This window comes from uncultured Virgibacillus sp., from assembly GCF_947495635.1.
In the GTDB taxonomy this organism is placed as follows: Bacteria; Bacillota; Bacilli; order Bacillales; family Amphibacillaceae; genus Virgibacillus; species Virgibacillus salarius.
This window is the reverse complement of sequence record NZ_CANMAB010000005.1, coordinates 1-57,671: the sequence shown is the minus strand read 5'-3', so window position 1 is coordinate 57,671 and position 57,671 is coordinate 1. Positions and strand designations below refer to the sequence as shown.

Sequence of the window (57,671 nt, the reverse complement as noted above, 5' to 3'; positions counted from 1 at the left end):
CAGACATTCCAGTGGATGCGCTTGCAGAGGAAGCCCCGGTCTACCATTTACCAGCAAAAGAAGCTAGCTACTATCAAGCATTTCAACAAATGGAAAATGTGATACCATCGATAGAAAACCATGCAGAAGTGCTGAGAAAACTATTACAGCAGCCAACAATTGCATCAAAAGAATGGGTATATGACCAGTATGATTCCATGGTTCAAACAAATACGGTTGTCACTCCAGGATCAGATGCTGCTGTTATTCGGATCAAAGGAACAAAAAAAGCATTGGCGATGACGACAGACTGTAATTCCCGTTATATTTATTTAGACCCAGAAGTGGGTGGGAAGATTGCAGTAGCAGAAGCTGCTCGAAATATTGTTTGTTCTGGTGCCAAACCCTTAGGTCTTACAGATGGGTTGAATTTTGGCAACCCAACAAACCCGGAAGTATTCTGGCAAATGGAGAAGAGTGTGGAAGGTATGAGCGAGGCTTGTCGTATCTTGCATACCCCAGTAATTAGTGGAAATGTATCGCTATATAATCAGTCCAAAGGAAAGGCTGTTTTTCCAACGCCGGTTGTCGGTATGGTCGGCTTACACGAATCTTTAGAGGATATTACGCCAAGTCATTTCCAGTCACCTGGGGACACGATTTATATGATTGGCGAAACGGATATTGCCTTCGGTGGTAGTGAACTTCAACAGCTTGTTAAAGGAACATATGAAGGAAAAGCTCCAGCCATTGACTTACAGGTGGAGGCAAGAAGACAGGAGCAATTATTAACAGCAATTCAAGAAGGGGTCATTGTATCCGCACACGATTTGACAGAAGGTGGTTTAGCTGTCGGTTTAGCTGAAAGTCTATTTAATAATACCTTTTTAGGTGCTGATATTGAGTTGACAGGGGATGCCACCGTTGCATTATTTAGTGAAACACAGTCACGCTTTATCGTGACGGTCAAGGAAGAAAATAAAGCAAGATTTCTAGACTTGGTTGAGGATGCACGAGCCATCGGTATGGTAACAGATAAGCAAACATTATCTATTTCTGTGAATGAAAAGAACGTTATAGAAGAGGAAATTCATCAATTACGAGATTTATGGAAGGGAGCTATTCCATGCTTGCTGAAATCAAAGGCATAAATGAGGAATGTGGTGTATTCGGAATTTGGGGTCATGAAAAAGCAGCAGAGCTTACCTATTATGGTTTGCATTCGATGCAGCATCGTGGTCAGGAAGGTGCTGGCGTAGTAGTAAGTGATGGCAAGAACCTTAAGGCTCATAAAGAGATGGGGCTCGTAAACGATGTATTTAAACATGCTGATTTTTCCGCTTTATCTGGAAGCGTAGCAGTAGGACATGTTCGTTATTCCACGCAAGGTGGAAAAGTCCTTGAAAATGTGCAGCCCCTATTATTTCGTTCACAAACAGAAAGTATGGCGTTAGCACATAATGGGAATATCATGAATGCCTATAAGTTACGAGGAGAGCTGGAGGCAGAGGGAAGTATTTTGCAAACCTCTTCGGATTCCGAGGTTCTTGCTCATTTAATTAAACGAAGCGGCAATAAAATAACCGAGGAAACAATCTCGAAAGCACTTAATCAAGTAGTTGGTGCATATGCCTATATTATTTTAAAGGAAGACAAAATGTTTGTAGCTTTAGATCCGACAGGTATTCGCCCGTTATCTATCGGAAGATTAGGTGATGCCTATGTTGTTGCTTCTGAAACCTGTGCATTTGGGCAAATAGGGGCTACATTTGAGCGGGAAGTGTTACCTGGCGAATTAATAACAATTAGCAATGATGGGTTATCATCTATAAGATTTGCTATGCGCCAGCAACGTAAGATGTGTGCAATGGAGTATGTTTATCTTTCCAGACCAGATAGTGATGTTAATCATGTCAATGTCCATGCTTCTCGTAAAAACATGGGAATGGAACTGGCTAAAGAGTCGCCGGTAGAAGCAGATATTGTCGTAGGTGTGCCGGACTCTAGTATTTCTGCCGCAATTGGTTATGCAGAGGAGAGCGGGCTGCCCTATGAAATGGGGATTATTAAGAATCGCTATGTTGGTAGAACATTTATTCAACCATCACAGGAACTGAGAGAGCAAGGGGTAAAAATGAAGCTTTCGCCGGTTCGCAGCATTATTGAAGGAAAGCGGGTAATTATGATTGATGATTCGATAGTTAGGGGGACCACTAGTAAACGAATTGTGCAAATGTTGAAACAAGCTGGTGCTAAAGAGGTTCATGTACGAATCGCTTCCCCGTCGATTCAAAACCCTTGCTATTACGGTATTGATATGTCGACGAGAGCTGAGCTAATTGCAGCCAATCATTCTGTTCCTGAAATTAGCAATATAATCGGCGCAGATAGTGTTGCTTATTTATCAGAAGCGGGATTAGAAAAAGCAGTTCTTAAGGATAAAACGATCCATCAAGGAATTTGTACCGCATGTATGACAGGAAAATATCCAGTTAAAGAAGAAGGGGAAAAAGAAATTGCCTATACCAGTTGTTAACTTAAACCATAGAGGAAGTGGCGTTCATGTCAGAAGTATATAAAGATGCAGGGGTAGATGTAGAAAAGGGCTATGAAGCCGTAGAAAGAATGAAAAAACATATTCAACGTACGACTCGCCCCGAGGTACTTGGTGGTATTGGTTCGTTTGGGGGTTTGTTTGACCTTACTTCTTTTGCTTACGAGGAGCCAGTTTTAGTATCAGGTACAGATGGTGTTGGAACAAAGCTAAAGCTAGCATTTGAATTAAATAAGCATGATTCTGTAGGAATAGATCTTGTCGCTATGTGTGTAAATGATATTATTGCTCAGGGTGCAAAGCCGTTATTTTTTCTTGACTATATTGCTTGTGGCAAAAACGAACCAGTTCAGATGGAACAAATAGTATCGGGGATTGCCGAAGGCTGTGTTCAGGCGAATGCTTCCTTAATTGGCGGTGAGACTGCTGAAATGCCTGGGATGTATCAAGATGGTGAGTATGACTTGGCGGGATTTGCTGTTGGTATTGCTGAAAAGTCTAAGCTCGTAACTGGAGAAGCAATTCAAGCAGATGATGTCATCATAGGTCTTCCCTCTAGCGGCATTCATTCGAATGGCTACTCATTAGTCCGTAAGCTTGTAGCCGATCTTGATTTTCATAACACCTACGGGTTGAGTTGCTCCCTAGGAGAATCATTACTGACACCAACGAGGATTTATGCTACATCAATGAAAAACGTGCTAGATTCTGGAAAGATAAAGGGGATTTCTCATATAACGGGCGGTGGTTTCTATGAAAACCTCCCACGTATGCTACCGACTGGTTTAGGTGCAGAGATAGACCGTAACACTTGGGAGCCGCCAGAAATCTTCCCATTTTTACAAGCGCAAGGGAAGATCAACGAAGAAGACATGTACGGGATATTTAATATGGGAATAGGTATGGCTATTGTTGTTGCAGCAGAGAATGTCCGTGATGTGCTCCGTTTATTGGAAATACAAGGAGAACTACCAACAGTGATTGGAAAAGTTATTCCGGAAGAAGGAGTGCATTTTTGTTCATGAGCCGTATTAAAGTAGCTGTATTTGCATCAGGTACAGGTAGTAATTTTCAAGCATTAATGGAGACAAAAAGCTTAGCCTGTGACATTGTACTTCTCGTTTGCGATAAGCATGATGCTCCAGTCATACAGAAGGCAAAGGCGAATGGAGTTGCGACATTCATTTTTGACCCAAAATCCTATTCTTCGAAGCAGGCATATGAGCAAGAAATTACGGATAGGCTAAAGGCGGCTTCTGTTAGTTGGGTATTTCTAGCTGGCTATATGCGAATTGTTGGTTCTGAGCTGCTCACTGCTTATCGTGGCAAAATCGTTAATATACATCCATCGTTATTGCCGGCATTTCCAGGTAAGGATGCTATCAAGCAAGCGTTTGAAGCTGGCGTAACAAAAACAGGGGTAACGGTTCATTTTGTTGATGAAGGCATTGATACAGGACCAATGATTCAACAGCAGGAAGTATATATCGATGCTGCAGCTACATTAGAGGAGTTAGAAGAACGTATTCATCAGGTGGAACATCAATTATATCCACAGGTCATTAATCAACTTTTACAGAATGAGGGGTAATTATGAAAAAACGTGCATTAATCAGTGTATCGAATAAAGAAGGCATTATTGAATTTGCTAAAGGACTTCATGAAGCTGGAGTAGAAACCGTTTCTACAGGTGGGACACTTCAAGCTTTACAAGAGGCAGGCGTGCCAACAATTGCTGTAGAGCAGATTACTGGCTTCCCTGAAATATTAAATGGACGTGTTAAAACATTGCATCCGTTTATCCATGGAGGATTACTGGCAAAACGAGATAATGAAGAGCATCAAAACCAGCTGGAAGAAAACGAGATTTCTCCAATAGATTACGTCATTGTTAATCTGTATCCATTTAAACAAACATTAGAAAAACAAGGCGTAACCAAGGAAGAGATCATTGAAAATATCGATATCGGTGGTCCTACCATGCTAAGATCCGCTGCTAAAAATTATAAGGATGTGGCGGTAGTTGTTGATCCAAGTGATTATAATCAAGTATTACAGGCCATTAAACAGGATACGTTGACGGTTGACCAAAGGCAACAATTGGCTGCAAAGGTTTTCCGACATACAGCAAATTATGATGCACTTATTGCGCGTTATTTTACAGAAGAAACAGGTGAGGATTTTCCAGAAACCTATACGATTACGTATGAAAAGGCTCAGACGCTTCGTTATGGGGAAAATCCACATCAATCCGCTGCATTTTATAAACGATCGATTCCTGTTAAGGGAAGTTTAGCAACCGCAGAACAGCTTCATGGCAAGGAATTATCTTATAATAATATTCAAGATGCGAATGCCGCATTAGAAATACTTGCAGAATATACGGAACCAGCGGCAGTAGCTGTAAAACATATGAACCCCTGTGGAATAGGAGTAGCTCATACGATTGATACTGCCTTTCAACGTGCATACGACGCAGATCCAATCTCCATTTTTGGAGGAATCGTGGCATGTAACCAAGTCATCGATCAACTTACAGCAGAAAAGCTAAGCAAAATTTTCTTAGAAATTGTAATTGCTCCAGGATATACAGAGGAAGCACTTGCTTTATTAACCGTGAAAAAAAATATCCGATTGCTAAAACTCCATGTGGAGCCAGCGGAGGAAGTAGGTCATACATTTACATCTGTAAACGGTGGCATGCTTATCCAAACGAAGGATAACGGTCGTATTAATCCGGATGAACTAACGATTGCTACTACTCGTGAACCGACAGAGAAGGAGCTGGCAGACTTATTATTTGCTTGGAAGGCTGTTAAGCATGTGAAATCGAATGCGATTGTTTTAGCGAAGGAAAAACGAACAGTGGGAGTTGGAGCTGGTCAAATGAATCGAATTGGTGCAGCCAGCATTGCTATCGAACAGGCTGCTGAACATGCGCAAGGTGCAGTGATGGCTTCAGATGCATTCTTTCCAATGCCGGATACGGTGGAGGCTGCAGCAAAAGCTGGAATAACTGCAATTATTCAACCTGGTGGTTCTAAGCGTGATCAGGACTCCATTGATGTGTGTAATGAGTACGGTATTGCAATGGTATATACAGGGATGCGCCATTTTAAACATTAAATGGAAGGGGATATTTCATGAAGATTTTAGTAGTTGGTCGAGGTGGACGTGAACATAGCATCATTATGAAAGTGGCTGAAAGTGAACGTGTTTCCGCGATTTATGCAGCCCCTGGAAACGGTGGGATTGCTGAGCAAGCAACGTGTATACCAATTGATGAGTTAGATATAGATGGACTTCTAGCATTTGCAAAAGAGGAAGCGATTGATTTAACAATCATTGGACCAGAAAATCCATTGAATGCGGGAATTGCTAACAAATTTAATGAAGCTGGTTTAGCTATTTTTGCACCGACGAAAGAAGCGGCATTATTAGAGGGAAGTAAGCAATTTGCAAAACAATTTATGCAAGCATACGACATACCAACTGCTGCCTATCAGTCCTTTACATCTGTTGAACAAGCAAAAGCCTATATCGCAGAAAAGGGAGCGCCAATTGTTATAAAGGCAGACGGCTTGGCTGCAGGGAAAGGCGTTATTGTTGCCGAAACAAAGGAGCAAGCGTTTACTGCTGTAGAAGAGATGCTTGTAGAAAAAACCTTTGATGAGGCGGGATCTACCATTGTGATAGAGGAGTTTCTTCAAGGGGAAGAATTTTCCCTAATGGCGTTTGTCCATGAAAATCAGGTATATCCAATGGTACCTGCAAGAGATCATAAGCGGGCATATGATCAGGATCACGGCCCAAATACAGGGGGGATGGGGGCTTTTTCACCAGTACCAGACCTCACTCAAGCAGATATTGATTTTTCATATACGCATATTTTACAGAAAACAGTGGACGGTTTAATAGAAGAAGGTAGAGCCTTTACGGGAATTCTTTATGCGGGTTTAATGAATACAGAAGATGGACCTAAAGTAATTGAGTTTAATACCCGGTTTGGTGATCCGGAAACACAGGTTGTACTACCATTATTAAAAAATGATCTTGTTCAAGTAGTTCTCGATGTCCTAGCAGGTAGAAACCCAGAGCTTCAATGGCATAACAAAGCTTGCGTTGGAGTTGTTTTAGCCTCTGAAGGATATCCAGGTGCTTACCAAAAAGGGGTTGAATTACCTACGCTGCATACAGAACGTGCTTTTATCGCTCATGCAGGGACAAAACAAGCAGACGGCGTGTTTGTCTCGGATGGAGGGCGTGTGCTGTTGGCTGGATCAACTGCAGCCTCGATAGAAGAAGCAGCGAGAAATGCATATACCGCATTTGCTAGCGTAAAGAAGGATGGTGGATTCTTTTATCGAACCGATATTGCAAAAATTGAAATGAAGCAAGCATAAAAACGGTACTTCCCTATATTTTTGGAGAGTATTCAGCTAGTGGATAGAAATATTGTTTGTTAAACAGCTACTCAATTGTTAGATCAAACAATAGAGGAAACCAATATGGGTAAAGTGTGGGATTGTCTGCCAGTAAATGTCCGATAGGTTTAAAGGCCTTTAGGTCATATCCGTGGTACTAAATTGGGGGATAAACAACCCCCAAACGGATTGAAGTTTCATTTTATATGACAGATGATAATATTAGGAAAACCAGCTACTCTCCTTATAGGATGGTAGCTGTTTTTTTATAGTCAGGGAAATTAAGGAAATTATAAAATTTGCCCATCTTGATAAATCTGGACGTGTGGACCCACCGTCCAGCGCCCAGAAACAAGGCGACTTCACGAATCGCCCTAATCAAAGCCATTATGGCTCCGAACCACATCGAGATTCCTTTATCTCCGTTGACTCGATCCAGTCGCTACGCTTCTAATCGGGCGCTTGCACTTTTGCTCTTGAATCCCCTTTTATCTTGGAAGGGCATGCAAGGATGCTTTTATATATGACTTACCATGAAATATTTAGTGATTATAAAAAGGTGGAACAATGAGCAATCTGAAGCAAATTAATAGTAATTGTGTTTTATGATAGCACGTGTAAAATATAAAGAAAGATAAATTGGTTTAAGGGTAATGCTAGAAGAAAAGTGGTGAATCTGACATGAACGATGCCTCAATTGTCGTTGCAGACGACGAAAAAGAGATAGCTGATTTATTAGCTATTCATTTAGAGAAGGAAGGATATAAAGTCCATAAAGTTTATAACGGAAAAGAAGCTATGAAAGTGATTGATCAGCAATCTATCGATTTAGTGATTCTAGATATTATGATGCCAGAAATGGATGGGTATGAAGTAACAAGGCTGATAAGAGAGAAACATAATATGCCTATTATTTTTTTGAGTGCCAAGACCTCTGAATTCGATAAAGTGCAGGGGCTTGTTATTGGTGGTGACGACTATATGATTAAACCATTCTCCCCAATGGAGCTTATGGCACGCGTTCAAGCACAGTTAAGAAGATACAAAAAATTAAATGAAACCAAATTAATGTCAACAGCCAATATGGAGTTTGGTGAACTAACTATTTCTAAGGAAGAGCATGTAGTTTATCTATTAAATGAAAAAGTTGAATTAACCCGTAAAGAATTTGAGATTCTATATTTATTAGCAAAGCATCCGAGAAAGGTTTATAGTGTTGACAAGATTATGCAAATCGTTTGGGGAGATACCTATTATGATGGTGCGAATACAGTGATGGTTCATATAAGAACATTACGAAAAAAGTTAAAAGAAGATAAAAGAAAGAATAAGTTTATAAAAACGGTATGGGGGGTTGGCTACACATTTGATGGTTAAATGGTTGAGAAGTTTTCGCGCAAAAATAATTGGTATGTTTGCTTTAAGTAGTTTATTATCAGGTCTTTTAACATATCTCATTATCATGCTTGCGAAGCAGTATTATTCTACAGTTGATTATGGTAGCACTGGGCATGCTATTCGTGAATTTATTCGAACGATTGGTGATGTATATGTCTTTCTTTTCATATTCATTGTGTTTTCCTTTTTGTTTTTCTATATGTTAATGAAGCCATATACAACGTATTTCAATAAAATCTCAAAAGGTATTCGGCAATTAGCTCAAGGTGATTTTGATTACCAGGTCAAGCTATCGTCTAAAGATGAATTTAATGATATAGCAAACGATATTAATCGGACTAGTGCTAGACTGAAAGAAGCAATTGAAAAGGGGGAGTTCTTAGAAAGTAGTAAGGATCATTTAATTGTGAATTTAGCACATGATCTACGAACACCGCTCACCTCTGTTTTAGGATATATAGAAATTATCTTAAAGGATAAAACACTTGGTGAAGAAGAAAAGATGCATTTCTTAAAAATTGCATTTAATAAATCGCAACGCTTAGAGAGACTGTTAGATGAATTATTTGAGATAACAAAAATGAATGACCATATGTATTCTATTGAAAAAACAAAAATTAATATATCTGCTTTACTTTATCAATTAGCAGAAGAAATGTATCCAATTTTTGAAAAAAGTTCTCTACATTTACGACAGGATATCCAATCTAATTTGATGACTTTAGGGGATGGTGATTTACTAGCTCGTGTATTTGAAAATTTACTAACAAATGCCAATCGGTATGGGTCCGATGGGGAATTTATTGATATTCGTGCTTTTCAAGAAAATCAGGAAGCTATTATCCAAGTTATTAATTATGGAAGTATCATAGCAGATGAAGATTTACCACATATATTTGATATGTTTTATACAGGAGATAAATCACGAACGATGCAAAAAAATAAAAGCGGACTGGGCTTATTTATAGCAAAGAATATAATAGAGCAACATAACGGCACAATCACTGCAAAGAGTAATTTGAAGCAAACCGTATTTGAAGTTCGTCTTACTAGCAGTGATGATGAGTAAGAAACAGAATTAGTTAAGAAATATTTAAGATTTTACCCACTTTTTTATTAAAGATATTTTCCTAAGATGTGTATAGAGAGAAGAAATCAAGGAGGGAAAGTTCTACATGAAGAAGTGGTTTTTCATATTGTTGTTTTTATCTATTGTAATAGGCATGGTATATATTACCCCTGTATCCGTATTAAATGAAGATAAACCAAATATGGTTCCAAAGGAAAATATCAATTTGGAACAATTTGATTTACAAGAAAAAGAAATAAATAAGGAAGAAATGTATCAGGGTGAATTATTATTAGTTAATGATGAATTTCCTGTAAAGGAACGATATATTAAAAAAGATATGATCCAATTAATTAACCATCGAGAATTAATCGCAAATTATGGATTGCTCCATCAAGATCTACGTTTATCCGAAAAAGTAGCTAGAAAATTCTCGGACATGGTTGAAGCTGCCCAAAAGGATAATGTGCATAACTTTTTATTAAGTAGTGCTTTTAGAGACCAAGAGGAACAAAAAGTGTTATACGAGGAAAAGGGAAAAGATTATGCTTTACCACCAGGTTATAGTGAGCATAATTTAGGATTGGCTCTAGATGTTGGATCTACGAAGGAAAGTATTAAATATGCAGCGGAGGGAGCTTGGATACAAAAAAACGCTTGGAAATTTGGGTTTGTACTTCGCTATCCTAAAGCTAAAGTGCATATTACAGGTATTGAATATGAGCCATGGCATTTACGTTATGTTGGTCTACCTCATAGTGCAATTATGTATGAAAAGAATCTCGTATTGGAAGAGTATTTAACTTATTTAAAGAAAGAAAAGCAAATAGCAACAACATACCAAGGGGAGAAATTCCTAATTTGCTTCTTTCCTGTTTCAGAAGACCATCCAAAAATATTGGTACCAGCCGATAGTGAATATACTATCTCAGGTAATAATATGGATGGAGTAATTGTGACAATAAAGCAGAATATGGATAGCGGTACTCAAATATAGCAGAATGGATAGAGATAAATTTGATACAATGGCTAAATCTAGTGTTGGTTTAGTCTTTTTAATATCCTGAAAGAATCAGTTAAACTCGAATTATCCCGCATATAACTATTAATGAAGAATCCCTACTGAAAATTTATCTATTACTGTTTACTGTGATCGTTACCTAGAGTTAGTAACACTTGAAAAGTGCCATTCCTGTCTTCACAAAAATTTCACTTTAGTTTACAAAAACATTACAGTGAGAAAGCAAAAAATATGGTAAAATAAAGGAAAATATCGGCTTAGATCTTTTTTATCCGCAGTAAGCCTCCCACTTTATTCAAGTAAGCTAGAGGTTTGTAAGTCATGAGTTCACTTATGCTTCCCTGCCGAACAGGGTTTAGCTAAGCAACTACGAAGGGATTTGGTTGTTACGGATAAAGTTAGCTGTTAACAGTATTTATATCTTTACAGAAGGTATACGGTTAGGAAATGAAAAAGAAATATTAAGATGGAGAGAGTTGTTTAACCATGCAAAATAACGGATATCACTGGAGAAATAGAGAAATTAGGCAACATGTTCGAGTGATTGATGAAGCGTCGTCACCGACATTAGTTTTAACAAATTGCACGTATTTAAATGCGTATACAAAACAATGGTTACAAGCGAACATTTGGATCGATGAGGATCGGATCGTATATGTTGGAGACAAAACTCCTAAAAATATGAACCGTACGGAAGTTTATGACTGTCAGGGAAAGTATGCAGTGCCAGGTTATATCGAGCCACACGCACATCCATTCCAACTGTATAATCCAGAACAATTGGCAAAACATGCTGGAAGGACTGGTACAACGACATTAGTAAATGATAACCTGTTATGGCTTTTTTTGTTGCAAAAAAAGAAAGCGTTTTCTATATTGGATGAATTTCGTAAGCTACCTGTGTCAATGTATTGGTGGGCAAGGTTTGACGCTCAAACTGAAATGCAGCAGCAAGATGATATCTTTCGTACGGAAGACGTCTTAGAATGGATTAAGCATCCAGCCGTTTTACAGGGTGGCGAATTAACCGCATGGCCAGAACTATTAGCTGGGGATGATCGGCTACTTTACTGGATACAAGAGACGAAGCGACATGGAAAGCCGGTTGAAGGGCATTTTCCGGGTGCGTCTGAACGGACATTAACGAAAATGAAATTATTAGGAATTAATGCAGACCATGAATCGATGACAGGAGAAGAAGTAATCCGGCGTTTACAGCTAGGGTATCAAGTTGGTTTACGCTACTCCTCCATTCGACCAGACTTGCCAAGGATACTAGCAGAGCTGATTGCGCTTGACCTAAAGTCATTTGATCATTTAACGATGACAACGGATGGAGCTACACCTGGATTTTATGAAGATGGCTTAATGAATGTCTGTATTGATATTGCTATCAAAAAAGGTATTCCATTGGAGGAGGCATATCTGATGGGGAGCTTTAACGCTGCTAAGCATCTTCGCATGGAAGAACAATTGGGAAGTATTGCGCCTGGTCGGCTTGCTCATATTAATATCTTATATGCAAAGGATAATCCGCATCCAGAAAGTGTCCTTGCTAAAGGAAAATGGATTGTAAAAAATGGAGCGGAAGAAACCGTTCACCAAAAAATTGATTGGCAAGCATACGGACTTAAACCGTTGAATTTAGATTGGGAACTAGGAAAAAATGAACTGCAATTTTCCGTTCCAATTGGTTTAGAAATGGTGAATGATGTCATTATGAAGCCTTATCCAATTGAAATCGATATAACGGTCGATAGACTTCCTGAGCAAACAAATGAGGCCTTTTTATTAATGCTGGACAGAAAAGGAAAGTGGCGAGTTAATACAACATTACGCGGATTTACTAGTAAATTAGGTGCACTTGCCAGCTCGTATTCAACAACTGGAGACTTTGTGTTCATTGGTAAGGATAAACAAGATATTATACTTGCGGGGAAACGGATAAAAGAAATGGGTGGAGGTATTGTCCTCGTCCATCAAGGGAAGATCCTTTTAGAAATTCCGCTTTCTCTAAGTGGTATGATGTTTGATGGAGATATGAAAGAGCTTATTGAAAAGGAGAAAGAATTAAAGGATTATTTACAGGATTTTGGCTATCCATTTCAAGATCCGGTATATTCCATCTTCTTTCTTGCGTCAACACATCTACCTTATATACGAATTACACAACAAGGAATTATCGATGTGAAGAAAAAAGAAGTTCTATTCCCGGCAACGATGTGTTAGCGTATAATATAATACTATACTAACTTTTCAAAGGTGTTGTGGAATATGAAAAAATTATTATGTATCGTTTTTCTAGCTTTTATATTTCTTGCAGCGTGTAATGATGAAAAGGAAGCTCGTGATAATGAATCGAAGGATTCTGGCTTGGAACAGAAGTCCGATTCGTTCCAAGTCCCGGAAGAATATGAAAATATGTATCCACTAACAGGAATAGGTACAGATGAAGTCGTTAATAATAGAATGGTAGGTGTAATGGTTAATAATCACACAAAAGCTAGACCACAGACAGGATTATCGAAAGCAGATATCGTATTTGAAATGCTAGCAGAAGGTAAAATTACTCGGTTTTTAGCACTCTTCCAAAGTGAAATGCCAGATGTTGTAGGACCTGTACGAAGTGCGAGAGAATACTATTTCGAACTAGCAAATGATTATAATGCAATCTATGTTTATCATGGGGCTGCTGGATTTGTAAATGATAGGATAGAACAGCGGGGAATTGACCATTTGAATGGTTCGTTTTATGATAATGATGGTGTATTATTTAAACGTGAACCTTTTAGAAAGGCACCGCATAATTCGTATTTACAGCTTGGATCTGTCTATGAAAAAGCAGAAGCGAAAGGCTATGATACGAAAGCAACGTATGAGCCCTTGCCTTTCTTATCAGAAGGTGAGCAGGTAGCTGGTGAACCTGGTAACCATGTGAAAATTGTATATTCCGATACGCCTACGGAGATTGTTGAATTTGATTATAATAAACGTTCGCAAGCATATACAAGATACAGTGATCAGGAAAAGACAATAGAGTTAGAATCAGAGGAAGCTATTCAGGCTAGTAATGTATTTATAATAGAGACTCATCATGAAGTAATTGATGATGCTGGTCGTCGGGCTATCGATTTACAATCAGGTGGAGATGCTTATCTCTTGCAAAAAGGTGTAGTTCAAGAACTTCGCTGGGAAAATAGAAATGGAAGAATTGTTCCAATGAAAGACGGGAAAGAAGTTGCATTTGCTCCAGGAAAAACGTGGATTAATGTGATTCCGACCGAACCTGGTATAAAGAGAGCCGTAATGATATCAAATGAGTAATGGAAGCAGGAGGGCTTTGGTGTGCAAATAGATAAACTACGTGGGAAACAATTGGATCAATTATTTGATGCAATCCTTTCATTAAAAGACCGGGAAGAATGCTATCGTTTTTTTGATGATATTGCAACGATGTCAGAAATCCATTCTATTTCCCAACGATTACAAGTAGCAAAAATGCTAATGGATGGAAGTACGTATAATGCAATTGAACAGGAGACAAATGCATCAACTGCTACGATATCACGAGTAAGACGGTGCATTAATTTTGGAAGTGAAGGGTATCAATTAGTACTTGATCGCATCATAGGGGACAAAGACGATTAAACCAAAAACTAGAAATGTCATCATCGACATTTCTAGTTTTTGTTTTTGAACCTCTCGAGCTATGCCAAGGGTTCTGGGAAGCTTTAATGTGGGTCAAAAAACTTCTTGGTAAGATAACGCTGGTTTCCCGACCACTATATGTGCTCTAGGAAGCTGTCCTATGAAGATCAAGAATAGATTAGCACATACAGCAAGAAACGATGAAGTTAACTTTTTGCTTAACAGTTGATAATAAATCCACTTGTTTGCAGTGTACAGCGTTTTCGTTAAAATATATGGACTCACGCATGTTTTACGTAAAAAGATTATCCTTATCTCTAAATTCCTAGAATGTTTTTTGATATAATAAACTAATGGATTATAATGATGGAGGACTATTATTTTGGATAAAACAATGAATGCTTGGCAGCATATTTTTAAGCTTGATCCTGCCAAAGAAATCTCAGATGAACATTTAGAAATGGTTTGTGAGTCAGGGACAGATGCCATAATTGTAGGTGGGACAGATAACATAACATTAGATGGCGTGCTTGATCTACTCTCAAGAATACGTAGATATACAGTACCTTGTATTTTAGAGATTTCATCCATGGATGCAATAACTCCAGGCTTTGATTATTACTATATTCCTATGGTGCTTAATTCGAAGGAAAAAAAGTGGATGATGGATATTCAACATCAAGCTATTAAAGAATTTGTTGATATGCTTGAGTATAGTGAGCTATTATTTGAAGGATATTGTATATTGAATAAGGACGCAAAAGCTTTCATACATACGAACAGCTATTTACCGGATGAAGATGATGTGATTGCGTATGCTTATATGGCAGATAAGGTTTTTCACTTGCCTGTCTTTTATATGGAGTATAGTGGAACCTACGGGGACCCAGTGCTGGTCGAAAAAGTAAAAGCTCAATTGGAACATTCACTATTGTTTTACGGTGGTGGTATTGAAACAGTCCAACAGGCACGGGAAATGAAAGAACACGCGGATGTAATTATCGTTGGCAATCGTATATATACAGATATCAAGCAAGCATTAAAAACGGTAAAAGCGGTAAAAGATAGTTAATAGTTAGGCGGTGTAAAAATGAGTCAAACAAAAGATGACTTATTAAAAGGATTAAATAAACAGCAAAAAGAAGCTGTTACACATACAGACGGCCCTTTACTTATTATGGCCGGTGCAGGAAGTGGAAAGACAAGAGTATTAACCCATCGGATTGCTTACTTATTAGGAGAAAAGGACGTTTCTCCTCGTAATATTTTAGCAATTACATTTACGAATAAAGCTGCACGTGAGATGAAAGAACGCGTGCGTAAATTAGTTGGACCTGAGAGTGATCAAATGTGGGTTTCGACCTTTCACTCCATGTGTGTACGAATTTTACGAAGAGATATTGACCGAATTGGTTATAACAGTAACTTTACTATCTTGGACAGCAGTGACCAGTTGTCTGCGATTAAACAAATTTTAAAAAACCTTAATATGGATCCAAAGAAATTTGAGCCACGAGCAATGCTAGGACAAATTAGTGCTGCGAAAAATGAATTAGTTACTGCTGAAGAATTTAATAAAAAGGTAGGTAACTTCTTTGATCGTCAAGTAGGTCAAGTATATGAGGCTTATCAAAAGATGCTACAAAAAAATCAATCTCTGGACTTCGATGATTTAATTATGCAGACGATACATCTTTTTCAACGAGTACCAGAGGTATTGGAATATTATCAAAGGAGATTTCAATACATTCATGTTGATGAGTATCAAGATACAAACCATGCACAATATGCACTTGTGAAACAACTTGCAAGCAGGTATCAAAACCTTTGTGTTGTTGGTGACTCGGATCAATCGATCTATCGTTGGCGGGGAGCTGATATTACCAATATCCTTACTTTTGAGAAGGATTATCCAACATCACGGACAATTTTGTTGGAGCAGAATTACCGATCAACGAAATCAATTTTACAAGCCGCTAATAAAGTTATCGAACGCAATAGTGGAAGAAAACCAAAGAAGCTGTGGACAGAAAATCCAGAAGGTAAAAATATTCATTACTTTCAAGGTGCTACAGAACAAGAAGAGGCATTGTTTGTAACTGAAAAGATTCAAGAATTAACGCGTAGTCAAGGATATTCACCAAGTGAAGTGGCAATACTGTACAGAACAAATGCACAGTCACGTGCGATTGAGGACACATTAGTGAAGTCAAATATTTCCTATCAAATGGTAGGTGGTACTAAGTTCTATGATCGTAAGGAAATTAAAGATATGGTAGCTTACCTTCGACTTATAGCTAATCCCGATGACGACCTTAGCTTTGAACGCGTTGTTAATGTTCCAAAAAGAGGAATCGGAAAAACATCCATTGATCGATTACGTGAATATGCAGCACTCCATGATATATCCTTTCATGAAGCAGTTAAAGAGGTTGATTTTACCGGTGTTTCGAAAAAGGCCGCAAATGCTCTAGCGGAATTTGGTAATCTTATTCGTACATTATCGCAGCAGCAAGAGTTTCTTACTGCAACCGATATGGTAGAAGCCGTTTTAGAACGGACAGGCTATGAAACAATGCTGAAAAATGAACGAACGATCGAGGCGCAAAGTCGCTTGGAAAACTTGGAAGAATTTATGACTGTAACAAAGGATTTTGAAGAAACCAGTGAGGACAAGACACTTGTTGCTTTTTTAACAGATCTGGCTTTAATTGCTGACATTGATCAAGTAGATGAAGAAGAGACAGAGGCAGAGGAAAAAATTACATTAATGACATTACACGCGGCCAAAGGACTAGAATTTCCGGTTGTCTTCTTAATCGGTTTAGAAGAAAATGTTTTCCCGCACAGTCGTTCGATGTTAGATGAAGAAGAAATGGAAGAAGAACGAAGACTAGCTTATGTAGGCATTACGAGAGCGGAGAAAGAGCTTTATATGACGCATGCTAAAATGCGTACACTTTTCGGCCGGACGAACATGAACCCCGTTAGTCGATTTATTAATGAAATTCCAGAAGAATTAATTGATGGAATGGAAGAAGCGAAAATGTCTATGTTTGGTGGAAGTATCGGACAGAAATCTAAGCCAGCTCCTGCACCTATGAAACGTAAAGCGGAGCGTATGCAAAAAACGACAGGTGCAGAAAATGAGACGTGGGGACCTGGTGAGAAGGCACACCATAAAAAATGGGGTGTTGGTACAGTTGTTAAAGTTCAAGGAGAAGGAGAGGCAATGGAGTTAGATATTGCTTTTCCAGCGCCAGTAGGTATAAAACGAGTCTTGGCTAAATTTGCGCCAATCACGAAGGAGTAAGGGAGGTGCTTGCATGGATCGACAACAGGCACAAGATAAGGTTAAGCAATTAACCGAAATTTTAAATCACTATAATTATGAATATCACGTGCTGGATAACCCTTCCGTTCCAGATGCGGTCTATGACCAGAAAATGCAGGAACTGCGAAAACTAGAAGAGGCTTTTCCAGACCTGGTAACTGCCGAATCTCCAACGCAAAGAGTGGGCGGAGAACCGTTAGACGCATTTCAAAAAGTTCAGCATAAGATTCCGATGTTAAGCTTGGGAAATGCGTTTAATGAACAGGATTTGCGAGATTTTGCACGACGCGCAAGTCAGGGAACAGATGAACCAGTTCAATTTGTCTGTGAATTAAAAATTGATGGTTTAGCTGTTTCGCTGACGTATGAAAATGGAAAATTGGTACGTGGAGCTACGCGTGGGGATGGTACGACAGGTGAGGATATTACTAGTAATCTGCGGACCATTCGTAGTATCCCACTATCCATTAAAGAAACGGAAACCATTGAAGTTCGTGGTGAAGCGTTTATGCCTCATCAATCGTTTTTAGCCTTAAATAAGGAAAAAGAAGCAAATGAGGAAGAGCCCTTTGCGAATCCTCGTAATGCGGCAGCAGGTTCTTTACGGCAGCTTGACCCAAAGATTGCTGCTAAGCGAAATTTGGACATCTTTCTCTATGGGGTTGGTGCGTGGAAAAATAGTAAACTAACCACACATAGTGAGCGTTTGGAACGACTGAAGGAGTTAGGGCTGAAAACAAACCCAGAGTGGAAAAAATGCGATACCATTGATGAAGTTTTAGAGTATGTTTCCTATTGGACGAAGGAACGTCCAAATTTAAATTATGAAATCGATGGGATTGTTATAAAAGTAAATAATCTCAAGCAACAAGAGGAGTTAGGTTTTACTGCGAAAAGTCCACGCTGGGCAATTGCTTATAAATTTCCAGCAGAAGAAGCAGTAACAAAATTAACGGATATTGAATTAAGTGTAGGGAGAACTGGCGTTGTCACACCAACGGCTATTCTCAACCCTGTAAAAGTAGCTGGAACTACCGTACAACGAGCTTCCTTGCACAATGAGGATCTTATCCGAGAACAGGATATCCGTATTGGCGATACCGTTGTGATTAAAAAAGCTGGTGATATTATCCCGAAAGTGGTACGAGCGATGGTCGAAGCGCGTACTGGCTCAGAGCAGGAATTCCATATGCCAGCTGAATGTCCAGCCTGTGGGAGTGAATTAGTTAGATTAGAAGAGGAAGTTGCCTTACGTTGTATTAATCCTAGTTGTCCTGCGCAATTAAAGGAAGGGCTTATTCACTTTGTTTCACGTAATGCTATGAATATTGATGGTTTAGGAGAGAAAGTAATTATTCAGCTTTTTCAGGAGAACCTTGTGCATACAATAGCTGATATTTACCGTCTGAAAAAAGAAGAATTGCTTGAGTTAGAACGTATGGGCGAAAAGTCAGTTGATAATTTATTACGTGCTATTGAAGTATCAAAGGAGAATTCACTGGAGCGCCTGCTGTTTGGATTAGGTATTCGATTTGTCGGATCAAAGGCTGCAAAGACATTAGCAATGGAATTTGAAACGATGGATAACCTGCAAAAAGTAACATATGAAGACCTATTAGAAATAAATGAAATTGGAGATAAAATGGCTGATTCAATCGCGCAATATTTTCAAGAGCAGCAAGTTATTGATCTCTTAAATGAGCTAAGAGATCTGGGAATTAACATGACGTATTTAGGGACGAAGCCTTCTACACAAACAGAGGAAAGCATATTTCATGGGAAGACGATTGTATTAACAGGGAAAATGGAGTATTTTACTCGCCCTCAAGCAAAGGAAATTATTGAGGGGTTAGGTGGGTCTGTTACTGGCAGTGTTAGTAAAAAGACGGATATCCTAATCGCGGGAGAAGATGCCGGATCGAAGCTGGTGAAAGCCCAGAAGCTTGAAGTTGACGTATGGAATGAAGAACAATTTCAGCAAGCTATTGAAAATGGAGGAGTGTAAGTCATGAAAAAATTAAGTATTTGGTTACTGGGCGTGCTTTTATTCGTGACAAGCTGTGCTCCCGATGTCAATGAAGAAGAAGTTGTTCAAAACGATGAGTCTGATTCGAAGCAGGAAACAGCAATCGTACCAAGCTATCAATTATCGGAGGAAAATTATAAAATGATTCTTCCCTTTGAACCTGGGAAAGCTAGGGGAGTCATCGTTGGACAAGTGGCCAATCGACTAGATATTGATGAGATGGAGGAAGGATTACGTCGTCAATCCAAGGAAGTGTATGATCCGAAGAAATATTTATTTCAGGAAGGTCAGTATATTGATGAAGATACTGTGCTTAAGTGGATTGATAAGTTAAACCCGCCTAAAAAGGAAAAGGCCAAGAAAAAATACTTTGAGGATAATCCACGTTATCTTTCTCATATTTTAGAGCAAAATTACTTGGTAAAAAAAGAGGATAAATCTGTAGAATTAGCCGGAATATCGCTTGGAATTGCAATGAAGTCCGTCTATCGCTTCCAAACGGAGCCCGGTGGTCCCTACTATTATGAATCGATTTCCAAGTCTGAAATGCTAAAGGAAGGAAATAAGATTGCCCAGAAGGTCATAAAAAGTATTCGAGAAATCGAGGGCTTAGAAAAAGTACCCGTGATGATGGCTTTATATAGGGAGGAAGATCAATCTTCCCCAGTTCCAGGAAATTTTATTGCAAAGACTAATGTTCCTAGTAATAGTGCATCCATTGGTGATTGGGATACGATTGATGAAGAATATGTTTTATTCCCTTCCGACGAGGGGAAGAAAAAATATTATGAGGATCAAGAGATCGTTACTAGCTTTGGTAAAGAAATTGCTTCATATTTTCCAAACTATGTAGGAGTCATTGGGGAAGGATTCTATATGAATGAAGAATTGCAAAAGATGACAATTGAAATCCCGATTGAATTCTACGGAAAAGGTGAAGTGGTTGGCTTCACACAGTATGCCTATGGATTAGTACAGGATATGTTTAAGGATTACTATGATTTAGAGATTAAAATTACTTCCAGTGATAAACTAGAAAGTATGATATACCGTGAGGCAGGAGCCGATAAGCCGACGGTGCATATTTTCCATTAATAAAGAAAGTAATAAGTAAAAGGATGGAGATCGTCTCCATCCTTTTACTTTATTTGGTTAGGAAAGTCAGGAAAACAAACGAGAACTAAACAATAATGTACAATTTTTCGTAAATTCTTATACGAAAGAGACAGACCAGATTACCTAAAAGTGACTTGTGTTTTTCGAAGACTTCCGAAAAGTTGTAAATTCATAATAAAATAGTCATATAAATAATTCAGGTTTCTTACCATGATTCATGTCGAACAAGGACTAATTTTCCTCTGTGAGGAAAATCGGAAAGTTTTTTTGCCTGTTTCGCCTATAAATAGTGTTCATTTCTCTATTATTTTCCCAATATGAATTATCTGAAATTATGTTATAATATGACTATACAAAATAAAGTAGCATAATAAAAAGTAGATGGTAGGTGGGAAGGTTGATAGAAATAGGTCCCTTTATCAAACTGCAGCGTACGAAGCAAGAGATGACACAAGGAGAGTTAGCAGAAGGCATCGTTTCACTATCCTATTTATCCAAGATCGAAAATAAAAAAACAGACGCGAGCCCTGAAATAATTCAATTACTATGTAATCGACTTGGTATCGAATTGATCGATGGAGTTGATACAGACTTACAAAAAAAGTGTAAGCAATGGTATGCAATGCTTTTTGATGTATATGACAAAAAAGAGATAATCGATACATATAAGGATTTACAAGCATTAATGGACAGAAGCATTAATGATAGCTTTTTTCTATTTGAGATTCACAAAATTAGATACTATATAATCTTAAGACAAATCGATAAAGCGTTATCTAAGATGAATGAATTAAGTGAAATGGTTAATTCATTTGATAATGACCATCTTTATTATTGGTACAAATTTAAGGGGAATTATTATTCATTTACTGGAGAATTTAATCAAGCAATGCGATTGTATAAGATGGCAGAGGATAAAATAAATCAGGTAGATCTTGATGAAGAGGAAGTTGCGGATTTACATTATACGATTTCAGTCACAAATAGTAAGTTACGAAATACGTTGGAAGTTATTGATTATGCCAATAAGGCGATGGATGTCTTTCAACGAAATTATAATTTTATCCGTTGTGCCCAATGCCATATACTGTTAGGGATTTCCTACCGCAGAATTGATATGTATGATAAAGCTATTAAAAATTATAATTTAGCAAAGCATTTAGGTGAACTAAATAAAAATAAACAGGTAATTCAGTTAGCGAATCTAAATTTAGGATATGCTCACTCTAAGATTGGCAATACTGAAGAAGCTATTAAATACTATGTTTTTGTTATTGAAGAAGAAGATGATGAAGCGATAAAAATAAAAGAAAGACTTGCATCAATAACATCATTAATAAAAGAATATTATAATATTGGAGATTATGAAAAAACAAAGGAAATGATTAAAAAAGCTTTAACAATATTAGACTTAGCTAGTGATGATCATTATTATCAACTGTATTACTATATTATTCATACGTACACATATGCATTAAACAATGAGCAAGAAAAGTTCAGGGCATTAGTAACAGATGAATTTATACCTTATCTGAAGCAGCATGACGACCATAGCAATTTAGTTGTCTATGCTAAAATGCTTGGCAGCCATTTTGAAAAGCTTGGTAAGTATAAAGAATCTGTTAAATATTATAAACTAGCAAATTCAGCTTATAATGAATTAATTAATCTTTAAAGGGGGGGATGTTAATGAAGAAGTTATTTGCTTCAATGGCATTAGGCTCACTTCTTATGATAGGATTTTTAAATACTCATGACAATAATTCAACAGAATTAGCTCATGAACTCGAGCCTGAGGTTGTGTCTATTGGGCAACCTGTATCACAATTTTAGTTATTTTTGATTTTTTCGCAAACTGGTTTTTAAATTTTTTTACCCTATTACTATATGATGGATTTTCCTGGGATGGCGTGGAACCCATTCCGGGACTTTTTTTGTAGTCTAGGAAAATATAAAATTTGAGGCTATGGAGAAATAGGGGCGTGTTGAGCCGCGTCCAGCTCTAGCGTCCAGATAGACTTCACGAATCGCCCTAGGATAAGTTATCATCGGCTCGCAAGGTCACCGTGATTCCTTTATCTTCGTTGATTCGCTCCAGTCGCTACGTTTCTAATCTGGCGCTTGCACTTATGTTCCGATAAAGTGAAACTTCATTCCGTAGAAGTTTTCTTCCATACCCTACTGAATGTTCGTACCACAAGAGTATGACCCAAAGGTTCTGAACAAATTGGGTATTTAGGTGTCGTTTTCTCCCACTTAGTCCCTTTTGTACCAACACAGGCTCTTAAAGTTGAAGTCTTCCAGCACTTTAGCGGAATAATCTACAGCATATGGCTCAGATTGAAAAATTTATTGAAAAAATTTTTTATATAGAAATTTTGAGTTATTAGGAGTTATTTAAAAGGATTTGGACTATATTTACATATACGGAACTCTTATCTCTTTCATGTATGAAAATGATTATTCTTCATAACATATCACTGTATATGATAGTTCTATTTAGTAGGAAGCTTGATAGGGCGCCATTTGTGAGCCCTATGTAACTTGAAAAATAATTAATTATATGAAATCATAGTCGATGTGCTTATTTGAGAAATGAATCTCAAAATAATAATGCTATATTTTTAGAGAGAGGGGCATTGTTTGTATGGAATATGCGATTCGAGGTGCTACCTGGTTTTGGTTATTTGTTCCAATGCCAATTGTACTTTTATTATCGATCATTACTTTATTTACTGAGAGGAGAAAATAGTACGTGGATCTTACAACATTAATAACCTTTATTGTATATTTACTTGGGATGCTGGCTATCGGCGTCGTCATGTATTATCGTACCAATAACTTATCCGATTATGTCCTCGGTGGGCGAGACCTAGGACCAGGCGTTGCAGCATTAAGTGCTGGGGCATCTGATATGAGTGGATGGCTGTTACTAGGTTTACCAGGCGCAATCTATGCATCTGGAATGTCAGAAGCTTGGATGGGAATTGGTCTTGCAACAGGTGCTTATTTAAATTGGCAGTTTGTTGCCAAACGTTTACGTATTTACACCGAAGTATCAAATAACTCGATTACAATCCCTGATTTCCTTGAAAATAGATTTAAGGATAGATCACATATTCTCCGTGTTATATCTGCTTTAGTAATTTTATTATTCTTCACCTTTTACACATCTTCAGGATTAGTTGCAGGTGCAAAATTATTTGAGGCATCTTTTGGTCTTGACTATATGACAGCACTTTGGATCGGTGCGATCGTTGTTGTATCATATACGTTACTTGGAGGATTTTTGGCAGTATCTTGGACTGATTTTATACAAGGTATTCTTATGTTTCTTGCACTCATTATTGTACCAATTGTCGCGTTAAACCAAATGGGTGGATGGAGTGACGCTGTACAAGCAGTCGGAGAAATCAATCCATCACATCTTAATATGGTTCAAGGTGTTGGAATAATGGCAATTATTTCTTCACTAGCATGGGGACTTGGTTATTTTGGTCAGCCGCATATTTTAGTCCGTTTTATGGCATTGCGTTCAGCGAAAGATGTACCAAAAGCGAAATTTATTGGTACGGCGTGGATGATTTTAGGACTTTACGGTGCCATATTTACTGGTTTTATTGGATTAGCATTTATAAGTACACAAGAAGTACCGATTCTAAGCCAATTTGGAATTGAAGTGGCTAATCAAGATGGACTTCAAGTGTTGGCTGATCCAGAAAAAATCTTTATTGCATTTTCACAGATTTTATTCCACCCTGTAGTAGCTGGTGTGCTGTTAGCTGCTATTTTATCAGCAATTATGAGTACAGTAGATTCACAATTGCTCGTATCTTCATCAGCAGTAGCGGAGGATTTCTATAAAGCGATTTTCCGTAAAAAAGCATCTGCGAAGGAATTAGTGTGGGTTGGAAGAATAGCAACGGTATTGATTGCGATTGTAGCATTAATTATTGCCATGAACCCGGAAAGCTCTGTTCTTGATCTCGTTGGTTATGCATGGGCTGGTTTCGGTGCAGCGTTTGGTCCAATCATTATCCTGTCACTATTCTGGAAAGGCATTACTCGAAATGGTGCACTAGCAGGTATTATCGTTGGTGCAGTTACTGTTATTATCTGGGGAGATCTACTTTCTGGTGGAATCTTTGATTTATATGAAATTGTTCCCGGCTTCATTATGAATATGATTGTAGCAATCGTTGTGAGTCTTCTTGGCAAAACAGATCCTGAGCTAAAATCAGACTTTGACGAGACCTTAGAAAAATTGAAAGAGTAAATCACAAGTAATAAGATGTGGCTTAAACGCTGCTTCTAATAACGAAAGAACAATAGAAAAAAGTATAAACGAATTCAAGGACTTTATCAAAGCCGCAACAAATTTTAGAACCAGCAAAGCCGAACAGATTCGAATGTTAAGGTAGGTATCGCTCCCAGAAGTTAGAGTGAAAAATCTATCTTCTGGGGCAACCATTAATTCGAATAATAGTTCGGCTTTTTCTTTATTAAAATAATTTGCCTTTTTTTATCCCGCATATAACTGGCAGTAACCCCCCCATTCAAGCAATAAGGTGAATCCAATAAGGAAAAGTGTGGGGACAACTGCCAGTAAATGTTCGATTGGCTCAGAGGCCTTTAGGTCATACCCTTGTGGTACTAACCATCCGTGGAGATAAACAGCCCCCATGAATGGAAGTTTTACTTTATAAATTGTGGATGCCCTATAGAAGCATAAACGGCAAATTGCCATTTTGAATAACACTGCTTCGTACGTAAGGCATGGATGCAGTTCCTGCACCGTAAATCAAACACCTTCGCTTTTCTTTCATAGTTGATTATTGTTGGGTCGTTCTGCTATTATCAATAGTGTTACCAAAGTTTATGGATAAGCAATAGATGTATATAATATAGAAGAAACAGATTTGGAGGGAAAGCTAGTGGCAGATATATCGAAGGATCAAGTAAAGCATGTTGCTCATTTGGCTCGTTTGGAAGTTAGCGAGGAAGAAGTAGAAATGTTTACAGAGCAATTAAGCTCGATCATTACATATGCGGAGCAGCTTAACGAATTAGATACATCAGATGTTGAGCCAACGACGCACGTGTTAGACATTAAGAATGTGCTTCGTAAGGATAAGCCAAAGAAGTGGATAACGCAGGAGGAAGCAATGAAAAATGCTCCTGATCAGCAAGATGGACAGTATCGTGTACCATCTATTTTGGAGTAGGAGGGAAAAGCATGTCATTATTTGATCATACGATTAAAGAATTAGAACAAAAACTACATAATCATGAAATTACCGTTCAAGATTTAGTAGCAGCTTCTTATCAACGGATTAAAGAAGTCGATGACAAGGTTCATGCATTTCTTACATTAAATGAAGAAAATGCTAATGCCTATGCGAAAGAATTGGACGAGGCAGCAGATAAACATACCGCATTATTTGGAATGCCTAGTGGTATTAAGGATAACATTGTCACAAAGGCGTTACGCACCACATGTGCAAGTCAATTCCTCGACAATTTTAATGACCCTTTGTATAACGCTACTGTAGTTAACAAATTAAATCACCAGCAAGCAGTTACGATTGGAAAGTTGAACATGGATGAGTTTGCAATGGGTTCTTCAAATGAAAATTCCAGTTACGAACCAACTCGTAACCCTTGGAATACCGATTATGTACCAGGTGGATCTAGTGGTGGATCAGCAGCAGCCGTAGCAGCAGGAGAAGTATTATTCTCTTTAGGTTCAGATACGGGCGGCTCAATTCGTCAACCAGCTGCATTCTGTGGAGTAGTAGGCTTAAAGCCGACATATGGACGCGTATCACGTTTTGGTTTGGTTGCCTTTGCTTCATCCTTAGATCAAATCGGCCCAATTACACGTAATGTAGAAGATAATGCACGTGTTCTGGAAGTAATCGCTGGACATGATCCAATGGATTCTACAAGCGCAGCTGTAGAAGTACCAGCTTATACGGAGGCACTAACCGGTGATGTGAAAGGATTGAAAATTGCCGTACCAAAGGAATACCTTGCTGAAGGTGTAGCACCAGAGGTCAAGGAATCGGTTCTGCAAGCACTTAAGGTATATGAATCATTAGGTGCAATGTGGGAGGAAGTGTCGTTACCACATTCCAAATATGCAGTGGCAACTTATTATTTACTTTCATCATCTGAAGCTTCTGCGAACCTAGCTCGGTTTGACGGTGTCCGTTATGGCGTGCGTTCGGAAAATGCTAATAATATGATTGATATGTTTAAAAAATCACGTAGTGAAGGCTTTGGAGAAGAGGTTAAGCGTCGTATTATGTTAGGAACCTTTGCGCTTAGTTCTGGCTACTATGATGCTTATTATAAAAAGGCTCAAAAAGTACGGACATTAATTAAAAATGATTTTGATAAAATCTTTGAAGACTATGATGTTGTTATTGGACCTACTACGCCTACGCCAGCATTTAAAGTTGGGGAAAAGGTGGATGATCCATTAACGATGTATGCAAATGATATCTTAACCATTCCAGTCAACCTTGCAGGCGTTCCAGGAATTTCTGTTCCTTGCGGTTTTTCTGATCAAGGCTTACCAATCGGACTGCAAATTATTGGGAAGCATTTTGATGAAAACACCGTATTCCGTGCAGCCCATGCATATGAACAAGCGACAGATCATCATAAACAACGCCCTCAATTAGGAGGTGCTAACGCATGAATTTCGAAACAATTATTGGCTTAGAGGTACATGTTGAATTAAAAACACAATCCAAAATATTCAGTCCAAGTACGAATGAATTTGGTACAGATCCAAATACCAACGTAAACCCAATTGATCTGGGATACCCTGGTGTATTACCAGTATTAAATGAGGGAGCTGTTAATTTCGCAATGAAGGCAGCGATGGCTCTTAATTGTGACATTGCTACAAATACGAAATTTGACCGTAAGAACTATTTTTATCCAGATAATCCAAAGGCGTATCAGATTTCCCAATTTGATCAGCCAATTGGCGAAAATGGCTGGATTGAAATAGAAGTAAATGGCAAGAAAAAACGGATCGGAATTACACGTCTACATTTAGAGGAAGACGCTGGTAAGCTTACCCATGGTGATGATGGATATTCGCTTGTAGACTTCAATCGTCAAGGTACGCCATTGATAGAGATTGTTTCTGAGCCAGATATGCGTTCCCCAGAGGAAGCATATGCCTACTTAGAAAAATTAAAAAATATTATTCAATATACTGGTGTATCGGATGTGAAAATGGAGGAAGGTTCGCTGCGCTGTGATGCAAATATCTCTCTACGTCCACTTGGCCAAGAGGAATTTGGCACCAAAGCAGAACTGAAAAACTTAAACTCCTTTAGCTTTGTACAAAAGGGCTTAGAGTTTGAAGAAACGCGTCAGGAAAAAGTATTGCTTTCCGGAGGAGAAATCCTCCAAGAAACGCGCCGCTATGATGAAAAATCAAAAGAAACAATTCTAATGCGAGTGAAGGAAGGATCAGACGATTATCGATATTTCCCTGAACCTGATTTAGTACCTCTATATATTGATGAGGCGTGGAAAGAGCGAATTCGTCAAGAAATTCCTGAACTTCCGGATGCGCGTAAAAAACGTTATATGGAAGAACTTGGTTTACCAGAATATGATGCTGCCGTATTGACCAATTCCAAGCAAATGGCTGATTTCTTTGAAGAAGCAATAGCTCATGATGCGGATATGAAGCAGGTGTCGAACTGGCTAATGGGAGAAATCTCTGCTTATATGAATAAGCATTACAAAGAATTGCATGAATTAGCAATTACACCAGAAGCATTAGCTAAGATGATCCAATTAATTGAAGATGGTACCATCTCTTCGAAAATTGCAAAGAAAGTCTTTGCTGAATTAGTGGAAAAGGGTGGAGACCCAGAAAAGATAGTAAAAGAAAAAGGGCTTGTGCAGATTTCCGATGAAGGGCAATTACGCGAAATTATAGCGGGTGTGCTAGATCAAAACGAACAATCGATTATCGATTATAAGAATGGTAAAAATAAAGCAGTCGGCTTCTTAGTCGGTCAAGTAATGAAGGCAACAAAAGGACAAGCAAATCCACCTATGGTAAATAAACTCCTATTAGAGGAAATAAATAAAAAATAGTGTGGAGGCAAGACTACCAATGAAAAGCATTGGTAGTCTCGTATTTGCAGTCAGTTACACATTGGAAAATAATGCATATTCACGAAACAATTCAACAATTCCCCTTTTCAAAATGATGGAAAAGGTCTATGATAGATGTTGGACTGAAAAATAAACCATGAGACCTAGTGACTTAAATAGTTGAAGGACCCTGCATATTTCATGCAATGCGGAGGGAATGAAATGAAGAAAGCACGTATTATTTATAATCCCACATCTGGCAGAGAAGCGTTTAAAAAAGAATTACCGGCAGTTCTAGAAAAGCTCGAAATCGCTGGATATGAAACATCAACCCACGCAACCACCTGTGAAGGAGATGCGATAACAGCTGCAAGGACAGCGGTTGACCGAGGATATGATCTCGTTATTGCTGCTGGAGGCGACGGCACCATTAATGAAGTGATTAATGGAATTGCCGAACAGGAACATCGTCCAAGGCTGGGGATTATACCAGTTGGTACAACCAATGATTTTGCTAGAGCATTACGCATTCCAAGAGATATAAAAAAAGCGGTTGATGTTATTGTAGATGGTCAATCGATGCTTTTAGATATCGGCAAAGTAAATGATCATTATTTTATAAATATTGCCGGTGGTGGAAAGTTAACGGAGCTAACCTACGAGGTTCCGAGTAAGCTAAAAACAATGCTTGGACAGTTAGCTTATTATATGAAGGGAATCGAGATGCTTCCGTCCTTAAAGCCAATTCGAGCAAAAATAGAGTATGATGGCAATGTTATTGATGAGGATATTATGTTATTTCTTATTTCCAATTCGAATTCTGTTGGTGGCTTTGAGAAGTTAGCACCTGAAGCAAATATGCAAGACGGATATTTTGACTTAATTATTTTGCGCAAAACGAACTTAGCAGAGTTTATTCGTATTGCCACGCTTGCATTGCGGGGAGCTCATTTAGAAGACAAGCATGTCATTTATGAAAAAGCGAAGCATGTGACAGTTACGACAGATGAGAAGATGCAATTAAATATTGATGGGGAATTTGGTGGATTGTTGCCCGGAGAATTTATAAATTTGCAGCAACATATCGACTTTTGTGTTCCAACTGAATTTATCGATAAAGAAGGGGAAGATTACTGAATGCAGTAGTCTTCTTTTTGTTCATACTATTGGTTAGAGTTATGTTAAGATAAGACCACAGACTAGCACATAAAGGAAGATATACATGGCGAAACAAACAGCACCAGTAAAAAAGAATCAAACCATCACGCTCACTTTCGAAGATCTTACCCATGAAGGAAATGGTGTAGGCAAAATTGATGGGTATCCACTATTTGTACCTTATGGGCTACCAGGGGAGGAAGCCGAGGTAAAAGTTGTTAAAGTAAACAAAAACTTTGGATTCGGCAAACTAGTAGAGGTGAGACAAGCAAGCTCAGAGCGTGTCGAGCCCCCATGTGATGTGTATTATAAATGCGGCGGCTGTCAGCTGCAGCATATGAGCTATGCTATGCAGTTGGATATGAAACAGAATCAAGTAAAGAATGTTATGCGAAAAATAGCACATATGGAACAAGTTCCCGTACATCCTACCATTGGTATGAAGGACCCTTGGAGATATCGTAATAAAGTACAAATTCCGGTAGGGGATAAGCATGGTGAATTAATAACAGGTTTTTATCAAAAACGAAGTCACCAGATTATTGATGATATGGATACGTGCGTCATTCAGGATGATAGTAATGACCGACTTGTAGAAGCTGTTCGCAGAATTGCCGATCGATTAGGGATTAAAGCTTATGATGAAAAGCAAAACCGTGGAGTATTACGACATATTATGGTCCGAACTGGTAGAGAAACAAATGATGCGATGATCGTTATCGTTACACGAACGGAAAAGCTGCCGTATCAGGACAAGCTAATAAAGGAATTAACGGAAACGTACCCACATATAAAATCGATTGTTCACAATGTGAATAGCCAACGGACAAATGTTATCTTGGGAAAGAAAACAAAGGTAATTTGGGGCGAAACCTATATATACGATACGATAGGTGATATTCGCTTTGCTATTTCCGCTAAATCCTTTTATCAGGTGAATCCACCTCAAACAAAGGTGTTATACGATAAAGCGTTGGAATATGCAAAACTTGGAGCCAATGATATTGTTGTTGATGCCTATTGCGGAATAGGAACGATATCTTTATTTTTAGCTCAGCAGGCGAAGAAGGTGTACGGTATTGAAGTGGTTCCAGAAGCAATAAGTGATGCCAAAATGAATGCCAAATTAAATGGCATTACGAACACTGAATTTGTTGTTGGTGAAGCTGAGAAAATTATGCCGTGGTGGAAGGCTCAAGGACTTCGACCAGATGTCATAGTCGTCGATCCGCCTAGAAAAGGCTGTGAAGTGGAATTCCTTCAAGCTATGATTGAAATGGAGCCAAAGCGAATTGTCTACGTCTCTTGCAATCCTTCTACCTTAGCTCGTGATTTAAAAATATTAGATGAAGGTGGCTATGAAACGAAGGAAGTGCAGCCAGTTGATATGTTTCCACAGACCAATCATGTGGAGACGGTCGCACTACTGACTAGAATATAATTGCTTTAACTCTTGGAATTGCTGTAGTGGCGGTGGTTTCAAGGGTTTTTGTTTTTTGAAGGTTGTTGGATTTGGTTGAGATGATTGTGGTTATCTGATTTTGAATCCGTCTGTAGAAACAGAATGGGTTTGTAAAAGGGGTGGGGTTGTGGAGAGGGTTTAACTACCAAGTATTTCTGCTTATTAGCTGTGATTATATCTACTTTCGTTCTAGTATCAGTGCTGCTTGCTTGAAAATATCGTTCTCCATTTGTAAACGTTTATTTTCTTTTCGTAATTGTAAGAGTTCATTCTCTTCTACTGTTCGATTTTCTTTTGCTTGAAATGAACCTGTCTTTTCATAGTGTTGAATCCAGTTGTCTATGAAAGTTAAAGGTTCAATTATATTAAAAGGTAATTACGAGTTTTCCTGGAGACCAGTTTATGGTAATAGCAGGTATTACGTAATAGAGGTTTAGGAGGAGAGGGCTAATGTGTAAGAAAGTTAAACGATTGTGATTGAAGGGTTACCTTTGGGAAGAAATAGACGATGGATTGATTTCTAATTTTTGTATGGCGTCTGGCACCATACAATCCGTTTATGGAAACGGAATGACTTTTAAGAATGAGGGTAGTTTTACGTAGATTGTTAAATAAATTAGAACCTTTTAGAGGTATTTCGAAAAGTCCACACTAGGACAACGTGACAACGTATTTTCCAGTGAAGACATAGTAAAGGGATTAGAAATGTAGCGAAAACCTCCTATTCATCACTTTTGTAAACGTTTACTAAATTATGTTGTAATGTTTTGTTTATTCGCAAAAATTTTTAGGTATGATTTAGTTCTGATTTTCGGGCTTAGTAGATAAAATTAGATTAATTACGAATTTAAAAAAATGAATATTTTGTTATTATTAATAATAGTAACAAAACATTCATTTTAATTGCAGTGGTAAAATTTTAGGTATGTATACTTCTTACCGGAGAAAGGAGAAAATTTGATGTCATCAAAAAAACTATCGAGGTGGTACCTTACTATAGCAAGTACAGGTGCCTTTGTTGTGGCAGCTGTTTTAACCTTAATATTTGATCTTAATGTATACACCACTCTAGGCTTTTTAACCGCTGCAATAATATTATTTATTACGGATGCTGTTCGTGTGATTTATAAAAAAAAGAAGTCAACAGAGGGAAATTAATAAAAACTATGGATATAAATAGCTTAATCCTGGATGGATAACAAGCAGAAAAATTAGAAAAAAGCGGGTTACATTATCCGCTCTTTTTATTTATTTTTCAAACATAATCTTCTTAAAATTAAATCGTAGTGCATATTATAAGACCACCTTTTAAATCAATACATTCTTCGAATAGGTTTTTGCTTCGTCTCCCTACTTGGATGCAATCCTCTAGTTTCACCAATATAAATATCAAGAATAAACATTCTTTGAAAAACTCCTTTTATTTCTAAATCAATTTTACATAGGATAAATAGAATTAAAAAAAGGTAATAGCTCTTGCTATTAAGTCGAGGATTAGTTAAAAAAATAATAAATTGAGCTTTGGATATAAAATCCCCCCTAAAGCTGAAGCGTATTTTTTGTCCACTTTAGGGGGAGGTCATAATTCTTAATCTTTTTATATTATTCATCAGTCAAAATGACGAAACTAATTTACTGATTCATCGTAATTATACTAAAACAATTAGTGCCAAGTGTATTTATTTTAGAAGGGAAGGTTAAATCATTTTCGTATTGAATAATGGTTATTTAGATAATGACGATGTGAAAAATATAGAGATTCAAAAGCAGGATTCATAGGGGTGATATGAATGAAAGAATGGTGGGAAAGGAAGAAAGTGAAAACAAGCAGGAGGAAAATAGAAAAAGAGAATTATACGTTTTGGAATGTCATTCTTGACGTATTGTGTTGGATACCTGAGTTAGTAATTTTACCTATCCGCCTAGTTTATTGGCTGATAAAGAGTGTAGGAAGAATGCTTAGAAATATCGTTGACTTCTAAGGGGAAATACAAACTAAAGTATTTAACTTTACAACTATAGAAGTAAATTAAAGATATATAATTTTGATGATGGGAAAGTTTGTATGATGAAAAAAATTTCTAAGGAAGTTATATGTTGAAGTAGAACGAGGGGCTGATTTCACAATAGGAGAAAAGAAATATCTAACTCCTTCTGATGATTAAAAAGTATTAAAGTAAATGTAGTAACGGGTATAAGAGCTGAAGAAGGCAATAGAGATATTTTATTATATCGGTGATATTATGAGACGATATTATATTGCAGTGATGTATAATATATTCGAACCTAATAATCAATAAGAAGATATGAATGAATACCTTTTAGATTTGACTTTTGATATTGATAAGCAAATAAGAAAATTTGCGAAAATGGATGTCGCTCTCTTAATAAAGGTTTATGAATCAGACCTTAAAACGTTAAGATTTTACAAAGAATATAAATTTAAAATGCAAGTGTAGTTGTAATCAATAGTCTTTGCTCAACTAATTGGTACGATTGTCGAATAAGAGAATTGTTATTTATACTAATGAAATAGGATAAGTATATGTATCTAATGACTGTAGGGAGGAGAATTAAAGTGATATCCATTTTAAGCATTCTAATTGCAATTTTTATTTTAGATCAATTTATCAATCGAAGCTTAATAAAAAAATGGGATATAGAAATACCTGAATTAGAAAGGAAATACGTAAACAAACTACATAAATATGTTGAGAAAATACTTTACTGTAGTAGTTTTATAGTGATGATTATTGCTATAAATGAATTTTCTCACCTCAGAATATTTATCTTTATTAGTATGGCTGTTATGTTTGCTTTTCGTACCATAATGAAATGGACTTTTACAAAAGAGAGCAAAACATATCTCCTAAGTGCTGTAACTTGCGGATTATTTATTGTAGGCTCAATTGTATATGGCTTAACACATTATAATGAAATACTTTGATACTATCTTATAGAAAAGTATAATACTTTAACGCAATTAAATATTATTAAGCTAACTGGTACGGAGATAATTTATTGATTATTCTATTAGAGAATATATTTCAAATGTCTGCAGTAATACTACTCTTATGTTCATTCTATTATTATAGACATTTAAAAAAATGAAGAGAGAAAGAAAGCTAACTATATTTGAACTTTCAAATTATTTCATAACTCAAGATACAATCTTTCTTTGCTCAGTTAGTTATCTACTTCTTTTGTTAGATAGAAATAATTGAACCGAACAAAAGAGCTAGATTGTTTTATAATAATGATTCTGAAGGAACTTCCAATATCGTAGTTACTAATAGAGGTGTTTTTGTGAACAAATTAAATAAATTCTTTTATGGATTTTTAGGTGTGGAGAATAAAAAGTTAGATGGAATTACTTTATATACCTTAGAACAAAAAATGATAGATAAAAAATTCCCCGAAAACCTCATAGAAGAACTACTGGTGGAATTTAATAAAATCATAAATGAACGGGGCGAAAGAGGATTCCAAAAATGTCTTGTCAATTTAAATTATCAAGTGCCTGAACCATACAAAAGTGAATTAAACGCTGAAAAAATGTATGGGTATTATAGAAAATGGATAGAGAATGAAGTGGTTAAATTAGAAAATGAAACCAAATTATCCTGGGAAGAACAAACAGAAGATATTGAAGACTTAAATATAAAAGCTAGAAAAACACAATTAGTATTGAGGCATAGAATTTCAAATGTGGTTTTAGAGTTATTAGATTAAAGGGTTTATTTACAGAGTAAGCGTCTACACTTTATTTTAGACTAAGGAAAATTTATGCACCAAATAAAATGGTCTTGATGGATTACCATAAATAGGTTATGATGAATAATATAAAGCTATCTTGTTGTGCAAGGTAGCTTTATTAAGATAAGGTAACTTGTATTGCAATATAGTGATAAGGATGAAAATTAATGTCTTTGAGAAGTCAATTATTAAAAGGAATTTTAGAGGGATGCATTTTATCAATTATTGATAAAGAAACAGTTTATGGTTATGAATTATCACAAAAACTTCAACATTTTGGTCTGAATGAGGTTAGTGAAGGGTCTATTTATCCTATCTTGGTTCGTCTTCAAAAGGATGGATTAATCAAAGGTGAAATGCGAGCTTCTCCAACAGGTCCTAAACGAAAATACTACCAACTTACCAATTTAGGGGAAAAGGCATTATTTGAGATTCAAGAGGAATGGAAAAATATTCAGAAACCTGTTGATAGATTGTTGAATAGGAGTGTTGCTGATGAACGCTAAAGAGCTGATTCAATTAAATAACAAAAAACGTAAATTACTTACAAAAGAAAATGAAGAATATTACGATAAAATGCTAGTTTATATTCGAACCAGTTTAGCAATTTCGGAACAACAATCAGAGGAGTTATTGATGGAGATATTAGATCATATTATTGAGGCACAGAATGAAGGAAAACGTGCAGAAGATGTGTTTGGAGAGACCCCCGCTGCTTACTGTAATGAAATAATCAAGCAGTTACCAAAAGAACCAGGGAAAAGTACAGCATTTTTTATAGGCTTTCTATTACTACAGCTAGCAGGCCTGATAGCAGTAATACATGGGATAGGAGATGTCATTATACACTATTTCAAAGATAGCAATCAGACAGTTTATATAGGAACAGCATTTGTTACTTTTTTTATAGTTGCTGTTATTATTTTCCTCGACGTTTTTCTGATCTTAAAATGGTTACAACAATCTGTATACAAGGTATCAAATAAAGTTAAAGATTTTTTCTCAATCTTTTTCATTGTGATTATCTCACTTCTAGGTATGATTCTTCTACCTAGATTTATCCCTCCCTTTGGATATGCAATCGAAGTTGGAGGTTTCGTATACCTAATACTTGGTGTAGCAACACTCATCATTTCAAAATGGTTAGATCGCAAATATCGTTTTACAAAATAGTGTTTAAAGAATAGCAAGGATGTATTATTCTATTCCAGAAAAGGGTCAGATTGTAAAGAAATTGCAAAATGAATAGGACTAAAAAAGGAAGGAAGCCTCATTAGCTTCCTTTTTATGCTTTCACTTTTTTATTAGACCTAAATCTGCCACCTTTTTGTTAACTTTATCTGCTACTTTCCAAGTTTGGGTTGATTTATTATTAGATAGAATATAAAGGGTGTTCATTTCATTTAACTTTTTCTCTAAAACATATCCTTTGCTATGTGAGTGTTTAATATCATTTGTTATGGTTTGAATGAATTCTTTTTCTTCTTTCATTATATAGCCTGCGACACTAGTTGTGTATCCTGTCAAAGAACACACTGCTACTACTATCAAAAGGACTACTTTCTTCATATTTATCTTTTATTTTTTTAGCATTTCGCAGAGTTCGTTTTTCATACATATTGCAAAAAGCAGTAAGTAATGTCGCTGTCGATTTGAAATAAGTTTTGATAGATTATGTTAATATGCTGGAGTATTAAATTTAGCAATAGGTGGCTTTCTACAGTATCAGCAACAAAATGTTGATGTGATATACTTGTGTACATATATCCATAGATTAGCGTTTAAGGGCTTAACTTGAAGAATCTATGGGCATGATTGGTCTTGAAAGGCTGAAAGGGTTGTTTAAATGATCGTACAATGATCTAATTCATACCTACCACTCCAAGTAAAGTCCTATTGTTGTAAACGTTGAAAACTATAATTACCTACTGTAGATAAGCCCAGTTGTTGAATAAAAAAACCTTTAAAATATCAATTCCCATGTTCGCTCGCTGAAGTTCTTTGCGTAACTGTAATATCTCTTTTTGTTCTGGCGTTCAGTTGTCTTCTTCTTTAAAAGAACCGGAATTTCGATATTGGTTAACCCAACGATTATAGGACGAAGGGTTCAGTTCCTACTCCTGGATGATTTCTTTTCGTGGCTTTCCGTTGGTCGTAAAGCTGAACGATCTGATTCTTAAATCCTTCGGTATATGTACAACGGTTTCGTTTAGTCATTTTTAGTCTCCTTAAGCGAGCATAGTTTAGTAAAGTCTAACGGACCTTAACGAAACTGTCCAACCAAGTGTAGCCTATCCATGAAAAACATACTAAGATTAGTGGGTAAAGTCATCGACGAGTGATCTTACCCACTATTTCTTTTTTTAGTTATAGTGAGGAGTGAAAGAAAGCCCGGTCAAAGCCTCAGTGATTACGAATCCGAATCAAACTCTTCTCCATAAATCCCTTATATTTCCAATAGTGAAATAACTAACAATCTTATAATATTCACCGATATATGTAATGAGTATTTAGTAATGGTTCTTTAGTATGAATTTTAAACTAAACTTGTAAGGGAGGAAAAGAAATAGAGGATTATAAAAGTAATTATATGTAAGCTAAAGATCCATATTTCTGTATTAATTGTGTATCAAATCCTATCTATCCAAGGTTTTAAAAGTAACTAATAGTCATTTGTAAATCATTCGATTTGCCAAATAGCATTATAATTTTACGAATAATAGCATATTCATTTTGGTTGTAAAAAGAGATTGATAAAACAAAATAGAACAGAAGAAAATCGTATTTTTAGTTGTAGGCATAGATAATGATAACGTTAGTTTTCTATTCGTTGCAGCTACAAGCGTGGTAGATAGTGAAGAAATAGAGATTAAACCTGCATCAAATATTGGTGGGGTTTAAAAGAATGTGCAAGTATTAAACTTGATTACAAATGATGTCATTCGGTTTGGTTGCAATTAATCTTATACCATTATATAAACTGACAGGGGATACTAGCATGAAAAAACTACTCAAATTTAAAAGAATTAAAACAAAATTGTTATTCGGTTTTGGGTTACTTATAGCATTAGCATTTATAGTAGGAACGGTAAGCTATATTGCTATTGAAAAGTTAAATAATAATACAAAGCAAATTGTTGAAAAGGACGTTCCGTACCTAATTATTAATGAAAATTTTTCTTATAATATGTCACAGAGTGCATCAATGGTTCGTGGCTATTTCCTATATAATGATAAGGAGATAAAGAAACAATTAGAGGCTAATTTGGAAAAAGGTAAAGAAATAGAGAAAGAAATGTTGACTTTAAGTGATTCAGAAAATATTAAATCCATTATAGACAAAAAAGCTAAATGGACAGATATGGTAACTAATTCAATCACCGAATATGAATCGGGTAATCGTGATAAGGCTGTTGAGATATTATTGGAAGCTAAGTCACTTTCCAATGAAATAATGGATAGTAATGAAAAATTATCTTCAAGAAGTCAAAATGATGTCAATAAACAAGGAAAACAAATTATATTGTATGGTGATTCAACAGTGTTCTTTATTTTAATCATATCAGGTTTAGTTTTAATAATTGGTATTATTATAGCTTTAATAACTGCAAAGTCTCTTACTAATCCAATCTTAATAATTATGAAACGAATGAATGATTTGGCAAAAGGCGATTTAAGTCAAGAACCGTTGAAAACCAACAACAAAGATGAGGTTGCGCAACTTGTTAAAGCAACGAATATAATGAGTGATAATAATCGGAATCTATTAAATAGAATTTCTGAAGTATCCGAATCTGTTTCAAGTCAAAGCGAAGAGCTAACGCAGGCAGCCAGTGAGGTTAAAGCAGGAGCAGACCAAGTTGCAATAACAATGGAAGAGCTTGCAACTGGGGCAGAAACACAGGCGAATAGTGCCAGTGAGTTAGCATCCATTATGGGAACGTTCACTAACAGAGTTGAAGAAGCAAATGAAAGTGGAGAACGTATTCACGAGAATTCAGGAAAAGTATTAGAGCTGACAACAAAAGGAAGTCAACTAATGAATGCTTCAACTGAGCAAATGATTAAAATTGATCGGATTGTAAAAGATGCAGTAGAAAAGATGCAAAATTTGGATAACCAATCGCAAGAAATCTCAAAACTTGTTTCGGTGATTAAAGATGTTGCAGAGCAAACAAATCTTTTGGCTTTAAATGCTGCCATTGAAGCTGCAAGAGCGGGTGAGCATGGTAAGGGCTTTGCAGTTGTGGCAGATGAAGTAAGAAAGCTGGCGGAGCAGGTTGCTCTATCCGTAAATGATATTACGACAATTGTAACCACCATACAAACTGAATCCAGTGTTGTAGCTGACTCATTAAGAGATGGATATTCAGAGGTAGAACAAGGAACATCTCAAATAGAAACCACAGGTAAAACGTTTAATAATATAAGTTCTGCAGTTACAGATATGGTTCAAAGTATTCAGGCTGTATCTGAACACTTATCTGAAATTGCGGCTAATAGCCAAGAAATGAATGGGTCTATAGAGGAAATAGCCTCAGTTTCTGAAGAAGCTGCAGCGGGTGTAGAACAAACATCAGCATCAGCACAGCAATCAAGTGGGTCCATGGAAGAAGTGGCAGGAAGTTCTGAGCATCTTGCTAAATTGGCTGAGGAATTAAATGAATTGGTAGGGCGATTTAAGTTGTAATGTTACAAATCAATTTTGTATAAGTAGCAGAGTGATCATTAATGTTTTGAATAAAGGTAAAAATGTTAACATGTTTAACAACCGATATTTCATATTGGAATTCAATTTATAGTTGTGAAATGTTACTTAGAAATAATATTTTCCCCCCATAATATGATAAGAGAATAAGCTTTTCTATTAAATTGGACATGCATTCAATAGAAAACTATATAAATTAGATTTCTTCTTTTCGGTCAAGCAATATTATTCATTAACATACTCATTCACCTGAATTCACTGAAAGAATGAGGAAATTATAAAAGGATTTACGGGCTAAACTAGGTTCTATAGCATTTGAAATGAATAAGGCAGAAAAGAATGTTGAATTATAGAGAGAAGCTATTAAAGTTAATGATAGATAGTTAATGGCATTTGTTAAATTTGAAAAGTTTAATTCAATGTTAGAGTTGAATTGTGAGCGGCTTATTGGAGAAGTGCCTTGAAGATAGATCGTGTCCGTAATGGGCTCTATGACAAATGATTTTAATAATGACAATGACCCCGTTTTTCGTGAAAATAATCTTTTCCGATTTTCGGGTCTTTTTCATACCCCTTGTTCATTGCTGACTTTACTCTTTTCTGGAGCTCCTTTTTTATAATTATATTTTTTATCCCTCTTTTCAAAAATAGAAATAGAATTGTCTTCACTGGCTGTTGTTTCTCTATTTTGGGACTAATTCGTCTGTAAAGTGTGAATTTGATAGGTCGATTCTTTTTTTAACCTTGTAATGCGATGTACTATTGTGTTACGATGTAAATATAATTCGTTTGAAAGTGAGGTGTCGTTTATGGACAAAGAGATAATGAAGGGTAGTATTGATATTTTATTTTTATCTCTATTAAATAAAAGGGACATGTATGGTTATGAAATAGTAAAAACATTAAAAGAAAATAGTAATGAACTATACAACATGAGTGAAGGGACGTTATATCCCGCTTTGAAGCGATTAGAAAACAAAGAATGGCTACAATCTTATTGGGGCAGTTCAGAGAATGGCGGGAGAAGGAAGTACTATAGGATCACACAAGATGGGAAGAAAGAGTTAGATAAGAAATTAAAGGAATGGAATCAAATAAGTAATTTAATTAAAGTATGTTCGGAGGGTATCGCATGGATAAAAAAATCGAAAATTATATTGATAAAGTTGTGAATCAATTACATTGTGACGAGGAAGAAAAGAGAGAAATAATTGATGAAATGAGAGATCATTTACATTTATTAAAAAATGAATATATAGATCAAGGTTTTACTAAGGAAGAATCAACAAAAAAGGCGTTAGAGAGTTTTGGAGAACAGAAACAATTAACGAAAGGTTTACAGGAGTCACTGTTTCCATTCTATAAAGTAACTAAGATAGGAACATGGATTTTATTTGGTCTTTACTCATTTATTATTCTATTTAAGTTACTCTTTCAACGTATCATTTTCCGAATCAACGATTACTACGTAACTGGAGATACATTTAACAGATATGTTTTTACTCCAATGAATTCAGAAGGCTATGTTGAATTTATAAAGGTCAATTCGAATTTCATTCCGTTTAAAAATACCATCGAATACATATCTGGAGCTGACCGTTTTAATATGGACATCATCATCAATAACACATTAGGGAACATTTTAATTTTTCTGCCACTGGGAATTTTTCTTCCTTTATTAATTAAAAAATACAGTAGATTTACTAGGGTAATTGTTGCTTCAACCGTTATTAGTTTTTCAATTGAAACTTTGCAGCTGGCTTTAAAAATTGGGCAATTCGATATTGATGATGTCATTTTGAATACAATTGGCAGTATCATTGGTTTTCTGATTTTAAAGATAGCCAAAAGTGTCATCACTTTTCCAAAGGGAAGTTTCGTTCGAAGAACAACAAATTGATTCGCTTAACATTCCATACAAAGTGCAATAGATTTTTTAAAAGGTTTGTAGAAATATCGAGAATTAGGGGAATAGTGATTATGAAAATTTTATTGAAAGTAGGATTAACAGTTGTATGATGCTGTTATTTGTTCATTCTTTCAAAACTAATTCTATTCAAACACCTTGCCATTCCAGACATTATGAGCCATTTTACATTTAATTTTGATGGCTATTACTGGAATAACCACAATTTTATTCCGTTTAAGACGATTACGTATTATTTGTTCTTGGCGAATGATATAAACATCAACATACGGGTTGAAAATCTAACTGGAAATATTATTGGGTTTATGGCATTCGGATTTATTCTTCCACTGTTATCAAGCAAGTTCCATAGGTTTAAAAAGATTACAATTGCAGCTCTTTCTTTAAGTTTAACATTCGAACTAATTCAACTTATTTTCGGCTTTGGTAGTTTTGATGTTGATGATATTATTTTGAATACACTCGGAGGAATATTAGGGTATCTACCCATTAGCATATACACTAACCGCAGGCAGGGACAACAAAAGAGTGTAATGGATTAAATGAAGAAATTTATGGTAAGTTGCACGGCTTATGGGAAACCCAACCGTGCTTGTTGAAGTGTATGTAATACTTAGGTGTAGAGTGGTACAGCATGTACATCGGTTGATTTCACAGCTTACAGGCAAATTATTAGTGAAATGAGGCAAGCATTTTGAAAATGGACGTTCATCAATTAGCAGAGTATCTCGCAGACAATCCTTTTCAAGTAGAAGGAATATATCGTTATGCTAAAAACCCAGGTGTACCTGACGCTGATTATACAGACTCTTTTCCTGGATTTGTCTTTCCACTTGCAGGGAGGACACAATTTCAATTTAATGGTACACCTTATATCCTTTCCCCAGGGAAAATTATCCATGGGGGTGCAAAAATGGAACTGGCTCAAAAAATGTTTGGTGACACAAACTGGGAATATATTCTAGTTCTATATCGGATAGGTAACTCAAAACTAGAAGACACTAGCTTTTCTCAACAGCATTTTGAATTATCAACAGGGCAATCCCCTCGACTTGTCGAATTACTTATGCGCCTGTGGCAAGTATATAATCAGCGTGGAGGCATTTCAATGTTTCAGACCGAAATGCTGTTTCGCGAAGCACTGAATGAAGCCTTATTATCTGTTATTAATAGGCAAAATAGCTGTGAATCACATACTTTATTCGAACGGGTATCTAATTATATTCATGAAAACTATTATCAAAGCCTTACAATAGCATCGCTTGAAGAACAATATAACGTTAATCGAAATCGACTTTCTTACGTATTTAGAAGACATGCAGGGATGGGACCGGCAGAATATCTATTAAACTATCGAATAAAGATGGCACAAAAAATGTTATTTACAAGAAATGTGTCTATACAACAAATTGCACAAGCTGTTGGAATCACTGACCCCTTCTATTTTAGTAGAGTGTTCAAGAAGCAAGTTGGCATTTCTCCTACTAAATATCGCGAGAAGTTCATCAATAATCCATGCTAATTTCAACAAGCATCCATTCTTAACTGAAAATGAATGTACTATACTAATGGAAAGCCACAGGCAACATGGTATAGGGGGAAATTAATATGCAAAAAATGAAAGGACTTCTGTTCTTAATAATATTAGTAGGCATACTAGCTGGTTGTAATAAAACGCCTACTGAAAATAATAATGGATCAGTCTCAGAAGTTGAATCTGAAACAGAAGTTAATATAGATGAAACGGAATGGCCGAGAACGTTTAAGGATGCATCTGGTAAAGAAATTATGATGGAGAAGAAACCTGAAAAATTGGCCACGCTATGGTATTTTTATCCTGAAATATTAGTTGCACTAGGTGAACCACCTACTGCTTCTACAGAAAAAGAATATCTATCTTCTCTATCTTATTTAAAAGGAAAGCTGGATTCAACTGAAGAATTAGGAGATAAACTGTCCCCTAATATTGAAAAGATTCTATCTACTGAGCCTGATTATATTATAGCCACAGAACATCATAAAGAGATACATGACTCTTTAGAAAAAATTGCGCCTGTCATTACACTAAACTCCAATGACATCTATGAAGATTGGCAATACGGTCTTCGTACAGTAGCCGAGATTATTGGAAAGGAAGACGAAGCGGAAAAAGTAATCGATCATATGATGAAAGCGATTGAAACGGGTCGTGAAGCATTAAAGGCAATTGAAGGAGAGTCAGTAGCATTTATAGTATCTTGGGATGGAAAAACGTTTAATGTTCTAGGTGAAGAAAACCCTGTCTATACACTAGCGTTTGATAAAAGTAGGGGGCTGGGGCTTACACCAGATAAGACATTTAAAGGTACTAATAATGAGTTTATTACGTTTGAAGGAATTTCAACGATTCAAGCAGATCATATTTTCCTTATAGGCGACATTACAAAAGAGGATAAATTGATGAACGAATTAGAACAAAGTAATGTATGGAACAACCTGAATGCTGTGAAGAAAAGCAATGTCTATTTAATGGATACTTCCGCTATTACTGGTGGTCCATTGGCTATCGAATATGCGTTACAAAATATAATAAATTCTTTACGTTAGTTCTAAAAGGTGGAGATAAAAGTTATTGAAATCACTCAGTTGTAACAACCGAACGACAAGGTTTGGCCTGAGCATCTTCTTTTTAAACGTAAAGAGCTTTACTAATGCATACTATTTTTTTACTCATTACTGTAACGGTATAGTGGAAGTCAAAATAAGGAGGGATTATTATCCATTACCAACCTATAAAACTAAAGGACGAGTTATCTAAAATTAACGATTATTGGTCCCCACAAGTTATTGGTGAAATGAATGACGATCAAATTGAGCTTGTTAAAATTGATGGAGATTTTATATGGCACGAGCATCCTGATACAGATAAGCTATTTATCGTGCTTGAAGGGGAGATGTTCATCGATTTTCGTGATGGGCAAGTAAAAATTTCTAAAGGCGAGATGTGTATTGTCCCAGGAGGCGTCGAGCATAAGCCTTTCGCCGAAAAGGAATCACACATCATGCTGGTGGAGCCTAAAAGGAAAATAGACTGATAATAAGCATCTAATGTCTGTTGGCAGTTAAAATAAGCGTCGAGTACTTACGTAATTCAGAATTGCGTGAGCACTTGACGCTTTTTAATAAAAAACCCTTTGTTTCGCTAAATGATGGCATACTTAAATTACTCCAATAAGAGCTTGATTACCCAGAGTACGCTTATTCCAATCTCCTAAACGCTTCTTTCTACTATTATGTAAAAAAGCAGCGGTGACGAAATAATAGGTACTCAACTCAATTATGATGCAATATAATATCCATTCTAATCTGGGGCTGGATCCAAGTGATCCAGTTTCTTTTCATAGACTAGGAAATGATGAAATTTGGCCTATATAATTATGGGCGTATTGGGCCGCGTCCAGCTCCAGCACCCAGAAACGAGGCGACTTCACGACCCCCTACGGAAAGTCATCATCGGCTCACAAGCATACCGTAATTTCGTTGTCTCCGTTGACTCGCTCTGTTTCTAATCGGGTGCTTACTTTTGTTATTCCCTAATACCCCCCTCAATCCTTATCAATAGTGTTTTGGACAGTATCCACCCATTCCAATTGCAGTCCTCACTATATCAATCTGCACGATTTTTTCAATTTATACGCAGTGTAATTCCCAACTGTAACATCATCCTAATGCTTCTACATTTAACATAATAATCTTTCTTCTTTCGTTTTCTAAGTGAAAACTTAGTACACTGACTTTAGGTTAACAATAGGGGGAATCTCTGATTAAGGAGAGATGTAGGACGATTTAGTCTGGGAAGGATCTTTTATAGTTTCCTATATCGAGACATCATTTTAATCGTAAAAGTATAATTATCGTAAAAGTACATTGACGATCATAGTAATATGATGTATATTATAATTATAAGGAAGTGGGGCGATGATCAACGATACAACTGCCAATACACTGAAGTTAGAAGTATTGTAGGTATGGTATAGGAGGTGTGAATATGGTAAATAAGAAAGTTTCCTCGGATCTACTAAGAGGACATACCGATACAATAATTTTGAACCTGTTGATGACTGGAGATAAATATGGGTATAAAATAACCAAATTAATAGTAGAGAACTCAGCTGGGGAATATGAATTAAAAGAGGCTACCATGTATTCAAGTCTGAAAAGGCTTGAAAAAGATGGCCATATCGTGTCCTACTGGGGAGATGAGACCTCTGGTGGAAGAAGGAAATATTATAAAATTACAGAAAAAGGGAAAGACACGTATATCGAAAATATAAGGAACTGGGAGAACACTAAACGAATATTAAATCAATTATTAGAGAAGGGTGGATATGGAAATGAATGAAAAGTTAAGTAAATATCTGGATAATGAGTTTTCACCTTATGTGGAGACAAACTCAGTTAAGGAATTAAAAGAAGAAATAATGAATAATTTGCAAGAGAAATTAAATGATTTAAGAGAACAGGGACATGATGATGAAACTGCTTTTAGCATGACGATAAAATCTATTGGGGATATATCCGAAATGTTGGATTCTAATGCAGAAAAGCAAACTATGCTCCAGCAGCAGGAAAAGGAAATGGATTTCACTAAAATGGATCTTCGTGAAGCTGATTTTAAAGGGGTAAGTTTAAAAAAAGCAGAGTTTAGCAAAAGCGATCTAAGAGATGCCGATTTTACTGAAGCCAATTTATCTTATAGCTCATTTATCATTGTGATTTAAGGAATGTAATATTCGATGGTGCAAATCTTACAGGAGCTAAATTATCAAAGTCGGATTTATCCAAGACAAGTTTTAAACATGCCAAGTTGAATAATACAGATTTAAGCTATTCTGATTTATCGGGTGTTCCATTCGAAAATCAAATTTTCAATGGTACAAATTTTTATAGTTCGGGATTAAAGGGTACGAATTTTAAACATGCTGTATTTAAAAATGCTTCGTTCAAGTATGCATACGCTTGTAACAAAGCGAATTTTGATGGTGCAACAATGGATAAGGTAACATATGCAGTACTGAAGAAGAATAAAGCAGATTTGACCAATGTTACAGTAATTTAAACTAAATAAAGCATTATTAGTTGGAACGGAGTTCATTAGACCTCGTTCCTTTTCTAATGGTTGGGGATCATAAAGTGGTTACCTTATTGTTATAAACTTATCGTTGGTCTTTCATCTAGTTTTTTCTGTTAAAAAGTTGGTATAGTCTAAAGAAGAAAGAGGGAGGAAAAAGGAGAGAGTGAGCAATAGTACTTATTTAGATTCAATCCTAAAATCAATATCAATCCAAGTTGAATTTATTTGAAATGAGAAGTGTAAGGATAGATCTAGATCATAAGTAATTTTAAAATATGATAAAATAAAAAAACATAACGAAGATTGTTAAATAGTGATAACCAGATACTTCAGTAATAGGATTTAATATGTGACGGGGGTTAAATAATGGAAGCCATTGAATTAGTAGAGTTGAACAAAGTAAACCAAATTCAATAGGTTACAAAAACAAAAATGAATGGCTTTCGGGAAAGTTCTAGGTAGATTAATTTAAGAAGAGCATCTTTTTTGATAAATTAAATATAGTCACGAGGAAGAATAATGAGAAGAAAGGTAGTATTTCAATGAAACGCAAATTCTTATTAGGCATGTTAACAGTAGTTTTAGTAATATTGACTGCTTGTGGAACCTCATCTGACGAGTCTACATTGGACAATCAGTCACCAAATAAAAACTCTAGTCAAAATACAAATGACGATTCTGCAAGTGCAGCTTCGACAGATAATGACACAAATACCAACAATACGAACACAGATACTGGAAGTAATGGTACCGATGAAAAGGGAGATACAACAAACAATGTACCAGCAAAAGATACAGCTAGTTTGAAGGATCAGTACCTTAAGAAATTAAATGATACGAAGAATGAAGTGGAGGAGATGCGAAAAAATCCGATAGACGATACAACATATGCGTTGAAAAAAGTTGAAGGAGATGCATACGATATTTGGGATGAATTGTTAAATGAAATTTATGGAGCCCTAAAGGAGCAACTACCTAAAGAAGAGATGGATCAACTAAGGAAGGAACAGCGTGAATGGATAGCGTACCGAGATCATACTGCAAAAGAGGCATCGCTAAAATATAAAGGTGGCACGATGGAACAGTTAGAATATGTAACGGTCCAGAACAATCTTACCGAAGAAAAGTGTTTTGAATTAGTTGAAGACTATATGAAATAACCCTTCATTATTACCGTGAAGGGGAATACGTTGAAAATTATGATAATTTAAAAAATATTGTTTATTATAAAATAAATAGTTAATACTATTTATACAGAACATTAAAATGATTGAAAGAATAAAATGATATACCATAGAAAGGTTCTCAAAAATATGTAATGTGTCTGTTAAAATATTACGGTATTATGATGAAATTGACTTATTAAAGCCTTCGTAAATAGATGTTGAAACGAATTATCGTTATTATGATTATGACAAAATTGAAGCAATTAAAATAATCTTGTTTTTAAAGCGTCTACATATTGATCGACTGTCAGTAAATGTCCTCAAAAAAAGTTATATGGAGCAATTGAAAAGAAGTTTGCCGGTTGTTGTTATGCTAACCTAGTAGTAATTTGCTAGAAGGAGGATAATTATGATAAAAAAGGCGATTCAACTGACATTGTTCGTCCATGATTTAAAAGAAGCGAAAGATTTTTACGTGAACAAGTTAGGATTTGTAGTACGGGAAGAAGAGGAGTTCGAACCAGGGTGGCGTTATCTTGCTGTTTCCCCTGAGAATGGTAACGAAACCATGATTGAACTAGCTGAAGCTAAAACTCCTAAACAAGAACAATTGATAGGCAAACAAGGCGGCGATACGGTCATGCTAATGTTTGAATCCGATCATATTGAAAGAGATGTTAGTGATTTGCAGGAGCGAGGAGTAGTTTTTCAAGGAGAGATACAAGGGGTACCAGGAGGTAAAGGGGTAGTATTTAAAGATTTATATGGGAATAATCTTGATTTATTCGAACCTAGAAAAGAATAACAAATAGACCTTTACCTTTAGTGAAAATTTGAGCTCCCCTTAATTGTTACTAAAAGACAACGAATATATCCTTGTTTACTTAGTTCAGATTAGAGACGCAAAGCCCTCTCAGCGAAAAACGAAACTAGTTAATCCTGGGGGGCTTTTTCTAATTAGACGGCGTGATTTTTTGCTGAAGAATCTTTATGTAAAGCTACTATTAAAATCATGATAATGATACAAGCTGTACCAACCCATTGGTAAATGCCAAAGGGTTGTTTTAACCAGAAAACAGTTGTTAAAACAGCTGCTAGGGGTTCAATACTACCTATAAGACTCGTTTCTTTAGGTGACAGGCTCTGTAAACTTTCTATATAAAACCAAAATGCAATCATCGTTCCGAAAATGATAACGAAGACTATATATAAATATGCTTCTAGCGTTAAGCTGCTATTGTTAAGTTCCCAAGGTGGGTGGATAAAGCTTAATGCAGTACCTCCGATAATCATAGCCCAGCCAACAATGACAAGCGAATCGTATTGCTTTAGCAAAGGAATGGCATACAACGTATAAAATGCTAAAGCTATCCCAGATAAAACACCCCAAACGATTGCTAGTAACGGTACAGATAGTTGTGAGAATGAGCCATTGGTTAATAAGAAGAAGCATCCAACGAAAGCTAGCAAAATAGTTAACACATCTTTTTTTGTTAGAACAGATTGTCTGCTTAAAATGAGATAAAGAATAATCATTACTGGTGCTAAATATTGTAATAGTGTTGCTACCGCAGCATTGCCATGTTCAATCGAAGCCATATATGTGTACTGAACAGCAAGCATACCAAGTAACCCGAAAATAAGTAAATGAATAGCGATCCTTCTCTTTTTCCAAACAGCAATTATTTGGGAACGGTCTTTTTCAAAAAATTGAACTGCTAATAGTAATAAACCAGCCAGTAGTAACCTGGTCGCAACAAGCCAATCTACATCAATAGAGAATTCTTGAAATAGCTTTTTTGCAACTGTGCCACCAATCCCCCAAAATGCTGCTCCCGTTATTACAAGAAACATTCCTTTCCCTCTATTCATGATGAATTCTCCACCTTTATGATAAAAATAGTGTTATCATATGGATAATAATAAGAGGAGAATTCTTGGAATAATACGTAAATCGAATCAAAAAGTATAATTATATTGAGGTTTTGCTATGCAAATAAAAAATTTTATCGTTGACCAAAATTTAAAAGAATTAACGGAACATCGCACGGTTGTATTACCGCTTGCATGTTACGAAACGATGATTACTAAAAACATACATGGCTTTATACCACTGCACTGGCATGATGAAATTCAATTTGTTCTCATTATAAAAGGAGAAGCAATCTTCCAAGTTAATGAAGAAAAAATAACTGTTCGAGAGGGCGAGGGACTGTTTATAAATAGTGGGTGTTTGCACATGGCAACAGATGAAAATGATTCGGGCTGTATTTATATTTGTTTAAATGTATCTCCACATTTTATTTTATCTCAAGAGCTTTATACAACCCATGTAAGTCCGTATACGCAAGCCACTAATTTGCCTTACCTTCACTTGGATACAGAGGAAGTTTGGGAGAAAAATATTTTAGCTGCTATTGTAAACATCAATCAACTGATACAACAAAATCCCTCATGTTATGAAATCGATATTAGCATGCGCTAACGATAATTTGGAAAAATTTAATCATAAATGGTTTTGATTTAGAGTACGAACAGGTAGAAAAGCTAAAGAGTCATCGAATGAAGCAAATGTTAAATTGGATACACACACATTATGCGAAAAAAATTCTTTTAGACGATATTGCACGTGCTGGTCAATTGAGTCGATCCGAATGTTGTAGATATTTCAAACGAATTTTAAAGAAAACACCATTGAATTATGTAACCGATTATCGAATTCAAAAAAGCTTAATTTTACTACAACAAATAGAATCCAATGTCACGGATGTTGCCTATGAAGTAGGCTTTAATAGTACAAGCTATTTCATTGCTCAGTTTCGCAGATCGATGAACATGACACCATTAGCATATAAAAAATATAAAAATAGCTATTAATGACCGCGAGTGTTGAAGAACATTGATATCTTGTGTGAACGGCACTATATACCTTTTAGCAAAAATGATTGATTATCATCTTAATCTAGTATCTGAAAATGTTAATACGTGGAGGTATTTGTTATGAAAATAGCAGCAATTTATGATATTCACGGTAATAACGTTGCATTAGAAGCTGTCTTAACTGAAGTGGCAAATGAAAAGGCTGAAAAAGTTATAGTTGGTGGGGACTTAGTCTGGGGACCGCAGCCTAGAGAAGTCATGGAAACTTTAATGAGATATAAGGATACATTTTTATTTATAATGGGTAATGCAGATAGAGAGGTAGCGCATCGATATAGCATAGAAGATGGCTGTCAGGATTTTGTAGCAGAAATAAATTACTGGTGTGCAGATCAATTAACAAGGGAGCACTTGAGTTTTTTGAAAGAATTGCCTGAGAGACAACGGATGGCTATTAACGGGTTAGGCGATGTATTGTTTGTACACGGTTCTCCAAGGAATGACGAAGAAGCAATAAGAGCTGATACCGATGAACGAGAAATTAATGAGATGGTAAAGGATACTGAAGCGAATATTATAGTATGCGGCCATACGCATATTCAGTTTGACAGATTAGTAGCTGGTAGGCGAATAGTCAATGCTGGTAGTGTTGGTCTACAGAGTAAAGCTAAGGGGGCTTGTTGGCTATTTATTCATGATGATGAAATAGAACATAAGGAAACGCAGTATGACATAGAAAAAGCTGTGAAGGAAATACTCCAAGGTACCTGTCCATATAAAGAAGATTTTGCTGAACATATACGAAACCCTCCAAATATTGGTCCATAATTCAATAAGTTATTACTTTTAATTCATCTAAAATACTCAAGATGTAACTTCTCCTTATTAAAATTACAGAGGCAGAAGAGAAAAAATTCTTAACACCACTATAGAAAATGGGGAGTTTAGAAGAGATGATTAAAAAATTATTAACCTAAAGATAATCCAGTTAAAATATTTTGAATTTATGGTAAAATGTATATTTTTATTTCAAAAAGGAGCAATAATTGATATGGCAAAAACTTCAGGCTGTTTTACCATCGTTTTTAATAAAAAGGGTTACATATTGTTAGTGAAGAGAAAGGATTATCCTGTCTGGGATTTACCTGGGGGAATGTTAGAAAAAGATGAACACTTAGAGAATTGTGCTATACGAGAAGCTAAAGAGGAAACGGGGTATATCATTTCGATTAAACGAAAAATAGGAGAATATTATCAACCTCAATTTGATGATTTACAACACATATTTTTAGGGGAATTGCTAGGTGGTACGCTAATTAAAAATGGTCCTGAAACAGATAAAGTGGATTGGTTTCATCCAAAAAAATTACCTATGTTTATGATTCCCAATAGAAGAAAGCAAATTAAAAATTTTCTTAGACATAAAAATACAGTAATAAAAGATTCAATAACCGTTTCTCGATTTAAAATTTCACTATTTAAAGTGTTTTTTAAGGTGTTTGGTTAAGTTTCTGCAATTCTTAAATAAGCATGTGGATGAACGTATTAATTTTACTATTAAAATAAATTGTTTTTATTGTAAGATGCTGAAGGATGTATAAAATATATTTTATTAAAAGAGTAATTGAAGTTTACATGCTAAATATGAGATTTGCATATATACAGTGGCCGTGAAATGCTGTTGGGTGGAATATTGAGGAGAGGTTAAATTGTACCGTTGATCAAAGTAGAAATATAATTTCCTATTGTGTTTATGAATATGAAATGTAATAATAAGTTAAATATAAAAGCAATGATGAGAAGAGTAAATCATTTTTATTCCGTTACAGAGAGCTTCGTTGGCTGAAAAGAAGCATGGAATTATTTGATTGAATATGGTCTCTGAGCTGCATAGTTGAACGTTCTATTGAGCGTAAGGCTATGACGAGATTTGGCACTCGTTATAAATGTCAGGGTATAAGAACTTTATCGTTCCGTACTTATTGAGGCTAATCATGTGAGTGGTTAGCAAATTAAGGTGGTAACACGAGAATAATCTCGTCCTTAGACAGTTGTTTTGTCTTTGGACGAGGTTTTTTATTTTCAAGAGATGAAAATAGTAAGGGAGGAAATAAGATGAATGTATTTATCGGAGGAGCATGGCCTTATGCCAATGGTTCACTACATTTAGGCCACATATCTAGTTTATTATCAGGTGACGTTTTAGCCCGGTATTATAGAATGAAAGGAGAAAATGTTCTTTATGTATCAGGAAGTGATTGCAATGGAACTCCAATTACGATTAGAGCAAAGCAAGAAGATGTAACACCTAAGGAGATTGCTGATAGGTATCATAAAGAGTTTTGTGCGTGTTTTGAAAAGTTGGGTTTTACTTATGATTGCTATACAAGGACAGATAGTGCCCATCATCATAGAATTGTGCAAAATATATTTTTGCAGCTATTTGATAATGGAAAAATCTATAAAAAGGAAATTGAACAGGCGTATTGCAATAGGTGTGAACAATTTTTACCCGACCGGTTTGTCGAAGGAACTTGTCCATAATGTGGACAGGATGCTCGTGGTGACCAATGTGACCACTGCTCAAAAATATTAGAACCACTAGACCTTATAAATAAGAAATGTAAGATTTGTGGTGATTCTCCAACTACGAAACAGACAGAACATTTCTATTTTAAGTTAAGTGCATTCCAAAAAGAACTACAGCAGTACGTAACTAATGCGAAAGTGAAGAACTTATGGAGAGAAAATGCGATTCAATTATCGGAAAGATATTTAATGGAAGGATTGCCCGATCGAGGAGTTTCAAGAGATTTACCAATAGGTGTTCCAGTTCCAGTAAAGGGATATGAGGAGAAGAAGATTTATGTATGGATCGAAGCTGTTTCCGGATATTATGCAGCCAGTAAAAAAAGTTTATAAAATTTTATGTTGTATTTAACTTTAATTCGATTTATTCGATTAATTTTATCAATACAAATATTCTGAATAATGATTTATGATATAAGTAGTAGGAGAAAGGAGGGTTACATATGAAAAAAATAGCTGAATTTGTACTAGAAGGCGATGCGAAAAATGGTTCTTGCTAACTATTTTGGCAGAGAAAATGGGCACACCAAATTTATGTGGTGTGCTCATTTTATAAGGAGGACAAATGAGTTGAAGAATATATATCCAATGATCAAATCTAGTGTAGGTGTTTTTAAAGAAAAAAATACTAAAAGAATTCACTTTGTTTTTTATTCTACTTCTTGTCATAAAGTTTTTGAAATCGAGAATGAATGTATTTTGAAATCTATATTATTAATGGATGGGACTAAGCCACTTTTGGATATTTTTTTAAAGATTAATCTCAATTTTCAGCAATTTACATATAAAGAATTAGAGGAGTGTACAGAACTGTTATTAAAAGAAGGAATTATCGAAAATACCAATGATCCAATAAGAGAACAGTTTACTACTGAAGAATTAGAAAGATATTCAAGGCAAGTGGACTTATGGAGTGATTACTGTGATTTAAGTTCTCCTTGGGAATTACAAAAGAATATAAAGGAATCTACTGTAGCAATTATTGGAATTGGAGGCATAGGTAGTTGGATGGCTACTTCACTAGTAATGGCCGGAATTGGAAATATTAAATTAGTAGACTATGATCGAGTAGAGCGACATAATATAACAAGACAATTACTTTACACTACTGAAGATATAGGTAGAGAAAAAATAAAAGTTATGGAGATGAAGTTAAGAAGTATTAATCCAAACGTAAACATATTCCCTGCTCATATGGAGATAGATGAAGGTACAGATTTGTCCCATATAGTAGAAAGTTGTGATTTGGTAATTAATTGTGCAGACAATCCAGATATTAATACTACAGCTCAATGGGTATCAAAGGTGTGTTTAAAGTATAAAGTACCCCATATAGTTGGGGGCGGTTATATAGGCCATTTGGGATTAATTGGTCCCACAATTATTCCAGGAAGAACTAAATGTTGGGATTGTTACCAAATTAATTATAAAAAAAGGAGGAAAGAAGGTAAATTATTAACTAATTTATTTCCAGATAGAAAGAGACATACTGGTGCAACAGCGTCCATTTCTTCTATAGTAGCCAATTTTCAAGTTTGGGATGCAATACGTCTTCTAGGAAGAATTGGGGATCCAAATATTATAAATAAAACTGGAGAAATAGATTTAAATAATTTATCCATACGTTGGAATAACTTAAGTGAAGATGATCTATGTGAGGTTTGTTCAGAGTACTATATATAAAAAATGGGAGGAAATTAAAATGGCAGATGGTATTATGGATTTTGATATTGTAGAAAGTAATCCAACGATCTATCAAATTTTGAGAGACTATCCTTTTGAGTTTTTGTATGACTTTCTTAAAAAAGGAATGAGTTACGAGAAAAATACGAAAATGGCAGAAAGATGGAGAAAATACAATAAAGAAATGGTAGAAATAATGAGAGTATTAAAAAGGGACTCAACAGATTGTGAAATAGAAGAATTTTCTAACCGTTGGACAGATTATTTGTTCTACCGAAATTTAGATATAAATCTTATTTCAATGTATGCTACACAACAAGACTTCCTTGAAAAACATGTTAGGTTTAAAGGCCTGCATAATTTAGATCATAGCTTAAAAAAAGGGAACCCTCCTGTATTAGTATCTTTGCATATGAATGCTTACCAAGCGATCGTTCCGTTACTTGCAGCCAAAGGTTATAGATTAAGTTATTTTATGGATAAACAAACTTTGAATGTATGGAATAGGATAGGTGAATCCTTTTTAGGTGAAGTAATGAATAAACTATCACCAATTGGATTACCACAAAACTCAGCAATTAAACAAGCTCTAAGAAATTTAAAAGAAGGTAAACCTTTGCTTATGTTTCCCGATTTCACTCTAGGAGATATGCCAAATGTTGAGACTAAATTCTTAGGATATGATGTTTTTGTACCCGTTGGACCAGCAAAGATTGCTACTTTACTTGAAAGTCCTATTATTCCAATCATATTAGAAAAAAGTAATAGATATCAATATACATTAAGAATTGAAGAACCACTTTTTGAACCAACAGATGTTAAAAATGTTGAGGAAATATCAATATCTATTTTTAAATGGATTGAGAAAGAAGTAAAACAGTGTCCGGAAAATTGGTGGTGTTGGTATATTTTCCGAGATAAGATACTTAAAACTAAGCAAGAGGTATGAGGCAAATAAAAGGGAAGTGACTATATGATAAAGGTTTTGAAAAACATAGAGTTTGTGAAATTATTAATTGGTAGACTTTTCTCCAATGCAGGTGACAGCTTATATGCCATAGCTTCTATGTGGTTAGTACAAGAACTAACTCACTCTACTTTTTATACTGGCTTAGTTGGTTTTTTAACATTATTTCCTCAAGCTTTAACTTTTTTGATAGGGCCCTTGGTTGACAAACTAAATTTAAAAAAAATCCTTGTTTATACTCAATTATTTCAATCTATATTAATTTCAATTATCCCTATTGCTTATTATGGAGATTTTTTGAGCGTTACTCTAGTGCTAATTATCATGCCAGTTGTTTCATTTACAAATCAATTTTTTTACCCTACACAAAATGTAGTTTTACCATATATGGTATCGAAAGATAACTTAGTACATGCTAATTCATTGTTCACTTTTACTTATCAGGGTACGGATCTTACCTTAAAAGCAGTAGGGGGGGTCCTTATTGGAATGTTTGGTGCTATTTCTATTTACATAATAGATTCAATTGCATTTTTAATTACCGCATTATTACTGTTAACTATTAAAATTCCAGAGAGGTCAATTCAGAAATCTGCTAAAAGTAGTTTTAAAGTAGAAGTAAAACATTATTTTTTATTATTAAAAGAAGGCTTTGCTTTTGTTATAAAATCTGTATTAATATGGCTCTTTGTAATATCATCCTTAGGAAATCTGATTATCGGGATGGTATTTGCTATTTTACCTTCATTTGCTGATAGATTTTCTGGTCCAGAAACTTATGGATTTATTTTAGCTTCTATGTCTTCAGGACTATTAATAGGTGCTTTAGCTGCATCTTGGCTATCTAAATACCCAATGGGATTACTTACAGTTTTTTTGTTTTTTATTGGTGGCACTTCTTGGATTATATCTGGTTTCATAAAAGATAGTGTATTAGTAATTATATTATTTGGTATAGCTTGGGTTCCTATGGGGGCTACAAATATATTACTTTTTACTTTTATTCAAAGTAACGTTCCAGAGTTGATGATTGGAAGGGTGGTTTCTTTAATAACAAGTATAAGTATGTCTTTAATGCCCCTAGGAGCTTTTTTGGGAGGGATTATTGGTGAAATTCAAAGCAGTCAATTCGTTTATACTATTAGTGGAACAAGCCTACTAATAATATCTTTATATTGTTTATTTCATCCAACAATAAGAAAAATACCAAAGATAAGCAATATTCAGCCTGAAAGATATGGATTAAATAACGTATTAAAAGAGAATGGGTAGAGTATGATTATTATTTTAATATCTGAATCAATTTCATAATTGCTGTTTTTAAAAATGCATAGAGTTGTTCCTTGATGATTTTCAAGTTTTTTTAATAAAGATCAATTTTATTTATGCAGCTTTTAGCGTCTTATGTTTCATTTCTAGTCTAATCCGATCCGCGGCTAATCTCGAGGCATTATAAACAAGCGTCACTAAATGGAAGTGAAGCCTTGATTTTTTCCCGGTTCGGTGACGGACATTATTCAGTCCAAAGAATTCTTTCAAATAGGCATTAACACGTTCGAC

Annotated in this window: 50 protein-coding genes, 6 pseudogenes and 1 other annotated feature (1 of these 57 running past the window's edge); of the genes and pseudogenes, 51 read left to right on the top strand and 5 right to left on the bottom strand. The window is 35.8% G+C overall.

Annotation, left to right across the window (positions count from 1 at the left end):
- The 19 genes from purL to putP all read left to right on the top strand — a co-directional run.
- On the top strand, positions 1 to 1,130 hold the 3' portion of the coding sequence (purL, locus tag Q1A47_RS02405) for a phosphoribosylformylglycinamidine synthase subunit PurL (protein ID WP_166530072.1). The gene continues 1,099 nt to the left of window position 1, outside the view; only the last 1,130 of its 2,229 coding nucleotides appear in the window; its start codon lies beyond the left edge, outside the window; the stop codon is at positions 1,128 to 1,130.
- Entirely contained in the window at positions 1,106 to 2,515 is a 1,410-nt protein-coding gene (purF, locus tag Q1A47_RS02400; RefSeq protein WP_121604626.1) for an amidophosphoribosyltransferase, read from the top strand. Before purL ends, purF begins: the two co-directional genes overlap by 25 nt.
- Positions 2,516 to 2,541: 26 nt before the next feature.
- Positions 2,542 to 3,558 (top strand): phosphoribosylformylglycinamidine cyclo-ligase, encoded by a 1,017-nt coding sequence (purM, locus tag Q1A47_RS02395; protein WP_166530071.1) that lies wholly within the window; start codon positions 2,542 to 2,544, stop codon positions 3,556 to 3,558.
- On the top strand, positions 3,555 to 4,124 hold the full coding sequence (gene purN, locus Q1A47_RS02390; protein WP_026682846.1) for a phosphoribosylglycinamide formyltransferase: 570 nt from the start codon (positions 3,555 to 3,557) through the stop codon (positions 4,122 to 4,124). Before purM ends, purN begins: the two co-directional genes overlap by 4 nt.
- Positions 4,125 to 4,126: 2 nt before the next feature.
- Positions 4,127 to 5,659, top strand: coding sequence for a bifunctional phosphoribosylaminoimidazolecarboxamide formyltransferase/IMP cyclohydrolase (gene purH / locus Q1A47_RS02385; protein WP_166530070.1), 1,533 nt, complete (start codon positions 4,127 to 4,129; stop codon positions 5,657 to 5,659).
- A gap of 17 nt (positions 5,660 to 5,676) precedes the next feature.
- On the top strand, positions 5,677 to 6,936 hold the full coding sequence (gene purD / locus Q1A47_RS02380) for a phosphoribosylamine--glycine ligase (protein ID WP_121604630.1): 1,260 nt from the start codon (positions 5,677 to 5,679) through the stop codon (positions 6,934 to 6,936).
- Positions 6,937 to 7,638: 702 nt separating this feature from the next.
- On the top strand, positions 7,639 to 8,334 hold the full coding sequence (locus Q1A47_RS02375; RefSeq protein ID WP_026682843.1) for a response regulator transcription factor: 696 nt from the start codon (positions 7,639 to 7,641) through the stop codon (positions 8,332 to 8,334).
- Positions 8,327 to 9,424, top strand: a complete 1,098-nt coding sequence (locus Q1A47_RS02370; protein WP_121604631.1) for a sensor histidine kinase KdpD — start codon at positions 8,327 to 8,329, stop codon at positions 9,422 to 9,424. The genes Q1A47_RS02375 and Q1A47_RS02370 overlap by 8 nt, the downstream gene beginning before the upstream one ends.
- A 106-nt stretch (positions 9,425 to 9,530) precedes the next feature.
- Complete coding sequence (locus Q1A47_RS02365; protein ID WP_121604632.1) at positions 9,531 to 10,421, top strand: D-alanyl-D-alanine carboxypeptidase family protein; 891 nt, start codon at positions 9,531 to 9,533, stop codon at positions 10,419 to 10,421.
- A 510-nt stretch (positions 10,422 to 10,931) separates the two neighbouring features.
- On the top strand, positions 10,932 to 12,674 hold the full coding sequence (locus tag Q1A47_RS02360) for an adenine deaminase C-terminal domain-containing protein (protein ID WP_026682840.1): 1,743 nt from the start codon (positions 10,932 to 10,934) through the stop codon (positions 12,672 to 12,674).
- A gap of 45 nt (positions 12,675 to 12,719) precedes the next feature.
- On the top strand, positions 12,720 to 13,769 hold the full coding sequence (locus Q1A47_RS02355) for a DUF3048 domain-containing protein (protein WP_166530069.1): 1,050 nt from the start codon (positions 12,720 to 12,722) through the stop codon (positions 13,767 to 13,769).
- A 21-nt stretch (positions 13,770 to 13,790) separates the two neighbouring features.
- A complete protein-coding gene (locus Q1A47_RS02350; protein WP_026682838.1) occupies positions 13,791 to 14,093 on the top strand; it encodes a YerC/YecD family TrpR-related protein in 303 nt (100 codons plus the stop codon).
- A 394-nt stretch (positions 14,094 to 14,487) separates the two neighbouring features.
- Positions 14,488 to 15,165: a heptaprenylglyceryl phosphate synthase gene (locus Q1A47_RS02345; protein ID WP_034679724.1), complete on the top strand. Its 678-nt coding sequence runs from the start codon at positions 14,488 to 14,490 to the stop codon at positions 15,163 to 15,165.
- Positions 15,166 to 15,183: 18 nt separating this feature from the next.
- Positions 15,184 to 17,406: a DNA helicase PcrA gene (gene pcrA, locus Q1A47_RS02340; RefSeq protein WP_166530068.1), complete on the top strand. Its 2,223-nt coding sequence runs from the start codon at positions 15,184 to 15,186 to the stop codon at positions 17,404 to 17,406.
- Between the two features lie 13 nt (positions 17,407 to 17,419).
- A complete protein-coding gene (gene ligA, locus Q1A47_RS02335; RefSeq protein WP_026682835.1) occupies positions 17,420 to 19,432 on the top strand; it encodes an NAD-dependent DNA ligase LigA in 2,013 nt (670 codons plus the stop codon).
- A gap of 3 nt (positions 19,433 to 19,435) precedes the next feature.
- Positions 19,436 to 20,548, top strand: coding sequence for a CamS family sex pheromone protein (locus tag Q1A47_RS02330; RefSeq protein ID WP_166530067.1), 1,113 nt, complete (start codon positions 19,436 to 19,438; stop codon positions 20,546 to 20,548).
- Positions 20,549 to 20,957: 409 nt separating this feature from the next.
- Positions 20,958 to 22,244: a helix-turn-helix transcriptional regulator gene (locus Q1A47_RS02325; protein WP_366141105.1), complete on the top strand. Its 1,287-nt coding sequence runs from the start codon at positions 20,958 to 20,960 to the stop codon at positions 22,242 to 22,244.
- A gap of 14 nt (positions 22,245 to 22,258) precedes the next feature.
- A complete protein-coding gene (locus Q1A47_RS02320) occupies positions 22,259 to 22,402 on the top strand; it encodes a hypothetical protein (RefSeq protein WP_161629293.1) in 144 nt (47 codons plus the stop codon).
- Between the two features lie 922 nt (positions 22,403 to 23,324).
- Entirely contained in the window at positions 23,325 to 24,845 is a 1,521-nt protein-coding gene (gene putP, locus Q1A47_RS02315; RefSeq protein WP_026682832.1) for a sodium/proline symporter PutP, read from the top strand.
- Between the two features lie 246 nt (positions 24,846 to 25,091).
- Here putP and Q1A47_RS02310 read toward each other — a convergent pair whose 3' ends face one another.
- On the bottom strand, positions 25,092 to 25,253 hold the full coding sequence (locus tag Q1A47_RS02310) for a hypothetical protein (RefSeq protein ID WP_299630217.1): 162 nt from the start codon (positions 25,251 to 25,253) through the stop codon (positions 25,092 to 25,094).
- Positions 25,254 to 25,503: 250 nt separating this feature from the next.
- On the opposite strand from Q1A47_RS02310, the gene gatC reads away from it, so the two are divergent.
- From gatC to Q1A47_RS02255, 11 genes are all read left to right on the top strand, one after another.
- Positions 25,504 to 25,794, top strand: coding sequence for an Asp-tRNA(Asn)/Glu-tRNA(Gln) amidotransferase subunit GatC (gene gatC, locus Q1A47_RS02305; protein WP_026682830.1), 291 nt, complete (start codon positions 25,504 to 25,506; stop codon positions 25,792 to 25,794).
- An 11-nt stretch (positions 25,795 to 25,805) separates the two neighbouring features.
- Positions 25,806 to 27,275, top strand: coding sequence for an Asp-tRNA(Asn)/Glu-tRNA(Gln) amidotransferase subunit GatA (gene gatA, locus Q1A47_RS02300; protein ID WP_166530066.1), 1,470 nt, complete (start codon positions 25,806 to 25,808; stop codon positions 27,273 to 27,275).
- Positions 27,272 to 28,702, top strand: a complete 1,431-nt coding sequence (gatB, locus tag Q1A47_RS02295; RefSeq protein WP_166530065.1) for an Asp-tRNA(Asn)/Glu-tRNA(Gln) amidotransferase subunit GatB — start codon at positions 27,272 to 27,274, stop codon at positions 28,700 to 28,702. The genes gatA and gatB overlap by 4 nt, the downstream gene beginning before the upstream one ends.
- A gap of 222 nt (positions 28,703 to 28,924) precedes the next feature.
- Positions 28,925 to 29,839, top strand: a complete 915-nt coding sequence (locus Q1A47_RS02290) for a diacylglycerol kinase (RefSeq protein WP_166530064.1) — start codon at positions 28,925 to 28,927, stop codon at positions 29,837 to 29,839.
- A gap of 85 nt (positions 29,840 to 29,924) precedes the next feature.
- On the top strand, positions 29,925 to 31,301 hold the full coding sequence (gene rlmD, locus Q1A47_RS02285; protein ID WP_166530063.1) for a 23S rRNA (uracil(1939)-C(5))-methyltransferase RlmD: 1,377 nt from the start codon (positions 29,925 to 29,927) through the stop codon (positions 31,299 to 31,301).
- A gap of 981 nt (positions 31,302 to 32,282) precedes the next feature.
- Positions 32,283 to 32,480: a hypothetical protein gene (locus Q1A47_RS02280; protein WP_026682825.1), complete on the top strand. Its 198-nt coding sequence runs from the start codon at positions 32,283 to 32,285 to the stop codon at positions 32,478 to 32,480.
- Positions 32,481 to 33,112: 632 nt separating this feature from the next.
- Positions 33,113 to 33,304, top strand: a complete 192-nt coding sequence (locus tag Q1A47_RS02275) for a hypothetical protein (RefSeq protein ID WP_026682824.1) — start codon at positions 33,113 to 33,115, stop codon at positions 33,302 to 33,304.
- A 563-nt stretch (positions 33,305 to 33,867) separates the two neighbouring features.
- A complete protein-coding gene (locus Q1A47_RS02270) occupies positions 33,868 to 34,269 on the top strand; it encodes a DUF4181 domain-containing protein (RefSeq protein WP_246484589.1) in 402 nt (133 codons plus the stop codon).
- 359 nt (positions 34,270 to 34,628) lie between these two features.
- The gene (locus Q1A47_RS02265) at positions 34,629 to 35,054 is read left to right on the top strand and encodes a hypothetical protein (protein ID WP_246484588.1); all 426 of its coding nucleotides are present in this window, start codon (positions 34,629 to 34,631) and stop codon (positions 35,052 to 35,054) included.
- Between the two features lie 191 nt (positions 35,055 to 35,245).
- Entirely contained in the window at positions 35,246 to 35,584 is a 339-nt protein-coding gene (locus Q1A47_RS02260; RefSeq protein ID WP_166530062.1) for a PadR family transcriptional regulator, read from the top strand.
- A complete protein-coding gene (locus tag Q1A47_RS02255) occupies positions 35,574 to 36,251 on the top strand; it encodes a DUF1129 family protein (protein WP_166530061.1) in 678 nt (225 codons plus the stop codon). Before Q1A47_RS02260 ends, Q1A47_RS02255 begins: the two co-directional genes overlap by 11 nt.
- 120 nt (positions 36,252 to 36,371) lie before the next feature.
- Here the strand turns inward: Q1A47_RS02255 and Q1A47_RS02250 are convergent, their stop codons facing one another.
- Complete coding sequence (locus Q1A47_RS02250; RefSeq protein ID WP_026682819.1) at positions 36,372 to 36,647, bottom strand: hypothetical protein; 276 nt, start codon at positions 36,645 to 36,647, stop codon at positions 36,372 to 36,374.
- A gap of 392 nt (positions 36,648 to 37,039) precedes the next feature.
- Positions 37,040 to 37,295: pseudogene (locus Q1A47_RS02245) on the bottom strand (transposase); the annotation flags it as partial.
- Positions 37,296 to 38,076: 781 nt separating this feature from the next.
- Between Q1A47_RS02245 and Q1A47_RS02240 the strand changes: the two are divergent.
- The 14 genes and pseudogenes from Q1A47_RS02240 to Q1A47_RS02180 all read left to right on the top strand — a co-directional run bounded on the left by Q1A47_RS02240 (position 38,077) and on the right by Q1A47_RS02180 (position 48,797).
- Complete coding sequence (locus tag Q1A47_RS02240) at positions 38,077 to 39,768, top strand: methyl-accepting chemotaxis protein (protein ID WP_166530060.1); 1,692 nt, start codon at positions 38,077 to 38,079, stop codon at positions 39,766 to 39,768.
- A gap of 827 nt (positions 39,769 to 40,595) precedes the next feature.
- Positions 40,596 to 40,958, top strand: coding sequence for a PadR family transcriptional regulator (locus tag Q1A47_RS02235; RefSeq protein ID WP_121604652.1), 363 nt, complete (start codon positions 40,596 to 40,598; stop codon positions 40,956 to 40,958).
- Complete coding sequence (locus tag Q1A47_RS02230) at positions 40,919 to 41,686, top strand: VanZ family protein (protein WP_166530059.1); 768 nt, start codon at positions 40,919 to 40,921, stop codon at positions 41,684 to 41,686. Before Q1A47_RS02235 ends, Q1A47_RS02230 begins: the two co-directional genes overlap by 40 nt.
- Before the next feature lie 128 nt (positions 41,687 to 41,814).
- Positions 41,815 to 42,255, top strand: a complete 441-nt coding sequence (locus Q1A47_RS02225) for a VanZ family protein (protein WP_246484587.1) — start codon at positions 41,815 to 41,817, stop codon at positions 42,253 to 42,255.
- 152 nt (positions 42,256 to 42,407) lie between these two features.
- Positions 42,408 to 43,235: an AraC family transcriptional regulator gene (locus tag Q1A47_RS02220; RefSeq protein WP_121604655.1), complete on the top strand. Its 828-nt coding sequence runs from the start codon at positions 42,408 to 42,410 to the stop codon at positions 43,233 to 43,235.
- Positions 43,236 to 43,321: 86 nt separating this feature from the next.
- A complete protein-coding gene (locus Q1A47_RS02215) occupies positions 43,322 to 44,299 on the top strand; it encodes an iron-siderophore ABC transporter substrate-binding protein (protein WP_026682814.1) in 978 nt (325 codons plus the stop codon).
- A 170-nt stretch (positions 44,300 to 44,469) separates the two neighbouring features.
- Entirely contained in the window at positions 44,470 to 44,787 is a 318-nt protein-coding gene (locus Q1A47_RS02210; protein ID WP_080668761.1) for a cupin domain-containing protein, read from the top strand.
- Positions 44,788 to 45,740: 953 nt separating this feature from the next.
- Positions 45,741 to 46,094, top strand: coding sequence for a PadR family transcriptional regulator (locus Q1A47_RS02205; protein WP_166530058.1), 354 nt, complete (start codon positions 45,741 to 45,743; stop codon positions 46,092 to 46,094).
- On the top strand, positions 46,087 to 46,473 hold the full coding sequence (locus Q1A47_RS02200; RefSeq protein WP_246484586.1) for a pentapeptide repeat-containing protein: 387 nt from the start codon (positions 46,087 to 46,089) through the stop codon (positions 46,471 to 46,473). Before Q1A47_RS02205 ends, Q1A47_RS02200 begins: the two co-directional genes overlap by 8 nt.
- A pseudogene (locus Q1A47_RS20835) lies at positions 46,455 to 46,550 on the top strand (pentapeptide repeat-containing protein); the annotation flags it as partial. The gene Q1A47_RS02200 and the pseudogene Q1A47_RS20835, both read left to right, overlap by 19 nt.
- 9 nt (positions 46,551 to 46,559) lie before the next feature.
- Positions 46,560 to 46,811, top strand: a complete 252-nt coding sequence (locus Q1A47_RS02195; protein WP_246484585.1) for a pentapeptide repeat-containing protein — start codon at positions 46,560 to 46,562, stop codon at positions 46,809 to 46,811.
- A gap of 557 nt (positions 46,812 to 47,368) precedes the next feature.
- Positions 47,369 to 47,986, top strand: a complete 618-nt coding sequence (locus Q1A47_RS02190; protein ID WP_034679703.1) for a lysozyme inhibitor LprI family protein — start codon at positions 47,369 to 47,371, stop codon at positions 47,984 to 47,986.
- Between the two features lie 133 nt (positions 47,987 to 48,119).
- Positions 48,120 to 48,200, top strand: a pseudogene (locus tag Q1A47_RS02185) (MerR family DNA-binding transcriptional regulator); the annotation flags it as partial.
- A 201-nt stretch (positions 48,201 to 48,401) separates the two neighbouring features.
- Positions 48,402 to 48,797, top strand: a complete 396-nt coding sequence (locus Q1A47_RS02180) for a VOC family protein (protein WP_026682809.1) — start codon at positions 48,402 to 48,404, stop codon at positions 48,795 to 48,797.
- 152 nt (positions 48,798 to 48,949) lie between these two features.
- Here Q1A47_RS02180 and Q1A47_RS02175 read toward each other — a convergent pair whose 3' ends face one another.
- The gene (locus tag Q1A47_RS02175) at positions 48,950 to 49,864 is read right to left on the bottom strand and encodes a DMT family transporter (protein WP_166530057.1); all 915 of its coding nucleotides are present in this window, start codon (positions 49,862 to 49,864) and stop codon (positions 48,950 to 48,952) included.
- 124 nt (positions 49,865 to 49,988) lie between these two features.
- On the opposite strand from Q1A47_RS02175, the pseudogene Q1A47_RS02170 reads away from it, so the two are divergent.
- The 7 genes and pseudogenes from Q1A47_RS02170 to Q1A47_RS02140 all read left to right on the top strand — a co-directional run bounded on the left by Q1A47_RS02170 (position 49,989) and on the right by Q1A47_RS02140 (position 57,383).
- A pseudogene (locus Q1A47_RS02170) lies at positions 49,989 to 50,869 on the top strand (AraC family transcriptional regulator).
- A gap of 123 nt (positions 50,870 to 50,992) precedes the next feature.
- On the top strand, positions 50,993 to 51,700 hold the full coding sequence (locus Q1A47_RS02165) for a metallophosphoesterase (protein WP_034679700.1): 708 nt from the start codon (positions 50,993 to 50,995) through the stop codon (positions 51,698 to 51,700).
- A gap of 223 nt (positions 51,701 to 51,923) precedes the next feature.
- Positions 51,924 to 52,379, top strand: a complete 456-nt coding sequence (locus Q1A47_RS02160) for an NUDIX hydrolase (protein WP_121604664.1) — start codon at positions 51,924 to 51,926, stop codon at positions 52,377 to 52,379.
- 276 nt (positions 52,380 to 52,655) lie between these two features.
- Positions 52,656 to 52,920, top strand: a binding site (T-box leader).
- A pseudogene (locus Q1A47_RS02155) lies at positions 52,904 to 53,782 on the top strand (class I tRNA ligase family protein); the annotation flags it as partial. (Overlaps the previous feature by 17 nt.)
- A gap of 249 nt (positions 53,783 to 54,031) precedes the next feature.
- The gene (locus tag Q1A47_RS02150; RefSeq protein ID WP_162986368.1) at positions 54,032 to 55,144 is read left to right on the top strand and encodes a ThiF family adenylyltransferase; all 1,113 of its coding nucleotides are present in this window, start codon (positions 54,032 to 54,034) and stop codon (positions 55,142 to 55,144) included.
- A gap of 19 nt (positions 55,145 to 55,163) precedes the next feature.
- Positions 55,164 to 56,093, top strand: coding sequence for a lysophospholipid acyltransferase family protein (locus Q1A47_RS02145; RefSeq protein ID WP_166530056.1), 930 nt, complete (start codon positions 55,164 to 55,166; stop codon positions 56,091 to 56,093).
- 54 nt (positions 56,094 to 56,147) lie between these two features.
- On the top strand, positions 56,148 to 57,383 hold the full coding sequence (locus tag Q1A47_RS02140; RefSeq protein ID WP_299630176.1) for an MFS transporter: 1,236 nt from the start codon (positions 56,148 to 56,150) through the stop codon (positions 57,381 to 57,383).
- A 111-nt stretch (positions 57,384 to 57,494) separates the two neighbouring features.
- Here Q1A47_RS02140 and Q1A47_RS02135 read toward each other — a convergent pair.
- Positions 57,495 to 57,671: pseudogene (locus tag Q1A47_RS02135) on the bottom strand (IS5/IS1182 family transposase); the annotation flags it as partial.

Coding starts and splice junctions, on each gene's coding strand:
- purF (WP_121604626.1), top strand. CDS start 1,106: ATGCTTGCTGAAATCAAAGGCATAAATGAGGAATGTGGTGTATTCGGA.
- purM (WP_166530071.1), top strand. CDS start 2,542: ATGTCAGAAGTATATAAAGATGCAGGGGTAGATGTAGAAAAGGGCTAT.
- purN (WP_026682846.1), top strand. CDS start 3,555: ATGAGCCGTATTAAAGTAGCTGTATTTGCATCAGGTACAGGTAGTAAT.
- purH (WP_166530070.1), top strand. CDS start 4,127: ATGAAAAAACGTGCATTAATCAGTGTATCGAATAAAGAAGGCATTATT.
- purD (WP_121604630.1), top strand. CDS start 5,677: ATGAAGATTTTAGTAGTTGGTCGAGGTGGACGTGAACATAGCATCATT.
- Q1A47_RS02375 (WP_026682843.1), top strand. CDS start 7,639: ATGAACGATGCCTCAATTGTCGTTGCAGACGACGAAAAAGAGATAGCT.
- Q1A47_RS02370 (WP_121604631.1), top strand. CDS start 8,327: ATGGTTAAATGGTTGAGAAGTTTTCGCGCAAAAATAATTGGTATGTTT.
- Q1A47_RS02365 (WP_121604632.1), top strand. CDS start 9,531: ATGAAGAAGTGGTTTTTCATATTGTTGTTTTTATCTATTGTAATAGGC.
- Q1A47_RS02360 (WP_026682840.1), top strand. CDS start 10,932: ATGCAAAATAACGGATATCACTGGAGAAATAGAGAAATTAGGCAACAT.
- Q1A47_RS02355 (WP_166530069.1), top strand. CDS start 12,720: ATGAAAAAATTATTATGTATCGTTTTTCTAGCTTTTATATTTCTTGCA.
- Q1A47_RS02345 (WP_034679724.1), top strand. CDS start 14,488: ATGAATGCTTGGCAGCATATTTTTAAGCTTGATCCTGCCAAAGAAATC.
- pcrA (WP_166530068.1), top strand. CDS start 15,184: ATGAGTCAAACAAAAGATGACTTATTAAAAGGATTAAATAAACAGCAA.
- ligA (WP_026682835.1), top strand. CDS start 17,420: ATGGATCGACAACAGGCACAAGATAAGGTTAAGCAATTAACCGAAATT.
- Q1A47_RS02330 (WP_166530067.1), top strand. CDS start 19,436: ATGAAAAAATTAAGTATTTGGTTACTGGGCGTGCTTTTATTCGTGACA.
- Q1A47_RS02320 (WP_161629293.1), top strand. CDS start 22,259: ATGAAGAAGTTATTTGCTTCAATGGCATTAGGCTCACTTCTTATGATA.
- Q1A47_RS02310 (WP_299630217.1), bottom strand. CDS start 25,253: ATGGGGGCTGTTTATCTCCACGGATGGTTAGTACCACAAGGGTATGAC.
- gatA (WP_166530066.1), top strand. CDS start 25,806: ATGTCATTATTTGATCATACGATTAAAGAATTAGAACAAAAACTACAT.
- gatB (WP_166530065.1), top strand. CDS start 27,272: ATGAATTTCGAAACAATTATTGGCTTAGAGGTACATGTTGAATTAAAA.
- Q1A47_RS02290 (WP_166530064.1), top strand. CDS start 28,925: ATGAAGAAAGCACGTATTATTTATAATCCCACATCTGGCAGAGAAGCG.
- rlmD (WP_166530063.1), top strand. CDS start 29,925: ATGGCGAAACAAACAGCACCAGTAAAAAAGAATCAAACCATCACGCTC.
- Q1A47_RS02280 (WP_026682825.1), top strand. CDS start 32,283: ATGTCATCAAAAAAACTATCGAGGTGGTACCTTACTATAGCAAGTACA.
- Q1A47_RS02275 (WP_026682824.1), top strand. CDS start 33,113: ATGAAAGAATGGTGGGAAAGGAAGAAAGTGAAAACAAGCAGGAGGAAA.
- Q1A47_RS02270 (WP_246484589.1), top strand. CDS start 33,868: ATGTATCTAATGACTGTAGGGAGGAGAATTAAAGTGATATCCATTTTA.
- Q1A47_RS02260 (WP_166530062.1), top strand. CDS start 35,246: ATGTCTTTGAGAAGTCAATTATTAAAAGGAATTTTAGAGGGATGCATT.
- Q1A47_RS02255 (WP_166530061.1), top strand. CDS start 35,574: ATGAACGCTAAAGAGCTGATTCAATTAAATAACAAAAAACGTAAATTA.
- Q1A47_RS02250 (WP_026682819.1), bottom strand. CDS start 36,647: ATGAAGAAAGTAGTCCTTTTGATAGTAGTAGCAGTGTGTTCTTTGACA.
- Q1A47_RS02240 (WP_166530060.1), top strand. CDS start 38,077: ATGAAAAAACTACTCAAATTTAAAAGAATTAAAACAAAATTGTTATTC.
- Q1A47_RS02235 (WP_121604652.1), top strand. CDS start 40,596: ATGGACAAAGAGATAATGAAGGGTAGTATTGATATTTTATTTTTATCT.
- Q1A47_RS02230 (WP_166530059.1), top strand. CDS start 40,919: ATGGATAAAAAAATCGAAAATTATATTGATAAAGTTGTGAATCAATTA.
- Q1A47_RS02215 (WP_026682814.1), top strand. CDS start 43,322: ATGCAAAAAATGAAAGGACTTCTGTTCTTAATAATATTAGTAGGCATA.
- Q1A47_RS02205 (WP_166530058.1), top strand. CDS start 45,741: ATGGTAAATAAGAAAGTTTCCTCGGATCTACTAAGAGGACATACCGAT.
- Q1A47_RS02200 (WP_246484586.1), top strand. CDS start 46,087: ATGAATGAAAAGTTAAGTAAATATCTGGATAATGAGTTTTCACCTTAT.
- Q1A47_RS02190 (WP_034679703.1), top strand. CDS start 47,369: ATGAAACGCAAATTCTTATTAGGCATGTTAACAGTAGTTTTAGTAATA.
- Q1A47_RS02180 (WP_026682809.1), top strand. CDS start 48,402: ATGATAAAAAAGGCGATTCAACTGACATTGTTCGTCCATGATTTAAAA.
- Q1A47_RS02175 (WP_166530057.1), bottom strand. CDS start 49,864: ATGAATAGAGGGAAAGGAATGTTTCTTGTAATAACGGGAGCAGCATTT.
- Q1A47_RS02165 (WP_034679700.1), top strand. CDS start 50,993: ATGAAAATAGCAGCAATTTATGATATTCACGGTAATAACGTTGCATTA.
- Q1A47_RS02160 (WP_121604664.1), top strand. CDS start 51,924: ATGGCAAAAACTTCAGGCTGTTTTACCATCGTTTTTAATAAAAAGGGT.
- Q1A47_RS02145 (WP_166530056.1), top strand. CDS start 55,164: ATGGCAGATGGTATTATGGATTTTGATATTGTAGAAAGTAATCCAACG.